Raw genomic sequence first — 52,960 nt, 5'->3', positions numbered from 1 at the left:
CTGCGGACCCGCTCCGCCTTGCACCAGGGCATAAAGCTCGCTCTGGCGGCCATCTCCCCAAGCGACGCAGCAGGCTGGTTCGCCTACTGCGGTTACTCCGTCGCTCAGCCCAGATGAACTGCGCTATCAGTCCTCAGCAGCGCCTGCGATCGTTCCCACCTTTAGCGCAACAAGCCCGCCTGTGACGGACTTAGTTGCCGTACTCACCATTATCTTTGGCCCAATTATCACCCTCATCGCAACGGTGATGGGCTTCTACTTTGGTGGCAAGTCCACTCGCTGACCCCCTTCAGAGAAGTCGCCTAAGAGTTTGGCTGGCCATGTCCTAGTGGGAGGTCGCCCATGGAATGGCGTCCGAAGTGCCCTTGCACCTACCGCGGCAGAAAATGTCCACTCGAACCCGAATGAGCGCTGACACCTCCTGTACTCCCCCTACTCCCGCTGCCGCCTCTCTCGGCCCCGCCGCTGCCGGGAGCTTAGGGATCCGGTAGAGACGAACTCGCATTGGTCGGTAGGCCACCGATGTTCGGCATCGGCAAACCGACGCCGAAGAAGAAGTACCACTGGTCCCGAAAGACGTTGTAGCCCCCGCCTGCCTGCAGGATGTTCCGAAACAGCGACAACGTCAGCGCTACGCCCACCTCCGGAGTGTTGTCCCGGTTGAAGTCCAGAGCGGAGAGATTGAGTCCCAAGCCCGGGGTGACAATCGAGTTGACGTAGGATTCCGTCCGCGAGCCCCACTTCAGCAGCACGCTGTAGGCTGGTGCTGCCTGGAACCGGGAGCTGCCCTCCACAGCATCCGGCACGCGCGCGAAGATGAGTCCCACAGTCGTGTCGAAATGCGGCAGGACGCGGTACATCGTCAACTGGCGGGTCTCCACCACTGTGGGCTTCGACTCGCCCCGGCCCACGGCAAACCGGAACACGACTGCGTCCCCAGGCTCTCTGCGCCCGGTGTTATTCAGGTCGAGTACCGTCGCGGAGGGAAGCGAAGCGACCGAGTGCCGCTTGACCTCTTTCGAGAATTCCAGCAGTTCCGCGTTGACCCGAGCAAGGGAGAACAGCGCGGCCACCCCCTCTGCCAGCCCGTCGATGTCCGCCTTGAGCACCGTGACAGTCAAACGCAGGGCCTTGTCGAGTTCTTGCAAGGGTGGCCCTAATGAGCCTGGCAGTGCTGCCAAGCCCACCTGCAGGTTGCTAACCCTCCGGACCAACTCCCGGGCGCGGACGATGGATTCGCGCAGGTCGGCGTTGAAGCCGGCAAGAAGCGTGGCTCCGGAGTCTGGGGCGGGCGTGGCCGCTTGGTACTTGCGCATCAGCCCCTCCAGGAAAGCGCGATACTGCCTCATCTCCGTGGCCGTCTGAATGAGTTCCGCCTGGATGGCAGTGCTGAGCCCTCCCACGGTGGTGGCCACATTTTGGGCGCTCTTATCAGTGCTCTCTAGAGACTGGGCCGCACGATTGAAAGCACTGAGGATCATGGGCAAGCCCGTGCGCTGTACCAAAGCTCCAGCGCCCTCACTGTTGAACAGGTGCGCAGCCTTACCAGCCGCATCAAGCTGCGATTGTTGCTCTGGGGTCAGTAAAATGCTCCAGCGGTCAAGCACGTAGCGCTCCGAGGGTTTGATGTCATCGAAGCCATCGAGATGCACCGACCGGTTACCATCCTTCCCCACGATCCAGGCCCCCAGCATGAAATAGACCCCCTCCTCCTGAAGCGATTGCCTCAAGTCCGCCTGAAGGGACACCAGTTCGGCTGCGGCCGCGTCTGCGATAAGCCGGAAGAGTTCGGGATCTGAGATGCCCTCGGGCGGAACGGCCTCAAGGGCAGCATCAAGAACGTTCTCGAAGCGGGAACCCGATGTGGCCGCCGCCACGATGTTGAACGCGGGATCCGCCGCCTTCCCAGTGGCGTCCTGGAGCGCCTTTAGCGTCTCGGGCGTCGGATTCGAGGTCCACAGGTGCATGGCGATCCGCAGTTGCTCCGTCGCCTTATTGGCCTGTGCGAGTGCATCCGCTAGGACCTTGGAATTCTTCACCAGAGTGGCGGTCAGCTCCGTGGCGCCAGCGGCCATTCCCAGCTTCGCGAGCGCATTATCTCGGGTCACGCCGATATGGATGGTGCTGCCAATATCCACAATGGCTATGTTGGCCGTAATTTCCACGGCGTTGCTATCCACATCGACTTCCTTGAGATGCAATACCTGCGCGTCAGCAAGGGAAGGGGTAGCGCCACCAGCCGCACCAGTCGACAGCAGCACGGATATCAGCAGTGCGATCTTCATGAGATTTTCTGCCCGCTCAGGTAGGCCTTCACCACCCGCACGTTGTTGGCAGCCTCGTTCTGCTCGATTACGTCGCAGAGCTCGTCGGCGAAGGACAGGACAAATGCCTGGGGGCTAGCGGTAAGGACTTTGTTCTTGAGCTGGGCATCGCCCTTCAGCTTCTCGATCTCAGGCCGCACCTGTTCCAGCGAGCGGGCCCACACCACCCACTTGAGGTCGCTTTCCAGTCCCGCGAACTTGCCAGCCTTCGACACCAACTGCTCGCGGCTAAGTCCCTCTCCCAGCACGACGAATAGAACGTAGGGCTCATCATTGATGAGCTTCCTCAGCAGCCTTTGCGCTTCCTGAGCATCATTGAGCGGAAGGACAGTGGTCTTGCGGAACTCCATGTGCACCCCCTGGAAAGAGTGGATGCCAATCTCAACAATTGCCCCGCACCATGTCTAGCACGCCACATCCCAAGTACTTCGCGACGCCCCGATCCATCCACAATGACAGTCCCTGCCAGGCCCACCACCCCCACATCCGCGCGCAAGGTAGCTCGGTAACCTGCACCGCCCGGTACAAAGGCTGCCCTCCGACGGCCGCCTCCGATACAGACCTGAAGCGATTTAATTCGCGCAAGTTAAGTTCGTAGAGGAAATCTCCCTCAGAAAATCCCGCGAAATTCGACTTGTGAGCGCCGCCCCTTCTCTCCACTACGGCGCAATGGCGCGCCGCATGGAGGGTTCCATGGCCCCACGGAAGACGGCGAAGCAGCAGCAGGAAGAGAAGTTCAACGCTGGCTGGCGCGCGCAGGTCGAGTTTGAGCAGGAGGTCCGCAGGCTGAAGAGCCGCAAGGAGGCTGCGGACTTCGTCGAATCCGGACCGCGACAGGGCCAGCCTGGCGGCCAGCTCTACACCAACTTCGGAGCGTTCCTGAACGACCTTGACCCGTCCAGTGCCTCCGACTGGGAGAGGCAGCTCTACATCGAGTTCCGTGAGCGGACAACGGCAGCCAAGCGCAAGAAACAGGGGAGTGAGTCGGCCGAACAGACCGATGGGTGAGGAGCAGTTCGGCCTTCCGCGGGCCACCGATTCACCGGCGGAGGCGTCCGTACTCCGCCGGTTTTCGCCATAGTGGAGTGTCCTCGAGGTCCGGCGACATGGTCGCTGGGGTTGACAAGAATTGGGCGAGGATTACTAGTGATGGAGCCCTGATCGGGCGCGCACGGATTTCCCTTGCGCTGGGGGAGCTGAACGCGGTCCTCCAGAAAGACAGCGATGAAGAAGAACTCCAATCAATCGGTTGACGTGCGTCCGCCGAGTATCCGTCCAGGCCCAGCGCGAACCTCCGCTGCGAGTGTTCCAGCGCCGCTGACGTTTCCCCAGGCGGTTCTCCGCCCCATTCCGAGCCAGCTAGAACTTGCTCAAAATGAAGTCACCAAGGTGGTCGAGTTATGCGACGAGCGCGCCCGGCACTTCGGGACGATGCTGGGCATCTCGATGTCGGCCTTTGAGCTAAACGATCCGCCGAACACGACTGGGCAGACTGACGCGCTAGCTCTGCTCGTCGCGCTGACTCGGAGCGTGGAGTCCGTCTCGCTTGAGAGGCGTGATGGGCGGTGGGGCCTATGGTACACGAAGTCGGCGCCGGTGCTGAGTTCGTCCCAGCGGCCGACTACGACCGTGCCGCTCCGCGATGCCCCACTTGAGGCGCGGATGCAGTTCCTGCGCAAGAGTGAGGAGTTTTTTCGCGAGTACCTGAAGCGGACTGAAGAAGGGTTGGGTTCGCCTCAGCAAGCTGCGGAGATGGGGAAGAGCACTTTGGCCATGCTCGACAACATCAAGTCGCGGTAGTGGCGTCGCAGAACAACTGTGAGGAAAAAAGGTGTGGTGGGGTTCGTTCCAAGGGTAGGAACGAGTCCCGCCGCATTTGCACTCTCTGAGGCATCTGTCGATTGAGGCCAAGGTACCTGTCGCAACGCGCGGTCGCGGACAGCGAGGGCCTTGCTGAGATGTCCTCCAGATACTTCGACATAGCCGTCGAAGGTTCGCCAACTCGCCTCGTACCGATAGTACGGGCTTGGCCCCACTATGTTGGATTACCCCAAGGCCATTCTACTAGGGTAGACACCCCGCGCACATCTACCGCACGGAGGTTTTTACGTTCCTAACCCGTCGACTTTACTTGCGAAAGTCGCGTTTCCACGCGTGTGGGAAAACTGGGTAAGGTCGAGTGGATCACCCTGACCCACCCGGGAACCCACGCCCAGCCGGCCGATCGGACCGCCTGAGGTAGGGCCATGAAGGCTTGGGTGCTACTGACGGTGCCGACCACCGCCCAACGCACGGCGGCGGGAGTCTAACCGTGAACAGCGCGGACGTCTGTTTCCCAGGTGCTTCTTTCCAGCGTGGGCCTGCCAGCCCGGGTGCCCACCCGCCTCGGACTCACAACACCTGAGAGCGCTGGGGGCCGCGGATACCCATCCAGGGACACCATCATTTTTTGCGAAGGACCTTTTGAAGGCCCGTTCTCTCGCAAACTCCACACAAAGGTGTCCGCATGTCGTTGCTCACGCGACCCCGGGTCGTCGTGCTCGGACTTGTCATGTCTTCCGCGCCCGTCCTGGCCCAATCGTTCCCCCCCATCATCCCGGTGCCGAACCCCATCCTCCTCTGTAATGCCTACGTCCCCACGCTCGAGGACTGCCAGAACCCCACCACCCTCTGCGCAAACCTGGCCCGGAATGCGGCGAAGACCAACCCGAACGCCACCTGCAACGTCCTGGTGCGCGACGCCGCGCTGAACGCCGTGGCGAGCCTGCCCGAGCGCACCGTGCTGGTGCCCGTCACCCGCAACGCGAGCGGCCAGGAGATTGCGCCAGACGCCGCCACCAAGAGCGTGGCCTTCGTCGCGGAGAACCCGAACGCCCGCTACATGAGCGGCCTCTCCAGCTTCATGCTGGGCACCGCGCACCGCGACCGGACCTACTTCCCCGCGTCGACCAAGGCGGCCTCCCTCATGCGCATGGCGCGCATCTCCCAGCGCAACGCGTGGAACAACTCCGGCAACACCGTCGACTCCTGCCGCGAGTACGTCCACGAGAAGTACTACGACTACAGCGTCTTCGAGGACGCCATCTCCTCCTCGGGCACCGACTACCGCAAAATCTTCAACATCGCCTACGCCCAGGCGCCCAGCGGCGGCAGCGTGCCCGCCTCCGCCATGGGCACCCGCTCGATTGCGGACCCGGTGCAGCGCGGCAAGGACGGCACCCCCATCCAACCCGCCATCCAGTTCCCCGCCGGCGCACCGAAGAACGAGTTCTTCACCGTGCCGCCTCCCGTGCAGGGCAAGGTCACCATCAGCGCCAGCGACGTGGACCGGGTGGTCGTGATTCCAGGCGTGATGGGCGCGGCCCTCATCCAGCTCAAGGACCTGGACCGTCCGCTGAACCTCTACGGCACCGTCCTGCCCGAGGCGACGCTGTCCACCCTGGCGAACGGCGCCAGCTACTACAACGAGAGCTGGTCGTGGCACCTAGGCATGAGCACCGTTCGCAACGCCAACGTCCTGGATGAGCGGATGTACGAGCTGGACCGGCTCCAGGAGGAGTTCGCCGCGCTCGTCCAGCAGCGCAAGGAACTGGTCACCTCCATCACGTCGGAGCTGGCCCGGCGCTACCGCCCCCTCCCGGGGATGCTGAAGGCCGAGCCGGGCACGTCCAGCCACCTGACAGACGACGAGCCCCAGGACTCGCTCATCCCCCAGCTCTACCAGTTGGCCTCGCTGGATGCCGTCATCGAAGCGGCGCTCCAGCAGGCCCAGGCGCAAGGCTGCCTCAACTTCCAGATTGGCAAGGCGGCCGCTCCCTGCGACTGGTCGCCCAAGCGCTTCGCGCGCAGGGTGATGAACCTCTACCAGGGCGCGCGTGAGCAGGACTTCCAGAAGTGCGCGACCTACACCCGCGACGACTTCCCGGACCTCAAGGCGAAGCCCCTGCAGCACGGCACCGTCAACTTCCCCGCGCAGGACTACACGACGAGCCCCTCACGCCTGGAGACGTACTTCACCCGGCGGGACCAGTACCTGCGCGCCCTGTCCTCCACGGTGGGGACCATGCTGGACCCGAAGACGGCGCAGCCCCGCCTGCGCTGGGAGTCCGGTGACAGCTACAGCCTGGGCAATGACACCTTCGGCGCCACCGCGAACTACCAGGTGGCCGTGGCCATCAACAACGTGAAGTACACGCCTGACTGCGGCCTCTCCCCGGAGATGACGGGCAGCTTCACCGCCACCGGCAGCGCCCTGGGCATCAGCGCCAACCTCATCAACGCCCAACTGCAGGTGACGCAGAAGCGCGCGGACATCGACCTGGACGTGCTCGACAACACCGTGCCGCTGGTGGACATCCATCAAGACCTGACGCTGGGTCAGTTCAACATCGTGTCCGGCAAGCAGGAGAAGAAGGCCACGCTGGTGAACGCGCAGGCGACCTTCGTCGTCGTCGTGGTTCCCGTCACGCTCGGCGCCAAGGTGGCCGGCGTGGTGGGGCTCGAATACGCGCTGACGGCGGAGCACACGGTGACGGGCACCACGGCGTGCAGCGTGACGAACCTGGGCGTCGCCGGACACATCAAGCCCTACGCGCAGGTGGACGGTGAGCTGTACGCGAGCGTCGACCTCTTCATCATCGAGGCGGGCGTGAAGGGCCGCCTCCAGTTGGTCCACGCCGCCGTCCCGCTCGACGGCCGCGTCTGGCTGGCGTCGTCCGGGGGCCAGTTGAAGCTGCGCATGGAGGGGAACTCCGACCTGAAGTTCACCTTCCTGTCCGGCAGCATCGCCGCCTACGTGGAGGTGGGCGTCTGGCCCTTCGAGGCGGAGTTCGAGGAGACGCTCGTGAGCTGGAACGGCATCCAGGAGAACGTGAAGCTGTTCAACCACGCGTTCAACGTCAACCTCGTCGACCTCCGCTCCCTGCTGTAATCCCCGCACCCGCTGGAGACGCCCCATGAACGCACGCAAGGTCATCACTGGCGGTGCACTGCTGGCACTGCTGCTCCTGGGAGCCGCCTGGCTCTTCCACACCCAGGCCCCCGTCACCGGGGCGCCTCCAGCGGCGACGCCCCTCCGGGTCCACTTCCCCGTGGGGGAGCGCCGGACGTACCGCATGGACTACACGGCCCGGACCGAGGTGCGCCTCGCCGGGTCGCAGCAGAAACCCACCGCCATGGGGGGCCGGGCCCACTTCGTTGGAGACCTGGTCCTCCGCAGCCACCCCGCGCAGGGCACCGCCCTGCGCGTGGGGCTGAGCCTGGAGAACCTCCACGAGCACACGCTCGAGCTGTTTGGCCACGCGCTGCTCCCGGACGCCGCGGCCGTCGCGGCCACCTTCACTGGCCGCGAGGCCCTGCTGGACCTGGACGCCGACGGCACCCTGCGCGCCGTCTCCTTCCAGGAGGAAGACCCCTCCCTCTTCAAGAACACCGTGCAGACGCTGGCCGGCGAGCTCCAGTGGGTGCTGCGCGACGGCGCCACCTGGCAGGTGGAGGAGCTGACGTCGCGAGGCACGGCGCTCACGGAGTACGCGCGGCTGGACGAAGGCGCCCTGCCCGCGCGCATCCTCAAGCGGCGCCTGGCCTACCCGGAGCCCCGCGGCATGGGCACCGGCAGCGGCGATGTGGAGGTGGCCTCACGCTTCGAGCTGACGCTGGACGCGGACGGCGTCCTGGAGCGCCTCTCCGGTGAAGAGCGGGTGCTCCGCCGCCCGACCGGTGGCGGCGAGCCCACCGCCACCTCGCACATCCAACTCCGCCTGGAGCCCGGCAAGCGGGACCGGTTCGTGGTGGCGCAAGCCTCCACCGCGCCAGCCGCGCAGCTCCAGCGGCTCGCGCCGGGCGAGCTGGTGACGGACGCCCACGCGCGGGAGCGGATGCTGGCGCAGCAGGTGGACGGGCTCACCCCGGAGCGCTTCTTCGAGCTGATGGAGAAGTACGCCAACGGCGGCACCTTCCCGGAGCACAACCACTTCCTCCTCCAGGCCACGGGCCTGCTGGAGCAGCAGCCCGAGCTGTGCGCGCGGCTGGCCGACTTCTTCCAGCAGTCCACCCTGAAGCCGCGTGGCCGGGCGCTGGTGCTGGACCTGCTGGCGGGCGCGGGCACGCCGGAGGCGCAGACGGCGCTGGTGCGCGCCCTGTCCAGCCCCCAGGCGCTGGCCGAACCCGGCTACCGCATGTTGCTCAGCCGCCTGTCGCTGCTGACCAGCCCCACCCCTGACACGGTGCGCTTCATCGAGCGCACCCACCGCGCGGCCCGTGACGACACCCGCGTGGCCACCGCCTACGCCCTGGGCGCCACCGCTGGCGCCCTCTACCGACAGCAGCAGGACGCGGAGTCCCTGGCCGCCGTCCAGCAGCTCGGGGCCGAGCTGCGCGCCGCGCGCACGCCCGAGGACAAGGCCCACCTGCTGCTCGCGCTGGGCAACGCGGGCCTGGAAGAGCAGGTGGACGTCATCGCCCACTACGCCCAGGACGCGGACGCGCAGGTGCGCCGGGCCTCGGCCCGCGCGCTGCGGAAGATTCAGACGCCCCAGGCCATGCGCATGCTCCTCTCCATGACCGAGGACACCGACGCGCCCGTGCAGTCCTCCGCGTTGACGGCGCTGGGCCGCCGGGACCTGGACGAATCGGCCCTGCGCCAGTTGCGCGACCTGGCCCTCTCCGGTCGCGTGCCCGTGGAGAACCACCACACCCTCGTGACGGTGGTGGAGCCCTACCTCCAGCGAGCACCCGAGGTGCGCCAGCTCCTCCAGCACCTGCTCACCCAGGACGTGCCTGACGCCCAGCTCCACACGCGCATCCGCGGTCTGCTCGGGACCTGAACTGGACGGGGGACCGCGATGAATTCACCCTGAGTGAACACCCTGACGATGGCCCCCAGTCCTTGGGGTAGGGGAGGGGATGATCCACAACCGGGCTGAGGTGGCATGTCCGTTGCGGATCATCCGTGTTGGGAAAAACCCTTGAGGTCGCGGCGGTTTTGGCCGGTTGCTTGATCCACCAGGAACCGTCTGTTAGCACCGCCGAACGCCTCGTTTTCCCCCTGCTCCCGCACGTTTGAGTCCCGCGTGAACGCCCTCGCCCAAGCCGCTACCCCCCTCCCAAGTGCTGGAATTCTCTGGGCTCGGATGCTGGATGCCATCCGCCAGGAGAAGTTCGACTACGCGCTGAGATGGCTGGAGCGGATGCGCCCCCTGGAGGTGCGTGACGGCGCCCTGGTGATGGGCGTTCCGGACCGCTTCTTCCGCGACTGGGTGGATGACCACTACCGCCCCATGCTGGATGTCCAGCTCGCGCGGATGGGGGAGGGCCTGACCTCCATCGCCTATGAGGTGGTGGAGGGCCTGGAGCCGGACCCGCATTTTCCACCCACACCCTCAGTCAAGGCGAGCGCCACGCGCCCGGGTCGGCTGAACGCGCGCTTCACCTTCGACACCTTCGTGGTGGCGGACAGCAACCAGCTCCCGGCCGCCGCGGCGCAGGCCGTGGCCGACAAGCCGGGCCACCACTACAACCCGCTCTACATCTACGGCGGCACGGGCCTGGGCAAGACGCACCTGCTCCAGGCCGTGGGCAACCTCATCTGGGAGCGGGATCCGTCCCAGCGCGTGGTGTTCCTCTCCAGCGAGCAGTTCACCAACGAGTACGTAGAGAGCGTCCGCGAGCACCGCATGGGGGACTTCCGCCGGAAGTTCCGTGAGGAGTGCGACGTGCTCCTCATCGACGACATCCAGTTCCTCGGCAAGCGTGAGGAGACGCAGAAGGAGTTCTTCTACACCTTCAACACGCTCTACGAGATGAACAAGGCCATCGTCCTCACCAGCGACACCGTGCCCTCGGAGATTCCAGGCCTGGAGGACCGGCTGCGCAGCCGCTTCGCCATGGGGTTGCTGACGGACATCCGCGAGCCCACCTACGAGACGCGGGTGGCCATCCTCCAGAAGAAGGCCGTGGCCGAAGGTCTGGACCTGCCGGACTCGGTGGCGCACTTCATCGCCAAGCACATCCAGAAGAACGTGCGCGAGTTGGAAGGCGCGCTGGTGAAGCTGTCCGCGGTGCACAGCCTGACGCGCCAGCCGGTGACGGAGGACTTCGCGTCCCAGGTGCTGCGCGACATCCTCCCCGCCCACAGCGCGGTGGACGTGGAATCCATCCAGCGCGAGGTGGCCCGCTTCTACAAGGTCACGGTGGAGTCGCTGAAGGAAGACCGCCGGCACAAGGCCCTGGCCCATGCGCGCCAGGTGGCCATGTACCTCAGCCGCAAGCTGACGAAGAGCTCCTTCCCGGAAATCGCCGCGCGCTTCAGCAAGGACCACTCCACCGTCATCTCCGCGGTGCGCAAGGTGGAGGGCCTCCGCATGACGGACGCCACCGTGCAGCGTGAGTTGGCGGAGCTGGAATTGAAGCTCGGCAATCCCTGAAACAGCCGTACCTTTGTTTCATGTCGGACGACACGCGCCCGCGTGAAACGGGCCGTGTCCGGCTGACGCGCAACCAGGATTGACGCTCGGGCGCGTATGCGGGGGCGTGAGCCCGCGCCTGAAGAGCCTGGTCCTGCTGCTCGCCGTGCTCACGGCGGCCGCGCTGTGGCGTGCAGGCCAGGAGACACAGACGCCGGCTACTCCTAGGGCACCGCCAGTTGCCTCACACGCCTTGGACGTTGAAGCCCCCACACCGGAGCCCGAGGAGAACCTTCCGGGCGTGAAGGGGCGGGAGCGGGTGCTCGTCGTGGGCCACCGGCTTCGTTACACGTTCGACCTGGACCTCCGGACCCACACGGAGCGTTCGGCTGGCGCGCGGGAGTCCCTGCACACCGGATGGAGCGGCCTGTTCGCGCTCACCTACCTGGGCGCGGAGGGAGAACAGCACCTGTTCTCCGGCCACCTCGTGCCCACGCGGGTGGCCGTGGAATCTGGAGAGACGCTGGTGACTGGTGACGCGGCGCTGCAGGTGCTCCGGGGCATGTTCGAGCGGCCGGTGTACGTGGGCCAGGACGTGCGGGGCCGGGTGATGGCCGTGCACTTCGATGCGGCGCAGGACGCGGCGGCGCGGCGGCTCGTGCGCCTGCTGCTCGCGTCGACGCAGTTCGTGGCGGAGGACGGTCCCCGCTGGAGCACCGAGGAGCCGGACTCGCGCGGTGACCTCGAAGCCGTGTACCGCGCGGGTGGCAGCGCGAACACCTACGTGAAGACGAAGCGGCGCTACCTGCGCGCGGGCTCGGCGGTGCTTCCACGGCTGCAAGGGCACCTGGACTTCACCCTGTTCCCGGATGGGCGCGTGAAGGAGGTCACGGGCTCGGAGGTGGTGGAGTTGGGCGGAGGCGGCGCGAGGTTCCCACGCATCCGCGAGGAGACGCGGGTCGCGTTGACCCACGTGGGCATGGACTACCTGCTTTCGTCGCTGAGGCCGTTTGAGGCCACGCGGGCGACGTTGCGGTCGGAGCGGCTCACGGATTCCACCGGCATGGAGGGGGCTTCGCTGGAGGCGCGGGACAGGCGGCTCGTGAAGGGGGCGACGCTGGATGACTTGCTGCGGGCCCTGGCGAAGCGCGAGGACCTGGACCCGGCGCGGCTGCGACTGGCGGCCTTGTTCCGACAGAATCTGACGGAAGTGGACCGGGCCGTGGCGCTGATTCATCAGGGCTCCGTGAACGCGGTGCGCTCCGAGCAGCTGCTGGAGGCGCTGGCCAGCGCGGGGACGCCCGAGGCGCAGCGGGCGCTGGTGTCCGTGTTGGAGGGGGAACGGGTCCGGCCGAAGATTCGGGCCCACGCGGCACGGGCCGTGGGACGGATGGAACGGCCTTCGCCGCTGCTCGGTGATGCGCTGGAGCGCGTGGTGGATGGGACGCGGGACGCGGGGGTGAGGAGCGCGGCGGCGCTGTCGATGGGGGCGCTGTCGAAGGCGCTGGAGGTGGCGGAGCCGGGCCGGAGCCAATCGCTGGTGGAGGGACTCGTGAGGCGCTGCCGCACGGGTGCCTTGGAGCCCGAGGTCTGTCTGGATGCCCTGGCCCGGGCTGGGGCGCCGGTGGGATTGGCCTATGTGAAGTCGGCGCTCGTGCATCCGGAGGCGGCTGTGCGGGGTGCGGCGACGGAGGCACTGAGTGCCATCCCTGGCGCGGCGGTGGATGCCCTGCTGGACCAGGTGATGCTTGACGACCCGAGCCCGCGGGTTCGTGCGCTCGCGGTGAAGGCTGTCTCTCAGCGGGTCGTCAGCGCCCACATGGAAGCGCTGGCCCGGGTGCTGCGCACCGAGCGAAGTGAGCGCGTCCGCATCGAAGTGGTGCGGCTGCTGGGCCAGTTGCAAGCCGTGGAAGCTCCCGCTGCGGCCCTGCTTCGCGATGTGGCCACGAACGATGGATCCGCCAACGTGCGCGCGCTGGCGGCGTCACTGCTCGGTGAGTAGGGCGGGGTGCCGGGCGGATGAGTTCACCCGGCATCCATTCCACTTCGAAGCGCTACGCGTCCTTGCGGCGACGGCCCGCGCTCAGCTCGCGCATCTTCAGCGCGGCGTCCTTCAATGAGTCCTTCGCGTTGATGACCGTGAGGTCCTTCGTCTCCTTTCCCCGGTTCAGGCCTCGGGCACCCACAGCGAGCGCAGGTCCGCGGGGAGTTGGCCCATGACGTCGTCGGCCTCGCCCTCGCTGATGTGATTGCGCACCGTGACGAACACGGCCCGGGCCAGGCGTTCGGCCTCGTTGGGCGTGGTGTCGAGCTCCTCGGCCACCATGGCGAGGAACTGCTCCAGCTTGTACTTCCGAGCGACCTTGCCCTCGTGCTGAGGACACCGCTTCAGCATGTCCTTCACCTTCCGCGGAAGCTGGGCCTCCAGGTGCTTCGCCTCGGTGTCCATGAGGCGTTGCTCCAGCAGGCACAGCACGGACTGCGCGGCCTTCTCCGCCAGGTCACGAACGACGCCCGCGTTCGCTTCGAGGTCCTTCAAGAAGACCGCATAGGTCTGCGCCGCATGCGACTCGCTGCGCTGCTCCTTGAGGCTGGGCGTAGCGCTCCGGCCCTCCGCTGCCTCTCCCTGCTCCTCACGTATGTTCGCCATGACGGTGGCCTCCTCGGTGTCGGGCTTGGGTCTCTTCCCTGAGCGTGGGCACCCCACGTTCCCCAGGCACCGTCCGCCCCCCGCGCGCCGGGACGCCAGGGCGGGAAGCGAGCCATGCACCGGCGGCACCGTCTCGCCGCCGTCAGTCCATCGCGCCGCCGAGCAGCTCCACCAGTCGCTGCCCATGCAGCATGAACCCGAACGTCAGCGAGGCCAGCGCCAGGCCCATGGCGCCCAACGCCTCCCAGCGCCTCCCGATGGGCGGCCGTGCCTCCGGGTCCACCCGCTGCAGCGCCACCGCGCCCAGGACGAGGGCCAGCATGGCCATGGCCATGAGGATGAGGCTCAACACGAACCCCACGCCGAGGACGGACAGCAACGGCGTGAGCACGAGCAGGAGCAGCGAGCCCACGCCCAGGGACAGCGCATGCCGTGCAAGGGGGTTGTTGGCCCGCAGCTCCCACAGCCGGCGCAGCTCTCGCTCGGGGACCTCCAGGCGGAAGAAGAGACGGCTGCGCGTGTCGCGGAAGATGTTCACCGCGACCATCAGCGGAACGAAGAACACCAGCGCGGGCGCGCCCATCGACGGCGCGGCGAGCAGCATGGCCAGCAGCGGGACGGCCAGCAGGCCCACGCGGGCCCAGCGCATGCCCAGGAAGAACGCCAGGCCCACGCCCGCGCTGGCCAGACACGCCAGCGCGACGCCGAATCTCCCCGCCATCAGCGCCCCCAGCGCCAGAAAGAGGAGCAGCTCCGTGACACCGACCACCAGCCAGGCGCTCGCGTCTCTCCGTCCCCAGAGCTTGAGCCGGAAGGTCTCCAGGTAGTTCACCTCCGGACGCACGGCGCAGGGAGGGCAGTACATCCGGCCCATCACCCACGTCGTGCACTCGGTGCAGACGAAGCCGCCGCAGCGCTGGCAGGTGGCGCCCGCGAGCGCACCCGGATGGAGGGCGCAGCGGGGCAGGGCACCGGATGGGACTTCGACGGACATGATTTCAGTCTCTCACGCTGACCAGGAACCAACATCCCGGGGCGCGGTCCTTTCCGGCCACCATTCCCTACCCACGTCACCGGACGTGCGTGCTAAGCGCGTCACGTGAGTCATTGGCATCGAGACCCGGAGGCACCTTGTTCCGAATGAAGGCCCTTGTCGCCGCAGCCCTCGTGTTCAGCGGGTCGCCGGCGCTTGCCCAGACACCGACACATCAAGAGGCGAAGCCGCTGGAGCCCGGCCGCGAGGCGCTCGCCATCTCGTATGAGAAATACGCGCTGCCCAACGGCCTGGAGGTCATCCTCTCCGTGGACCGGAAGCTGCCGGTGGTGGCCGTCAACATCTGGTACCACGTCGGCGCGTATCACGAGCAACCCGGCCGCACCGGCTTCGCGCACCTGTTCGAGCACATGATGTTCCAGGGCTCGCGCAACGTGGCCGACGACGTCCACATCGCCCGGCTGGAACAGCTGGGCGCCACCGACCTCAACGGCACCACCAGCTTCGATCGCACCAACTACTTCGAGACCGTCCCCAGCAACCACCTGGAGACGGCGCTGTGGCTGGAGAGCGACCGCATGGGCTTCCTGCTCGACGCCATCACGCCGGAGAAGCTGGAGACGCAGCGCGAGGTGGTGAAGAACGAGCGGCGCGAATCCATTGAAACCGCGCCCTACGGCGCCGCCCGCGAGAAGGCGTGGCACGCGCTCTTCCCGCTGCCGCACCCGTACCACGGGGACGTCATCGGCTCGATGAAGGACCTGAACGCGGCCAACGTGGACGACGTGAAGGACTTCTTCCGCAAGTGGTACGCGCCGTCCAACGCCACGCTGGCCATCGTCGGTGACTTCGACGTGGCGAAGACGAAGGCGCTGGTGGAGAAGTACTTCGGCACGCTGCCCAGCCACGCCCGGCCGCAGCGGCCGGAGGTCGCGCCGGTGAACCTCACCGCGCCCGTGGTGCTGCGCGAGGAGGAGCGCGTGGCCCGGCTGCCGCTCTTGTCCATCCAGTGGCTCACGCCCGCGTACCTGGAGGAAGGGGACGCCACCGCGGACGTGCTGGCCACCGCGCTGTCCACCGGCAAGGCCAGCCGCCTCTACCGCCGGCTGGTGCTGGACAAGGAGCTGGCCCAGAGCGTCAGCGCCACCCAGCAGAGCCAGGGCGCGCAGTCCGTCTTCTCAGTGGACGTGGTGGCGCGGCCCGGCGTGTCCACGGACACGCTGCTCCATGAGGTGGACGCGGTGCTGGACGAGGTCCGCCAGCAGGGCATCACCCCGGAGGAGATTGCCCGCGCTCGCACGCGCTATGACACGCGCACGCTGGCCGGCCTCCAGTCCGTCGGCGGCTTCGGCGGCAAGGCGGACGTCCTCCAGAGCTACAACCACTTCGTCGGCGAGCCCAACTACGTGGCCCAGGACCTGGCTCGCTACGAGTCGGTGACGCCCGAAGCCGTGAAGCAGTTCGCCCAGAACACGCTGCGCCCCGGCGCGCGCGTCATCCTCCACGCGGTGCCGCCCGCACGTCGGCAGGCGCCCCTCGACTCGAAGGAGCGCCACTGATGCGCCGCCTCTTCTCCGCCCTGCTCGTCACCACGCTGGCCGCCTGCGCCAGCAACCCGAAGCCCGCGCCGGCCAATCCGGACTCGCCCGCCCTGGGAGAGAAGGCGGCCCCGGCCGAAGCCACGGCTGACGCCGAGTCCTTCCGCGCCACGCCGCCCCAGCCCGGCAAGGCCCCGGACCTGGTGCTGCCCACCTTCCAGAGCGCGAAGCTGGACAACGGCATCACCGTGATCGTGAGCACGCGGCGGGAGCTGCCGCTCGTGTTCGCGGGCGTGGCCTTCGCCGCGGGCAGCGCGCAGGACCCCAAGGGCAAGGAAGGGCTCGCCGAGCTGACGTACCGCATGCTGCTGGAAGGCGCGGGCAAGCGGGACACGGTGGTGCTGGACAACGCCTTCGCGGACCTGGGTGTGACTCCCGCCATGGACGTGCAGGCGGACGGCGCGCAGGTGGGCGTGCGCGTGCTGACGCGCAACCTGGACGCGGCCATGGCCCTGCTGTCGGACGTGGTGCTGCGACCCGCTTTCAGCCTCGACGCCTTCGAGCGCCGCAAGAAGCAGCAGCTCGCGGACCTGGCGCGCGCGATGGGGCAGCCCGGTGTGCTGGCACAAATGGCGTACCTGGAGGCCGTGTTCGGGCTGCAGCACCCCTACGGGCACCTCCCCGACGGCACGCCCGCGTCCGTGCAGGGGCTCACCCTGGCGGACGTGATGGGCTTCTACCGGAAGCACACCGGCCCCAAGGCCCAGGCGGTCATCCTCACCGGTGACATCAGCCTGGAAGAAGGCGTGGCCCTGGCGAAGAAGCACTTCAGCTGGTCGAAGAACAAGGCCACGCCGCCGCCTCCGCCGCCGGCCACGAAGGCCCCACCGCGTCAGCAGGTGTACGTGGTGCCCAAGCCGGGCCTGGACCAGACGCTGCTGCTGGTGGGCCGCGCGGGCATCGCCGCGGGGAACCCGGACGAGTACCCGCTGGAGCTGGCCACCACCGTGTTCGGTGGCTTCTTCGGCAGCCGCCTCAACATGAACCTGCGGGAGAACAAGGGCTACAGCTACGGCGCGGGCGCCAGCCTCTCTCCGCGCCTGGGCGTCGGGCCGCTCACCGCGTACAGCTCCGTGCGCCAGGACGTGACGGGCCCGGCCCTGAGCGAGGTGATGAACGAGCTGACGGGCCTGAAGGACCGGCCCATCACCGCCGAGGAGCTGGAGGCCGCGCGCGAGGGCCTCATCCGCGCCTTCCCGGGCGCCTTCGAGTCCGTGGAGGGCCTGGGCGCCAGCGCCGCGGCGCTCTTCATCACCCGCCGCCCGCTGGACGAGTTCAACCGCACCGTGGAGGGCCTGCGCGACGCCACCGCCGCGGAGGTGCAGCGCATGGCCGAAAAGTACCTGGACCCGGCCATGATGCAGATTGTCCTCGTGGGTGACCCGGCGACCATCCAGGAGCAGGTGACGCCGCTCGGCCTGGGCAAGCTGGTGCCCATCGAGCCGGATGAAGCACCGGTGCCGCGCGCGGCGAAGTAGCACGCAGGCAGTCATCCCGGGCCGTGGTGGCGAGACAATTGCTCGCGGGCCACGGCCCGGTGTTTCACGGGGTACAGGTCCGAAGGTCCGGCCCTCCCCTGCGGCTCAGCGGTTGCGCGCCTCGTCTTCCTCGTCGGAGACCTGCCGCTCCTCGGCTCGCTCGCGGCCCCGGCGCTCGCGCTCCAACTCGTCCGCCTCGTCGATGGGGCTGCGGATGTCGGGGACGTAACCGCCCACCTCGGAGTCACTGTCCAGGGCGAACTTCTCCTCGCGGGTGTCGCGGATGGAGTCCGCGGAGTACAGCGGCAGGGTGTCGTCGGCTTCCAGTCCCCGCTCCACGCGGTCCGGCGCATAGGGAGGCTTCTTCGCGGCCTCCTTGCCTCCCGTGTACGGGTCGTACTTCCTGTTCGGCATGGTGCGCTCCTCGTCGAAGTGGGTACCGCTCCGAAGCTGAATGTCGGAGCGCGCTCGCGGCGCACCAAGGTCCCCGCGGAGCGCCGGGGGCACGCCCGGCCGCCCGGCTCACGAGGAAGGTGGGGACGCCCGGAGGCATCCCCAAGTTGCCCACAGGGTGGGCGACCCACCGCCGCGAGGAGCTTCTCTGACGCCCAGGGGTGGATTCGTCTACGCGCCAGCGCCATCGAAGCGCCGCGGGCGCAGCAGCCGCAGCGTGAGCACCAGCGCGAGGAACAGCACGCTGGCGCTCACGGTGACGAAGCGGATGCCTATCCGGTCGGCCAATGCGCCCAGGCCCCACACGCCCGACGCGTACGCGCCGCCGAGCACCATGCTGTACAGGCTGCTCATGCGCGCCTGCAGCTCACGGGGCACGCGCGACTGGCAGTACGCGTGCATCCCGCTCATCAGCATCATGTAGTTGGCGCCGAGCACGAAGATGACGGCGGCGGCCACCTGCAGCGTGGGCGACAGCCAGTACAGCGTGGACACGCCGCCAATGGACGTCGCCACGAGGCCCAGCAGCTTGCGCTGGCCCAGCTTGTCCACCAGCGTGCCCACCAGCAGCGCGGCCGTCACCGCGCCCGCGCCCTGGCAGGTGACGAGCAGCGACGTGGCCGCCGCGCCCTGGCCGAAGACGCGGATGGCGAACACCGGCACCAGGCCGATGAAAGGCGCCACCAGGGCCGCGACCAGCAGCGTGCCCCACAGCATCAGCGAGATTTCCGAATCGCTCCGCGCCACGGAGAAGCCGTGGGCAATCTGCCGCCACAGGCCCTGCGTGGCCTTCGAGGCCGTCCGCGTCAGCGTCTTCACCTGCGACAGCGCCACCAACACCGCGACGAAGGACAGTGTGTTGATGAGCAGCGCCCAGGACGTCCCGCCCATGCTCAGCACCAGCGCGGCCAGCGCCGGACCGATGATGCGCCCCAGGTTGAACTGCGCCGAGTTGAGGCTCATGGCGCTGTGCAAGTCCCGGGGCGGCACGAGCTCCGCGAGCATCGCCGCGAAGGCGGGACTGATGAGCGTGCTGGCGCAGCCGTGGACGAAGGAGATGACGGCCACGACGGGGACGCTGAGCCGGTGCGTGAAGGCCAGCAGCGTCAACACGCCCGCGAGCACCAACTGCACCACCGTGCCCAGCGCGACGTAGGCGCGACGGTCGAACCGGTCCGCGAGCGCGCCGCCCACCGGCGACAGCACCACCGCGGGGAGGAAGGTGAGGGCGACGATGCCACCCGTCCACTCGGCGCGGCCCGTGGCCTCGGTGACGTACACGCCCATGGCCACCGTCTCCATCCAGGTGCCGATGGTGGAGACCAGGGCTCCCACCCAGACGGCGAAGTAGCCGGGGTGGTCGAAGGCGCGAAGCGAGGAGAGACGTGGCAGTCGAAGGGTGCGCACGGCAGGGACCTTTGTATCCCGGAGCCGTGCGACATGCCTGTAGGGGCCGGCAGTTGCTTTGAGCCGCTATGACGGAAGCTGGGACATATCCAGCAGCCGCGCTTCAGCCCGGGCTCGAGGTCCGCGAAGTGCCCACACGCCGCCGTGCGCACGAGACGACGTGTCAGCGCATGGAGACGGGGCCCTTGCCGCGGACCTTCACGGTGCCGTCGTCGGAGATGCGCGCGCCCGTCTCCGGGAAGTCATCCGCGGTGAGGTCGCGGACCGCCTTGATGACGGCGCCCTTCGGGTCCGGCACGGCGATGCCCCTGTCCACCTGCTTCGTGGGGAGGATGCGGCCCGCCGTGAAGTCGCCGTCGCGGTTCAGCTCGACCTCCAGCACCATGCCCAGGCCCTGCGGACCGCGCAGGTTGAACCGGCCATAGGTGGCGAAGTTGCCCAGCGAGTAGGCGATGAGCCGGCCCTTGTAGAACTCCATGCCGCGCACCACGTGCGGGCCATGGCCGATGACCAGGTGCGCGCCCGCGTCCACCACCGCGCGCGAGAAGGCCCGCAAATCACCCCGGTCCTCGCCGTGGAACTTCTCCCGGCCCTTGGGCACGTGCAGCGCCTTGCTGCCCTCCGCGCCGCCGTGGAACGACACGATGACGATGTCGTGCTCGGCCGCGGCCACGCGCACCAGCCCCGTCGCCGTGGTCAGGTTGTTGAGGTGGTTGCACGACGGCGACGTGTGGAACGCCACCATGCCGATGAGCAGGCCGTTGCGCTCCACCGTGGCCACCGTGCCCGGCGCGCCGCTCCACGCGATGCCCAGCGCGTCGAGCGTGGACTCCGTCGCGCGGCGGCACTCCTCGCCGAAGTCACCCGAGTGGTTGTTGGCCGTGGACGCCAGGTCCACCCCGGCCTCCTTCAGGTACTGGCCGTACTCGGTGGGCGAGCGGAACGCGTAGCAGTTCTTCGACGAGCGGCACTTCTTCGTCTCGCCCGTGTCGCACAGCGGCCCCTCCAGGTTGATGAAGGTGAGGTCCGCGTCCTCCAGCAACGGGCGCACGCCGGCAATCACGCTGCCGGCGCCATCGGGAGGCAGGTGGCCTTCGGGCACGGTGGTGCCCAGCATGACGTCACCCACCGCGCGGATGCGCACCTTCGCGTTGGCCGGCGGGGGAGGGCGGTGGATGAGCTGCGGCCCCTGCGACAGCTTCGCCTGGAGCATGGCCTGCCCACGGGCCTGGGTCAGCGCGCCCTCGAGGTCCGGGTGGTCCGGCTGGAGCTTCTGTACCTCGGACCACTGCGTGTAGGCCTCCGCCCACTGGTTCTCCAGCGAGTGCGCCCAACCCAGCTCCCAGCGGCAATCCACGCGTGAGGGCGCGGCCTCCACGCAGGCGGACAGTTGGGTGATGGCCGTGGGTGCGTCCTTCGCCTGGAGGGCCTCCATGCCTCGGGCGTAGCTCGTGTCCGGGTCCGCCAGCGGGCCACGCGGGGTGGCGCTCTTGCCCATGGCCAGGGCCGCGGCGCGCAGGGCGGCGGCGCCGGCCTCCGCGGCGGCGCGGCCCAGGTCCAGCACCGCGCCGGAGTCACCGGCACGAGGGTAGGCGTTGAGGTCCGTGATGACAGTCTCTGGCGCGGGCGCGGTGCCCTGGGAAGCTGGGCCCTGGGTCGAGCTCGAATCGGCGCTGGGGCCTTGCGAGGAAGAGACGTGCTGGGCGGGGGCGGACTCACGCGCCGAAGCAGCACCCGGCGTGGTGGCGAGCGCCATCATGAGGAAGACGGACGAGGGCATGTCCCGCCATTCTAGAGGCCCTACCGGGATTCTGTGACAGGGGAGATGACCTCGCCCTGGCCAGCAGCCAGACAGGCGACACACACCTCATCGGTCAGGGTGATGGGATGTGTGTCGCGGCGCGGCCCGGGTTCAACCCAGCACGTCGAGCAGCACCGAACGACGACGCTGGCGCGGCAGGAACCGCAGCCGCCGCAGCTCCTTGCGCTTCACCCGGCGCTCGATGGCGCTGTGGACGGAGAGCGGTCCCGGACCTCGCAGCAGCAGGCCGAGCGCGATGGCCCCCAGCGCCAGGTTGAACTCGAAGCCGCCCTTCGTGTTGTCGAAGCCCTTGGAGCCATGGACCTTGGCCACGGCGATGGCCTGCGTGACGAGGACGGCCAGCGCGGCGGGGCGCGTGGCGACGCCCAGGATGGAGCTCACGCCCGAGAGCAGCTCCACCACCCCCGTGGCGATGACCCAGGGCTTGCCTGGCTTGAAGCCCAACTGCTCGAAGAAGCCCACGTGTTGCGCGGTGCCCTCGGCGCGGAGCTTGGACACGCCATGCACCACCATCGTCGTTCCAAGCGACAGGCGCGGGGGTAACAGGGCCGCTGCCTTCAGGATGCTCGGTTGCTCGGTCAGGGTCGCCACGTTCATACCTGCCACTCCTTGAATGGGCCGGGGCCGTTGCCGGAAACCTGGGTAGGTTGGGCCCGGCCTGGGCGCATGGCACGCCGCGGCGATTCCGCCTCCCTTGCCCGGTAGGCATACTGCCGGCCCCAAGGGGCATGCCTCATGAGGCGGGAGTGGATCCGCATCCCTGGGGGCCCCGCGTGAATACCCCTTGGTACGAGGCAGTCACCCCGTCATGTCCCTCCGCTGGCCGCTCCTGTCCCTGTCGTTGTTGGTGTCTGCTCCAGCGCTCGCGGTCGACGGCGTCGCCGTCCGGATCCGCTGCACGGAGAAGTGCACGGTGGTGCTGGATGGAAAGAACGGGTTCCGGGTGAATGACACCACCTGGGAGTTCAAGGGCATCACGCCGGGCTCCCTGCGCATCGACGCCACGGGCGTGCTGAGCCGTCCGCTCGCCGGCAGCTTCGTGGTCATCCCGGACGTGGCGACGGCGGACGTCTTCCTGGCCAGCAACAAGCGCATCATCATCGAGCCCGGCAGCTCCACCATGCCCGGCACACCGGACTGGGCCGAGCCGAACCCTCCCACGCCCGCCTCCACGTCGAAGGCGCCGAGCGTGGCCACCGTGAAGTGCCAGGACGACTGCACGGTGCTGCTCGATGGGAAGCGAGGTCTCCGCCGGGACAACCGGACCTGGGAGTTCCGCGACGTGGCGCCCGGCCAGCGGCGCGTGGAAGGCAGCGGTGGCGTCCTCAACCGGCGGCAGTTCGTGGGCTACGTGGAGGTGCCGGGTGGCTCCGAAGTCACCATCCAGGGGGACTCCAAGGGCCGCGTGACGCTCACGGAGCAGAAGGACCTGGCGGCGGCGAAGCAGCCCGAGACGCGCGCGGCGACGACCTCCCGGGTCCACGTGCGCTGCACGAAGCCGTGCACCGTGATGATGGACGGACAGCGCCGGGGCACGAGCAACGCGACGAACCTGAGCCTCCGCGACGTGCCGCCCGGGGAACATGCGCTGGAGGTGGACTTCACGGTGGGCGGGAAGCTGCGGCGCTCGACGCTGGCGGTGCCCCCGGGCCACGAGCTGTTCGTCACCGCGTCCCAGGAGCACGGCATCCAGGTGACGAACACGAAGCCGCTCACGGGCACGCCGTAAGGGGCTGCTCAGGGCTTCTCGGAGAGGGGCGGATCCATCAACGCCGCCACCTCCGAGGCGTAGCCACCAGGCCCTTCGCCATGAACGATGAGGGGCGGGCGCACGGCGAGGCCCCGGTCCCTGTCTCGCAGGGCATGCACCAGGAAGCGCGTGGCCGGGGCTCCCACGCGCGCGTGGACGAAGCGCAGCACGGTGGGGTGGAGCTTCGCCTGGGTCAGCAGGCCCAACACCTCGGCCACGCGTGCGGCCGGGTACACCAGGCTCACGCCGCCGCCGGGCATCAACGCGTACCGTGCCGCGGCGACGACGGATGGCGCGTCACACGCCACCTCTGACTTGGACACGGCCCGTTCATCATCCGGGCTGCGGACCCCCGCGTCGGCCAGGCGGAAGGGCGGGTTGGACACGACGTGGGCGTACTGGCCACCGGGGACGAGTTCGCGGATCCGTCGCAGGTTCCCGAGCAGTGGAGTGACGTGGGCCTCGCACGCGTTGAGCGCCACGGCGCGCGTCAGCCGGGCATGCACCGCGGGCTGGAGCTCCAGGGCATCCACGGGCCCCAGGCCGAACTGCTTCACCAGCAGGAAGGACACCACGCCGCTGCCCGCGCCCAGCTCCAACATCCGCCCAGACTCGCCGACACGTTCGGTGGCCGCGAAGTGGGCCAGCAGCACCGCGTCCAGCGTGAAGCGGTAGCCCGTCCGTCGCTGGAGCACCCGCACCCCCGCCGTGCCAATGGAGTCGAGCGTTTCGTCCGGGCCGGGCTCGGGCAGGGTGGGTTCAGGCATGGGCTGTAGGGCTTCCTACCCAACGTCCGCTTTGGACCCAAGATTCCCGCACTGTGTCCCAGCATTACCGCTGAAAAATCGGCTCACCCACCATAGGTTCATCAGAAAATTCACATGTTATTTCAGTAAGTTGCGCGGAGATATCGGTCAGCGATATCTCTTCACGGATCTTTTCAGGAATCTGTTCATGGCCACCCTGGAACAACTGCTCGCGGCTCTTGGACGCCAGGTCGAGGTGAAGGGGAGCGAGCTGGCCGCTCAGCTCCGCGTGTCGCGCCCGACAGTGTCGCGGCTGTTGGCCTCCGCGGGCCCGAGCGTCTGCCGGATGGGACAGGGGCCCGCCACGCGCTACGCGCGGACCCGCTCGATTGTCCCCTTGGGCGAACAGGTACGGATGTACCGCGTGGACGAGACCGGCCGTCCCCACGAGGCAGGCGTCCTGCACCCGCTGTGGAACGGGGGCTGCTGGATTGCGCGAGAGGACGGGGTAGGTGAACGGTTCGCCGGGCTGCCGCCTTTCGCCGCCGACATGAGCCCTCAGGGCTACCTGGGCCGAGGCTTCACGAGCCGTCACCCCGAGTTGGGACTCCCCCCTCGCATCACGGACTGGACGGAGGACCACCAGCTCATCGCGCTGGCGTTGCGAGGCGATGACTGCGTCGGAAACCACATCATCGGCGCGGCCTCCCTGGACCGGTTTCTCGCAAGCCCGCTTCGGCCCGTCACCGAGGCCCAGTACCCGGAGCTCGCCCGCTCATCGATGTCGAGCGAGGCAGGCTCCTCCGCCGGTGGCGAACAACCCAAGTTCACGGCGTACACAGAGGGACGCCACGTCCTGGTGAAGTTCGCGGCCAACGATGACGGTGCCGCCGCTCAGCGTTGGAGAGAGCTGCTCGTCTGCGAAGGACTGGCACTCGAGGCCGTCCACGCCGCTGGGATTCCGGCCGCGGCTACGCGTTCCATCCGCGTCGAAGGCTACCAGTTCCTCGAGGTCGAGCGCTTCGACCGGGTCGGGGAAAGAGGCCGCAAGGCACTGCTCTCACTCAAGGCCATCGACAACGAGTACCTCGGCCATGAAGGCAAGGGGAGCACCTGGACCAGCGCGGCCCGCTACCTCCTGCAGAGCCAGTACATCAGCGACGAGGACGCCAGGCGCATTCGCTGGCTCGACACCTTCGGGCAGCTCACCGGCAACACCGACCGGCACTTCGGCAACCTCTCCTTCTTCGAGGACGGCCCCAGGCGGTTCCGGCTCGCCCCTGCCTACGACATGCTCCCGATGATGTTCGCCCCCGTGGGCACGAGCATCGTCGAGCGCTCCTTCGAGCCCCGGCCGCCCACCGCGGAGACGCTCGATGTCTGGGCCGATGCCGCACAACACGCACTGGCCTACTGGAACCGGCTGGAGCAGACCTCCGAACTCAGCGACACGTTCCGCGGCCACTGCGCACGATGCAGGGACTCACTTGCCGCGCTGATGCAGCGGACGCCGGTCTGAGCCGGCGTCCGCTCCGTCTTCCTACGGCGCATAGACGACCGTCAGCACCGCGTTCGCCCCATCCCGGATGAACAGGTACTGCGTGGCCGTCTGCGCCTCGGTGAAGCGCAGCCGCAGCTGCGTCTTCCCTGTCTTGCTGATGGCGGAGCGTCCCTCCGGGCTGAATTCCCCGGAGCTCTTCGCTCCCGCGCTGAACCGGTCGATGCCCGCGACGCTGCTCGCCGTGGCCGCCGCCGCCCAGTCCGTCACCTCCGTGTTCGCCGCGTTGAACGTCCCCGTCTTCGCGTCGATGACCAGCGTGTTCCTCGCGGGCGTCGACCACGGGTCTCCCGAGCCCGACGAGTAGCTCACCGTCAGGAACGCCCGCGTGACGGTGGCCCCGTCCGGAAGGCTCGACGTGTCGAAGGAGAGGAACGACCGGTTGTACTTCCCATCCGTCCCCCGGCCGAGCGCCAGGTTCGTCATGAATCCCAGCGCCGCCCCGCTGCCATCCGCGTCCGCCTTCAGGTAGCCGTCCTCCGCCGCGATGCTGGCGAACTGCACCGTCACCGGCGCCGGGGCGCCCGAGTTGCTCACCGTCACCACCGTGTCGTCGTCCGTGGCCTGGTTGCCCGCGGCGTCGAACGCACGGGCCCCCAACGTGTGGCCCCCATTGGACGCGGCCGTGCTGTCCCAAGCGAAGGCATACGGCGCCTGTGTGTCCGTGGACACCACCTCGCCATTCACCAGGAACTCCACCCGGGTGACGCCCACCACGTCCGCCGCATCCGCGGTGACATTCAACGTGCCACTCACCGTGGCCCCGTTCGCCGGCGCCGTCACGTTGACCGTGGGCGGCGTGGTATCCCCCGTCGGCTCGCCTCCGCCTCCCGTCATCCCGAAGAACTTCACCTGGTGGTAGACGGAGCAGAGGTTCACATCGCTCAGGTACGCCCCCACCGAGCCACAGGCCGCGCTGCCCGTTCCGCCTGGAAACGGGAACTGCGCGTCCATGGCCACCGCGTGACCCATGCCGGTGAGCTCCCACGTCTCCACCAGCGCGTTGCCCGCGCCGTCCCGGTACACCTTGTGCGGGAAGCCGGACACCGTCTCCACCGTGTCCGGCGTCTGGTCGATGCCGTGCACGTTCGTCCACTGCTCCATCGCCTCGGTGAGGTTCATCACGTTCACCGTGTAGTCGCTGGTGCCGTGCCAGATGGTGACGCGCGGACGCGGACCCGCGTAGCCCGGGTACGCGCCGCGGACCATGTCTCCCCACGCGGCGGGCGTGCGATTCACACCCGGGCTCATGCAGTTGAAGCCCGCGTTCATCGACTCCGCGCACCGGTACGGGCCACCGGAGTGGATGGCCCCGGCGGAGAAGACATCCGGATAGGCGGCCAGCAGCGCGGGCGTCATGTAGCCCCCCGCCGAGAACCCCGCCACGAACACCCGCGACGGGTCGATGGAGTACGTGGCCTTCATCGTGTCCACCATCTGCTTGATGGACAGCGCCTCGCCCCGATCTCTTGAGAAGTCACCGGGCTCGAACCAGTTGAAGCAACTGCTCATGTTGTTGCCGCCCTGCTGCTGCGGATAGACGACGTAGAACTTGTAGACGTCCGCCGCCGCGGACCAGCCGGCGCCCTCCATCCCCGCGGCCCGCTGCGTACACCCGTGCATCACCACCACCAGCGGCGCGTTGGCCGGCATGCCGGACGGCACGTGGCGGAACATCTGCAGGTTGCCGGGGTTGCTACCGAAGCTCGTCACCTGCGTCAGCAGGGGCTGCTGCTGCTCCGTCACCTCGGCCTCCGGCACGTCCCCGACGAGAGCACCACAGCCCGCGAGGCCCGCGAACAGCCACGCGGCAAGAGGCACCCTGGCGGACCACGACCACGGCCAGGAACGGCTGCGACGCTGCTTGAGCATGGTGTCTCCCTGTCGGCCACGAGGGAAAAGGGCGGCCGTGGGACGAAACCTGACTCTTCCGGGAGTCACTGATTCAAGGCGCGTCGCGTCGCATCGCGCTGAAACATGAACCAGGATTCAAATCACGCACCGCGTCGTGTGGTGCGCTGAAACATGAGTCAGCCCTCAGCTCAGGGAGGACACCGGGCGCCGGGCCGCCCGGCGTCCTCCGGCGGGGCTCAGCGCGCGGCGCGCTCGGCGACGAGCCGCTCCGCCACGTCCAGCACCTTGGCCTCCACGCACACGTCGTCCAGGAGGTTCGCCTCCACCAGGCCGGTGGGGCTCGTCACGTTGACCTCGGTGAGGTAGGTGCCCAGCACGTCGATGCCCACCAGCCGCAGCCCGCGCTTCACCAGCTCCGGCTTCAGGCGCTCGCAAATCTCCAAATCCCGCGGGGTGAGCACGGCCTTCCGGGGCACGCCGCCGGCGGCCATGTTGCCGCGGTGGTCGTCGTCGGACGGGACGCGCAGCACGCCGCCCACCGGCTCGCCGTCCACCAGGAGGATGCGCTTGTCGCCCTGGCGGCTCTCCGGGATGTACGCCTGCGCCATGACGGCCTCGCGGCCGCCCCGGGTGAGCATGTCCACCGCGGAGCGCGCGTTCCGGTCCGTGGCGGACAGGAAGAGGATGCCCTTGCCCGCGAAGCCGTCCACCGGCTTGAGGATGGTGCCCGCCGCGTTGCGCGCGATGAAGTCCAGCAGCACCGGCAGCTCGCTGGTGACGCGCGTGTCCGGCATCAGGTCCGGGTAGCGCAAGGAGTAGAGCTTCTCGTTCGCGTCGCGGATGCCCGAAGGCTCATTGATGTAGACAGGCGGCCGGCCCGTACCGCACAGCTCCACCAGCTGGGTGGCGTGCAGGAACTCCGCGTCCACCGGCGGGTCCTTGCGCATGAAGAGCACGTCCAGCGAGGACACCGGGCGAGGGGCCTCGTCGAGGATGTCGAAGTGCCGTCCCGGCTCGCGGCGCACGATGACGTGGCGCATGCGCGCCTCGGCGCACTCGCCGTTGAAGCGCAACCAGCCCTGTTCGAAGTAGCGCACCTGGTGGCCGCGCTTCTGCGCTTCGAGCATCAGCGCAAACGTGGAGTCGTGGTCCACCCGCACCGTCTCGAGCGGGTCCATCAGGAAGCCAATGGTCAGAGGGGCCATACAGTCCGGAATCAGAGGGAGAGGGGCGCGAAGATAACCAAGTGCCCCGGAACGTGCCCCTCAATCCCGGTTCTGTGTTTCAGCGCTCGGGGATTTCCGCCAGCTTCAGCCGGAACTGGGTCGTCTCCCCGGCGCTGATCGGCACCGACAGCATGCGCTTCTTGCCGTCCGGGCCCACGATGGTCAGGTCGTGCTCCCCCGCGGGCATCGCCACGTTGAACATCGGCGTGCGGCCCACCCGCTTCTTGCCTCGGAAGACCTCCGCCTCCGGCAGCACCAGCAAGGTCAGCTTGCCCCGGCCCTTCGCCGGGCGAGCGCTCGCCGCCTCCTTGGAACGGGAGCCCTCCGCGTCCTCGCCGCCCACCGCGGCGCCCAACGCCTTCGCTGGGGCCTCCGCGGTGCCGGCATCCGTGGACGGGCCCGAGCCCGGTCCCAGGTAGACGGGCAGGTTCGGGTCGTGGTGGGGGAGGGTGCGCAGCACGCTCGCGTCCTCTTCCTCCACCGTCTCGTTCAGCACCTTCGACAGGTGCCAGGCGGCATAGCCACCGCCCACCAGGATGCCCATCAGCACCAGCCCCCACAGCACATTGGAGGCCTTGCTCTCCGGCGGCTGCGGCGTGTCCTCCACGGCCGCCGAAGCCTTCCGGGGCGCCGCCGCGGGCACCTTGCGCGAGGGCTTGCGCGGCATGCCAGCCACGCCGTTCGACGGCGTCGGGATGTCGTTGCGCTCGGGGAGGTAGGGCCCGTCATCACTGCGCAGCGCCCGCTTCGCGGAGTCCAGCATGACGCCGTTGGTGGTGCCGTCCGCGGACTCCAGCATGACGCGCGTGGCGGACATGCGCTCGGCGAACCAATCCTGCATCAGCGCGGCCCGGTCATGCGCGTCCAGCAGCAACTTGCCCGCCGCCGCTTCAATCGCCCGGGCCATGTCCCGGCCGGTGGCGAAGCGCTTCTCGCGGCTGCGCTCCAGCGCCCGCATCACCACCTTGGACACCTCTTCGGGCACGTGCGGCGAGACGTGCGAGGGCCAGGGGACGGGCGCCTCCAGGATCTTCATCATCTCATCGCGCTCGTTCTTGCCCGCGAACAGGCGCGCGCCGGTGATGAGCTCGTGCATCATCACCCCGACGGAGAACAAGTCACTGCGGCCGTCCAGTGTATCGCCGCGCACCTGCTCCGGGGACATGTACCCGGTGGTGCCCTTCACCGTGCCGACGTTGGTGCGCTCCAGGCTGTCCTTCGCCTTGGCGATGCCGAAGTCGAGCAGCTTCACCACGCCGTCGTACGTCACCATGATGTTCTTCTGGGCGACGTCGCGGTGGATGACGGGGCTGGGCGCGCCGGAGGGCGCCGTATAGGTGTGCGCGTAGTGCAGCGCCATGCAGACGTCGCGCGCCACCGACAGCGTGAAGCCCAGCGGGAGCTGCTCCTGGCGGCGCAGGCACGCGCCGGTAATCTGGTTCAGGTTCTGCCCGGCGATGAACTCCATCGCCAGGTAGAGCCCGTCATCCTCGCGCCCCAGGTCGAACACCTGCGCGATGTTCGGGTGGTTGAAGGCCGCGGTGATGCGCGCCTCGTCCAGGAACATGCGTTCGAACTGCGCATTGTCCCGCGCGTCCGGCAGCACCCGCTTGATGACCACGTACTTGCGGAAGCCACCTGGACCCGAAGTGAAGCCCAGGAACAGCTCCGCCATTCCGCCCACGGAGAGCTGCGTGACGACCTCGTACTTCCCGATGCGCTCGCCCCGATAGAAGTCGATGGGGAAACCCTCCGCCGGCACCCCGCTGTCGGGGCACATCCCGCGCCAGACGATAACAGGCATGTACGGGGCGGACGTGTGGTGAGAACGGGCCTCCACCAGGGGTGCCTCCCGCATCCACCGGGAAGCTGTGGATGGCCTGTGGACAGTGGGGGAGGGGCTGTGGAGAAACCCCGGTGTGGATCAACACCTGTGGGTTCCCGGGGATAACCGTCACCTTACCCACATGTAGCACATCCCGAATTCGTGAGTGTTCCCGGGAGCTTGCTGACTTGTCCCCAAGTCCGAGCTGCCTACTGCCACTACCAATAGATCAATACCTCTTATGAACCTTTAGAAGAAGCAGTCCGCCCTGGGGACGAAGTGCCTGTGGAAACCCAGGGCAGGTGCCTCCACCTCAAGGCAGCGCCAGGCGCAGCTGTTCGAGCAACGCAGGCAGCCGGGTCATCAGCTCCCGGTCCATCTCCTCCAATGCCCCGCGAAGGGCCGCCAGGTCCTCTGGGGCGCGTTCTGCGGTCACCATGCGCTGCAGGACCCTCAGGCGCTGATTGCGCTGCACCAGGCTGCCCAGGACGTCCTCCAGCTCATCGCTGAGGGCCTCGCCCAGGCGCAGGTCGTGCCCGATCAGCTCCCGGAGCTGCTCCACCAGGTACGTGAGGTCCCAGGATTCTGCGTATCCAGCACGGCGTGACATCTCACCCCTGGCCCAGGCGGGTCGCCGGGCTCACTCCAGCGGCTGGGGCCGCAGCAGGCCCACGAGGGTGAGGCGCGAGCGGGACGGGTCCAGCTCCACGCTGACCTGGCAGCCGGCGACGTCCAGCCGCAGCGTGTACGGGAACTCGGGGGGCAGCTGGCTTTCCTCCTGCCGGGCCAGCGCGGCCAGGCGGAACAGCTCGGCGAGCAGCTCCTGGCGGGTCTCCGCCGCGAGCCCCTCCACGGCCGCCTGAAGGCCGCGTGGGATGAGCACGGTGAAGGCCTGCGATGACGAAGGGGCGCATGAGGAGGATGCGACAGAGGTCATGGCGTACCCTGGGTGCCAGAACCATACCCTTCCGGCATCCAACCATTTCGCGTGGTTGCAGCCTGTAGCAGTGGAACGGCCTGTAAAAAACACTGCCCCCCTCCCCGCCGACCCTGAAGTGTTGGGAGGTGGGACATCGAGGGGACGGGGTGTCCGCGGGGCCTTCTGGCGCGGGTATAGCCAGGAGGCACGGGGGGGAACGCCATGGCGCACGCAACGCAGGCGTCCCGGTACAGCGGCATCGTCTTGGCGCTGATGCTGGGGTTGGGAGCGGCGGCTTGTCGGGACACACCGTCCCTGTCGGGGGCGGAGGGGCGGTTGCGGTTGTCGGCGCGGCGCGTGGACTTCCCGCACGCCTACCCGGGCACCCGGCGGGAGGCCGAGGTCCGCGTGGTGAATGGCGGCCGGGCTCCATTGGACGTCACGTGGACGGACGTGACGGCGCCCTTCTCGTTGGAGGCGGCGCTGCCGGTCCGGGTGCTGGCGGGCGAGGTGCCGGTGCGTCTGCGCTTCGCGCCCGAAGCTGAAGGAACCTACGAGGTCATCCTCACCGGCACCGCGTCGGACGGCGGCCAGGTGCAGTTGGTGCTGGCGGGCGAGGCGAAGCCGGTGCCGGAGTGCTTCACACCCGTGACGTGCGCGGCGGCCACCTTCGACCTGGTGACGGAGCGGTGCGTGGAGTCGGTGCTGCCGGACGGCACCGCGTGTGAGCCGGGCAATGCCTGCATCACCGGCGCCACCTGCCAGGCGGGACGCTGCCGGGGCGAGGAGCGCGCCTGTGACGACGGCAACGCCTGCACCACGGACGTGTGCCACGTGCTGGACGGGTGCCAGTCCGTGCCGGCGCCGCCCTGTCCCGCGGCCGGGCCGTGTCAGGTGGGGACGTGCGACCCGCGGATGGGATGCGCCACGGCCCCCGCGCCGGACGGCACCCTCTGCGGCGCGGCCCAAGGCACCTGTGAGGACGCGGACGTGTGCCTGGATGGGGCCTGCGTGAAGCGCGACCTGCCGGAGGGCTTCCTGTGTGAAGCGGCCAGCCCGTGCCAGGCGTCGGGGCGCTGCCGCGGCGGCGTGTGCGCGCGGCCCGCGGCGCAACCCCTGAAGGTGGATTGGGAGCACGACGCCCGGGCGGGAGAAGAGCAGCTGCAGGACCTGCTGGTGGGGCCGGAAGGCGACGTGACGCTGTCGGGCTTCTACGGCACGCCCGTGCTGGACGCGGCGGGCGAGGGTCCTCCGGTGCGGGCCTCCAATCCGGCGCGCCGCTGCATGCTGTGGAACGACCGGCTCCTGTGCATGGACATGCCGACGGACGGGACGGTGTCGCTGCTGGAGCGCGACACGGGGACACCGCGGTGGACCTTCACCCTGGCCGACGCGCGGCCGGACTTCCGCGACAGGACGCAGACGCTCTTCCTGGCGCGGCTGGCGGTGATGGCGCCGGACCGGCTGGCGGCCCTCTTCGAGGCCTACCCCACCGACCAGCGGCGCGACACGTCGTGCCGCATGTACTTCCTGGTGGTGCTGGATGCCTTCGGCCACATGGTGTCCGCGCGCGAGCTGACGGACCCACAGCTCGCCGAGTGCAACCACCCGCACCCGTATGGCCTCGCCTCGGACGCGGTGGGGGACCTCTACGTCGCCTTCGCGCCCACGCTGAACACGGGGGCGCCGCTGGCGTCGGGGACGCCCTCGTTGTTGATGGCCTTCTCCTCGGACGGGGTGCCGCGCTGGCGGAAGACGGAGCCCCTGCGCGCGGGCGAGCTCGCGGTGGTGAACGGGCTGCTGCTGCCCGAATGGGGCTTCCAGGCGTTGAGCACCCGGGACGGGACACCAGTGGGGAAGCACCTGGCCCAGCAGTTGGGCCGCGCGGTGGCCACCCGGGACGTGGTGGTGCCCAGCGCGTCGGGCACCACGGTGAACGCGGGTGTGGACAGCTTGAGCTCCACGCCGGCCGCCACGCAGCTGAAGGGCTTCCGGCTCCCGGGCCTGGAGCCGGCGTGGCTGTACTCGCTGAAGGAAGGCCAGCACCTGACGAGCAAGGAGCTCCGGCTGGCCACCTGGCCCAGGGGCGCGGGGCTTCCGCCCGAGACGTTGGTGCTGACGCACGCGGTGGCGGCCGACAACCAGCGGTTGCTCGTGGGCGTGCGCGCGCGGGATGGGGCGGAGGCCTTTCAGTGTCCGCTCGACTACGCGCCGCGCACGGTGCCGCAGTTGATGGAGCTGGGGCCTGGCGCCCTCTACGTGATGGATGGGGCCCTCAGCTGTGGCGAGTGCGATCCGCCCTTCGCCAACAGTCAGCCACGCTTCATGCGCTTCCCCATGCCGGGGTTGCTGCCCGCGAACGCGCCCTGGCCCGGGACTTTCGGAGGGCCGGGGCATGGGCACCATGAGAACGCGGCTCACTGAGCGGCGCGGCCCTTCACTGTGGAGAACTTGTGGGCGTATCGGAAGACGGCACGTCGTGCGTGCGCCCCGGCGCGCGCAGGCGTCGCTCCGCTTCGCGCACGGAGGCCCCCGGCCGGGCCAGCGCCTGGGGTCCATCGATGGCGAGCACATCCTCCGGGTTCATAGGAAATGACGCGCGCAGCAGCTCGGGGGGAGCCGAGCGCCTTCGAGGGGACAGGCCACCGGAGCTCGGAGAAGCGCAGGGTGAGCTCAAGCCGGCGTAGCGGTTTCCCACATATCGCGCTGCTTCATGACGCGCCCTGAAAGGAATTCAGTCTCCACCGCGCCTGCTCACACTCATCGTGAATGCGCAACTGCTATGGGTCCTCACCACATCCGGCCTGTCACGGTGCTTGCGGGAGTCAGGACCCGGCGGGTGGACAGGCCCCGCGCAGCCGATATTCTTCGCCCACCGTAGCGTTGGCGTTCGTGGACGGTATTCCACGGTGCCCACGCGCAGGCCGCTCGGGAAGCAACCCCCTTGTTCCCGGCGCTCGCGTGGAAGGAGTGCGGTTGCCCGGACGACCTTGGAGGTCCGGCGTGCGGCGGCTTCGTGGCATCGTGGGGGGCCCGCTCGGGCCCCGGGTGGAAGTCTCCCGGGGCCCGAGAGACCTCGTTTGAGTCGCCGCTACGGTTGTTGTGTCTCCGCCGCCTGATTCGCTTCCACGCGCGTGAAGGACAGCAGGTAGGCGGGCTCGTCTCGCGTGCTCGCTTGTATCAACTCCTCCGTCAGCGCATGCAGGGGCCAGCGGTCCATGGACGCCTTGCGGAAGAGGGCCACCGCGCCCTCCAGCGCGCTGATTCGCGCCAGCGCCTGTTCACGTCCGGCCTCGTCGCCCATCTCCTGGGCGCCGCCGCGGACGAGCTGCAGGCCCACCATGCGCTCCACCATGGTGGGTTGTTCGGCCATGCGCGCGCCGATGTCGCGGGTGATGCGGCCCAGCCGCTTCCGGCCCTCGGGGGACAGCGAGCCGCGCGTGCCCACGTTGCGCGTGCGCAGCACCCATGAGCCCCGGTCCGTCACGCTGTGGGCCGCCACCGCCATCGCCGTGGCGCTGACATCCGGCACCCCCGAGCCCTCCAGCAGCTTCCGGGCTTCCTCGTACGTGCGGGTGAAGACGCCCTCGCGCCACACGGGCAGGGCGGCCACCTGCTCCAGGCGGTCGATCTCCGCCGCGCTCATCTCCGAGCCCGGCTCCGTGTCTCCCAGGAGCAGCAGCAACTGGAGCTGCATGGCGCGTGGGTTCGCGGCCGCCAGCGCCTCCAGCTTCTGGCGGAACACGGTGCGCGCTTCGTCGTGGGAGGACTGCGGCAAGGCCTCGCCCCGGAGCACGTCCATCACCGCCACGAAGAGGGAAGGGTCCTCCAGCCGAGGCACCTGCCGCAGCAGGAAGAGCGCCTTGTCCGCGTCCAGTCGCGGGCTGCCCAGGGCCAGCATCAGCCTCACGTCGTCCGACGCGGCGCGCTCCCAGGCGGCCATCGCCGCGGCGGCGATGGCCGGGTCGGGCGGCAGCGGTGTGGCTCCGGGGAGCAGCTCGCTCTGCTGAAGGTCGGGCTGGCCCAGGTCCACCCAGGCCTGGCGGAACGCCTGCTGCCAGTCCATGCCGGGCGTGCGCCGCAGCTCGCCCAGCCGCGCCAGCAGCTTTGTTTCCGGAGCGCCCGGGGCGGCGGCCTCCAGCCGGCGGAGCGCGTCGCTGGCCTCGGTGTCCTGGCCTTCCTCCAGCGCGAGACAGGCCTTCACGAGGAGCGCCGGAGCATGTTGGGGCGCCAGCTTCAGCGCGGCCGCCAGTGCCTCATGCGCCTGGGCCCGCTGTCCCGTCGCGGCGGCCCGAGCGGCGCGGTCCGTCTGGACCAGCACCTCCATGGGGGCCTGGGACTTTGCTTTGGGCGCCTCGTGTGTGGGGTCCGCGTGGGACTCGCCATGTGCGTCGTGCATGTCCCGCGGGGTGGAAGCGGGGGATGGAGGCCGTGGGCTCCACAGGAAGAGCCCTCCGGCCAACACCGCCACGCCGACGCCCGCGCCTCCCCACAGGAGCTTGCCGCGTCGCCGATGCGCCGGGGCGTTATCGGAGGAAGGGAGGGGAGGCGTCATCGGGCTGGAATCTCCGCGAGGGGTGGGGACGCGCATTCCAGCCGCCCCGGCCCTCGTGGAGCAAGCCGGCCCACCCGCTACTCCGGGTGCTGTCCCGTTCACCCCACCCGTGTGCTGTCATTGACGCGGTACGCCTCCCACGGCGGCGGGCGCGTCAGTCCTTGTAGACGACCTTGGAGCCTCCGCTGGCGCGCACGTCGCTCTGGCTCGGGCGGGACACGAGCTGGAGGACGCTGCCCCCGGAGGCCTCGCCGCTGACGCGGTCGGACGCATCCACCTCCACGCGCGAGCCGCCGCTCGCTTCCGCGTCCAGCGTCTTGACGCCCTTCACGTCCAGGGCCCGCACGATGGAGCCGCCGCTGGCCTCGACGTCGAAGTCCGTTGCCCGTCCCGCCAGCGTCACCTTCGAGCCACCACTGGCCTCGGTTTCCACCTGGCGTGCATCCACGCCGCGGACGTTGACGATGGAGCCGCCGCTGGCCTCGACGTCGAACTCGTCCGTGCGCGTGGCGTCCGCGTCCACGTGGCTGCCGCCGCTGGCGTGGATGCCTTCGACGCGCGGGCTGGAGACGTACAGGCGGACGCTGCTGCCTTTGAATCCGCTGAAGAGCTTCTTGTCCACGCGGGTGCGCAGCGTCCCGTCATGCACATCCGTTTCGATTCGGGACACGAGTTCGGCAGGTCCCTCCAGGCGCACGGACTTGGGGCCCACCTTCACCTCGGCCCGGATGCCGTGGCTCACCGATACCTCGTCGAAGTCGGGCACCTCTCGGACGTCGCCTCGCTGTTGTGCGGAAGCGGACGCACCGGCTTGAGGATCCTGGGCATGGGCACAGGCACCGAAGAGGAGGAAGGCGGTGACGATTGAGACGCGGGCGGGGGACATGGGCACGCTCCAATGGAAAAGGGGGGCCACGACACCGGCCCCGGCGTGCTCAAGGTACGCACGCCCCCGGCATTGATTGCCTGCCCCGCCGTTCAGGGGTCCGAAAGCAGGCTCAACGGGCCGCGGACGGAGGTCGTCTCCCCGGGCTTGATGTCCACGGGGACCTGGTGCGCCTTGGTGGTGGCATCCACCAGCTTCAGGGTGTGCTGGCCCGCGGGCAGCTTCACCTTGAAGAGCGGCGTCTTGCCCAGGTCCTGGCCGCCGAGGAACACCTGGGCCTTGGGCTCGGTGACCAGGGTGAGGAAGCCGGGCTCGCCCGCCGGTGCGCTCTCCGGGGCGGGCGGCGTGGTCGGTGCCTTGCGGGGGGCCGTGGCGACCGCCTTGCTCCGCTGCGCCCCGTTGCGGACGCGCTTGAAGGTCCTGGGCTCCTTGAGCGGGGTGTCGTCCTCGGTGGCGGGGGCCGAGTCCGGGGCAATCTCAGCCGGTACGGGGAGCTGATCCGTCAGGGTGGCGGGGTCCACATCCGCGATGGCCAGGGCCGAATCACCCGTGTCCTTCGGCCCATCATTCACCGGTGGGGCCACGGGCGTCGCTGTGGCCGCCGCCACGTTCTTGTCCGCGTTCACCGGAGGGCGTGTCCCGGCGGTTGGCTGGGAGGGCGGTGGGGCACCCTGACCGAGCAGGGGGCTCAGCCGGGAGGACACGACGCCACCGTCCAGCCCCAGCATCACCACCGCGACGCCCAGCGCCAGCACGCCCACCGCCGCCGTGACAGCCATCCAGGCCCGGCTTCGCCGAGGTGGTGGTTCGGGTTGTGGCTGGGACTGGGGGGCCCGTGCGCGCCTGGGGCCTGTCGTGTCGCTCCCTCGGCCTTGCACCGTGGATTCTTCGTCGTCCTCCTCCATGGGCATGTCGTGGAAGCGGACGGGCTGGGTGGTGGGCTCGGTCGAAGCGCCACCCTGCCGGCGGCGGGGAGGAATGGGTCGGCGCGGCGAGGGCGTCACCGGAACCGTGTCCCCGCCACGCTCGGGGGGCGGCACCGGCATGCGAATCATCGCCGTCTGCAGGTCGCGCTCGGCGGGGGGCGGCGTGGGCACGGAGGCGCGCAGGCCGTCCTGGGTGCGGGACGCGCGGGCCCGTACCTCGGCACGCGGGGGCTCATCCACGGACGGGGATGGCTCCGGCGTGCGAGATGAACGGGCCCGTGGAGCGTCATCCGAGGTGGGCGCCGGCTCATGTGCGCGGGATGAACGTGTCCGAGGCGCGTCATCACCAGCCAGGGAAGGCTCGGGCGTACGAGACGCACGTGCCCGAGGCGCGTCATCGCCAGCAGGCGCCGGCTCAGTCGTGCGAGCTGAGCGTGCCCGAGGCGCATCATCCGCGGCAGGGAGCGTATCCGGCGTGCGAATCGGTCGGGCGCGAGATTCCCCGGGCGCTGGAGGAGCGGGTGGCTCCGGGGAACGGACCCCGCGGACCTGGGTCTGTTCCCGGTCAGGGGTCTGGGCATCGGCCGCCGAGGCCCGCGAGCCCTGGCGTCCGGAGGCCTCACCCGGCGCGGACGCAGAGGCGCCCGCGTCCCGGCCGGTGCCCGGCACCTGCGTGCGGACCGTGTGCTCCGGAGCGTGGGCCGGCATCCCTGGCTGGGTGCGCGCGTGCTGCCCCCCGGACGGAGGGAGCGTCACCGCCTCGGCGGGGGGCGGCGGCGGAGCGTGTACGTCAGCGGGAGACGCGCGCGAGGCCAGCCGCTTGCCCGGAGGCGCCTGAAGCACGGCCTTGCGAACGGCGCCGGCTTCCGGGGACACGGCGGGAGCGCCCGTGGTGGGACGCCGGGGCGAGGGGGGCGGCGCGGCGCTCCGAGGCGCTCCCGAAGTCCGAGACGACGGCGGCAAGGTGACGCCGCCGGTGGGCAGCTCGGACGGCTCGACCCCCATGGCCATCACCTTGGCCAGGTTCACCACGCCGGTGGTGTCTCCCGTGTCGTTCTGCCCGCTCATCAGGAGCTGCCGCGTCTGCTCGCGCCGGTCGGAGAAGAGGCGCAGCATCAGCTCGCTGCTCTGCTCGGGATGCCAGATGAGCGGTCCCACGGCGCGCTCGATGGCGCGGGCGAACTCCAGCGTGGAGGCGTACCGGTCCTCGCGGCGCTTGGACAGCGCGCGCATGACGATGGCGTCCAGCTCCGGCGGCACGTGCTTGTTGGTGCGCGAGGGCGGCGTCACCTCGCAGCGCAGCACCGCGTTCATCATCGCCTCGGCCTGCTTGGCGTAGAACAGCCGCATGCCGGTGAGGCACTCGTGCAGCACCACGCCGAGGCTGAACAGGTCGCTGCGCGCATCCAGCGGCTCGCCCATGATCTGCTCGGGCGACATGTACCCGCTGGTGCCCTTCACCATGCCCACCGCGGTGCGGCTGGCGCGGGCCAGGCTCTTGGCGATGCCGAAGTCGAGCAGCTTGGTGACGCCCTCGTACGTCACCATGATGTTCTTCTCCGCCACGTCCCGGTGGATGACGGGAGAGGGGCGGCCCAGCGGATCCGTGAAGGTGTGTGCGTAGTGCAGCGCCACGGCGGTATCGCGCACCGCCATCAGGCTGTAGCCCATGGGGATGGGCGTGTTGGCCTGCCGGCACGCGCGGGCCACCTCCACCAGCGTGGCGCCCGGGACGAACTCCATGGAGAGGAAGAGCTCTCCGTCCGCGATGTCCAGGTCGTACACCTGGGCGATGTGCGGGTGGTTGAACGCGGCCGTCACCTTGGCCTCGTCCAGGAACATCCGGACGAACTCCTCCTCGCCGCGGATGTCGGGGAGGATTTGCTTCAGCACCACCAGCTTGTGGAAACCCGCCAGGCCCCGCTGGGATGCGAGGAAAATCTCCGCCATCCCGCCCGTCGACAGGCGGCAGAGCACCTCGTACTTGCCCAGCGAGCGCGCTTCCGGCGCGAGCGGCAGCGTGTTCCCACTCATTGAATGGCGCCGAATGTACACCGCGAGCCGGATGGACGCGAAAGCCCCGTCCCTCACGGGTTCGCTACCGGACCTGATGACTTCCCGGGTAGGGCGGAATTGAAGCCGGATTCAGGTGGGGAATCGTGGGCGGCCAGGACGGCGGATGTCAGGGACGCGGGCCCGGCTGCGTCCCCGGCGGCAGGTCGCCAATTCCTGGCGATGGCTTTCCCGGTGAGACGCAGGCCCTCCATGGGCCGTGCTCCCGGGGGCTGACATTTTCCCGCGCGAGCCCTGCTTTCCCAGGATGGGAGTGGGCTAAACACGCGCCCAAGGTTCCATGGATACTTCCGTTTCGCCCCGCACCGTCACCGGCCGTCTCGACGTCCACCCTCGAGGCTTCGGCTTCCTCACCGTTCAGACGCCCGGTTCGCCCGAGGTGCTGTCGGCCTTCGTCCCTCCGCCCGACCTCAATCCATACTTCGCCGGGGACGTCGTCACGGCCACGGTGACGGCGGGCGCGGATGGGCGCTGGTCGGCCAGCCAGTTGTCGTTGGTGGAGCGGCCTCGCACGCAGGTCTACGGCGAGGTGGTGCTGCGCAAGGGCGCGACCCTGCTCCACGTGGACCGCGAGGTGGCCAACGCGGACTGGGTGCTCGACCCGGCGGGGACGCAGGTGAAGGCCGGTGACGCGGTGGTGGCGCGCATCGACGAAGGCAAGGTGGTGCTGCTCTACCGGGTGGAGGAAGGGGAGGACCGCTCCCTGGAGCGCGTCATCGCCCGGCACGGGCTGCGCAAGGACTTCTCCGCGGAAGTCGTCGAGGAAGCGCGGGGCGCGCACGCGGTGCCGCATGCGGTGGGCGCGCGGAGGGACTTGCGGGACGTGCCCACGGTGACGGTGGATGCGCCATCCACGCGGGACATCGACGACGCCATTTCGGTGCTGCCGGCGGGACCGGACGGGGCGCTGCGGCTCCTGGTGTCCATCGCGGACGTGGGGGAGTACGTGAAGCAGGGCACGGCGCTGGACGCCGAGGCACGTGAGCGGGCCACCAGCGTGTACCTGGCGGGGCGCGTGCTGCCGATGTTGCCGGAAGCGCTGTCTTCGCACTGGCTGAGCCTGGTGCCGGGCGAGGAGCGGCTGTGCCTCACGGTGGAGCTGCGCATCGACCCGCAGGGCCGGGTGACGGCGGCGGACGTGTACGAGAGCGTCATCCGCTCGTGGGCGCGGCTGAACTACGACGAGGTGGCCGCCTTCCTGGACCGGGGTGAGGTGTCGGCGCCCATGGAGCCGGTGCGCGAGGTGATGCCGTGGTTCCGGCTGGCGGCGGCGCGGCTGGCGGTGGCGCGGGCCGCGCGAGGCGGCATGGAGTTCGCGCGGGACGAGGCGCGCTTCACCTTCGACCAGGCGACGGGCGAGCTGTCCGGGCTGGTGAGTGAGAAGCCGACGTCGGCGCACGCGATGATTGAGCGCTTCATGGTGGCGGCGAACGAGGCCATCGCCGGGTGGCTGCTGGCGCGCGGCCTGCCCGGGGTGTACCGCGTGCACGAGCAGCCGGACCCGTTGCGGGTGGCGGACCTGAATGCGTTCGCGGAGACGTCCGGCTTCGCGGCGGGCTTCGGACGGGAGCTGACGCCGCTCGCGCTGGCGGCGTTCGACCGGCAGATCGCGGGCGCGGTGGCGGAGCCGGCGCTGCGTTCGGTGCTGCGGCGCTCACTGGGCCCGTCGCGCTACACGGTGAAGCCGGGGCCGCACTTCGGCCTGGCGGCGCCGCTGTACCTGCACTTCACGTCACCGATTCGCCGGTACGCGGACCTGGCGGTGCACCGGACGTTGAAGGGGTACCTGCGTGGGCGCCGGGACTTCGTGGATGAAGACCCGGGGGTGGAGGCGCTCGCGGTGCACATCAACGCGAAGGCGCGCGCGTCGACGCGGGCGGAGAACGACCGGCACCGCGAGTTGGAGGCGCGGTGGATGGCGGGGCACGTGGGCAAGCAGTTCCAGGCGCGTGTGACGCGGGTGCGGCCCTTCGGCCTGGTGGTGCAACTGGACGGCATGTTGGTGGAAGGCGTGGTGCCCGCGGATGCCCTGTCCGGAGGCCCCTTCCGGCCGGACGCGCGCGAGCTGTCCCTGGTGGGCAAGGAGCGGACGTTCACCGTGGGCATGCCGGTGACGGTGAAGGTGACCTCCACCGACGAGCAGCTCGGCCGCATCGAGCTGTCACTGGCCGAGTAACCGGCGCGTGCTTGCCCTCAACCCGCGAGCGGCAGGCCGTCCGTCTTCCCCGTCAAATCCTTCGCGGTGGCCCACCCGAGCAGCCCCGTGGAGGACTTCACCAGGTAGAGGTAGCCCTCATCCTTGCGGCCCGAGGGCGCGGCGGCGAGGACCTGAATCTTCGAGCCCTGGGCCAACGTCGCGACGGCGCTCTTGTCCGTGCGGCTGCGCGCCAGGGGGAAGGACTGCTTCACCGTTGCCTCGACGCCAACGGCGTACAGGTCCTGCGGCACCTCGGACACCTTGCCCGTCTTCGCGTCCACGACGTACTTGTCGCGCCGGTTCCAGAAGCCCTGCCATGAGTCGGACAGGATGATGCCGTTGCCCTTGGCCTCGGTGAGCGCGGGCACGGTGCCCAGCAGCTTCAGCGCCTTGCCATCGAAGCCGTAGATGTACGAGCGCTGGTCGTAGTCCGTCTGCCCGGTGCGCACCACCAGCTCCTTGCGCTTGTCCCGGCTGTCCAGGTCCACGATGAACACGCCCGCGGGCTCATTGTCATCACCGGGGCCCCGGATGGTGGCGCTGCCCGCCTTGAGGATGAACTCGTTCTTCGGTTCGTCGAACTGGATGGACACGGCCTCCGGCGTGCCATCACCGTTCAAATCCACCGAGGCGGACTTCACAGGGGCCGTGTCATCCGCGATGGCCAACGGCGCCGTCAGCAGGGAGCACGTCATCACCGCCAGCACGGACGCGTTCGTCTTCATCGAAGTCCTCGGTGTCACGCGGCGCCGTGGAAGCACGGCCCGGATTATCGCGCCCGCATCGTAGCCACACGGGGGGGCGAGGCGGCTGGGATTCACCGCGTCGCCGCGCTCAATCCCAACGTCCGAAGCGCCCCCGGAAGTGTGTATCCAGATAGACCTCCGCATGCTCGTAGGTGGCCAGGTCCGTCGCGGACAGCGGGCCGCCGTGCTCGCGCAGGTTCGCGCGCCGGGCGCGTTGCAGCACCGAGCGCGGCGCCTGTTCCGAGGCAGGCGCCAGCGTGCGCGCCACGCCGGCCACTCGCGCATGGGCCTCGTCCACCACCGCGAGCGCTTCGTCCAGCGAGACTTCCTTCTCAACCAGCGCGGAGAAGAGCTGACAGTGATAACGCCTGCAGCTCGCGGGGCGGTCCTCGTAGATGGTGCACGTGCGCTCATCCAGGGCCGAGCAGTGTTGCAGCAAGGCGAGACTTCCATCCGTGCGTGCGCCCACGGGCAATCCCCGCCGCTGGAGCGCCAGGGCTTCCTCCGGCTGGAGCGACACGTGCGTGAAAAGCGTTCCGTCACAGCACATGCCGCAACGAAGGCAGAGGGTGTTGCGCGGCATGCTCTTCCCCCTAACCCGCTGACGGAGCCGGTGCCACCTCAGCGGGCAGGCGTACGAGCGCTCACCCTCCCGGTGGCCATGCCACACCACCTCACCCCCGAAAAACCGGGTGCACACGGACCCGATGGGATGCGGGCACACATCCCGTCCGAGAGGGAAATGACCATCCGTGTGACACTTGAAAAATAAGACATCCAGTCCTGTCCTGGAGAACAGGTTACGCACGGCTCTTTCGTGCTCACGCTTCCAGTGAGAATTCTCAAGTCTCGCACCTGTGAAGCCGTACAATCGGCCTCCTTCAGACAACGGAGCTGTCATGCAGGCGGACACGCTGGAAGGGTTGAGCGGCCGGGCGTCGATGCTCGGTTACCGGATGGGGACGGAACTGACGGCGGTGGCGTCATTCGGAAACCTCCAGGCGCCGTGTCGGCTGGTGCAGCTGTCGTTGGAGCACCTGACGCTGAACCTCGGTACGCAGGCAGCGCCAAAGCCGGGAGACACCGCCTCCGTGGTGCTGGGCCATGGCGAGCGATGGGCCACCGCGCTGGACGTGGAGGTCATGGACGTGCGCGGCGCGCCGGAGGTGAGCATGCGCTTCCTGGCGCCGCCCCTGGACGCGGGCCGCCGAATCGTCTCCGTGCTGGAGGCCCTGCGTGACAACGGCCTGCTGCTCCCGCCGGAGACGCGGCCGGTGTGGAAGGAGCGCATCGAGCACCCTGACCGCGTGCGGCGCATCTGCGACGCGCTGGTGGGCAGACAGGCGCGCGGCATGGCGCGGACCGCGGACGGGCGCAAGGTGCCGGTGACGGCCGCGTACTTCGACCCGCGCGAAGGCCGCATGGGCTGGCGCTTCGAGGGCGGACTGCCCGCGCAGCCCTTCACCCTGGAGGCCTTCGGCTACAGCAGCGTGGTGCACCTGGAGGTCAGCGAGGCGCGCGAGGAGTCCGGCCTGGTGCTGATGCCGCTGCCCCGGGAGCTCGTCCGTTACCGCCACCGCTGGCTGCGGCGCGCGCCGCCGAGCCGTGCCTGCACGCTGTCCTTCGATCATCCGCTGTGGCCCCAGGTGCACGTGCGGCGTCAGGTGTTGGACCTGTCCTATGAGGGCATCGCCTTCCTGACGGAGCCCGGCGAGGACCTGCTGTACCCGGGCCTGCGCCAGCCGGTGCTGGAGGTCGTGACGGAAGGAATGGCGCCGGTGCGGCTGCGCGCCGAGGTGCGCAACATCTCCAGCACCGCGGCGGGCCGCCGCTGCGGCATGTCCGTGCGTCCCCTGGATGCGGCGGGCGCGCAGGCGTGGCGCGCGCTGGTGGAGGCGCAGATGCACCCGGCCACCCAGGTGGAGGGTGACTGGGGGGATGCCACCTGGAAGCTCTTCGACGGCTCGGGCTACTTCCGGCTGCCGGGCAAGTCGCCGGAGGACTTCGAGGACGCGCACCCCAGCTTCGACGCCACGCTGGCGCGGCTGGAGGGCCGGACGCGGCTGGGCTACCGGGTGGTGCACCCGGAGGGGCAGTCCGTGGGCGCCACGCTGTCGGTGGTGAAGCCGTACGAAGGCAGCTGGATGGCGCACCAGCTGGCGCGTCAGCCGGTGAAGGGCAGCCGCACGTCGGCGCGCGAGGCGCTGCGCGACATCTACCTGCGCGGCTACGAGCCCACGCAGGTGGACCCGGAGGTGAAGTGGTTCTTCGCCTTCTGCGAGGCCCGCGTGCGCTGGGTGCGCTTCACCAAGTTCGACTTCGCCACCTGGTACGAGCACACGGGCCAGACGTGCCTCGTGCCCTTCCAGTTGATGGAGGCGGAGGTGGACGGGGCCTGGGAAGTCCCCGCGGGCATCGAGGTGGGCACGCCCACGGAGGCCGAGCGCGCCGCCTTCTTCCAGCAGGTGGAGCGCACGCGTCCGCTGGCCTACCGCGAGGCGCTGGACCTGGTGCCGGAGCGCTTCGACCTCAAGCGCGCCAAGGAGCGCTGGGGCGAGGCGGGCATGGGCCGCGAGCGCGAGCTGGTGGTGGCGCGGCATGAGGGCAAGCCCGTCGTCCTGGCGGTGTTCGAGACGGCGCAGCCGGGCCTCAACCTCTTCAACGTGCTGGACGGCGTGCGGCTGGTGCCGCTGGTGGACGACGCGACGAAGGAGGCCCAGGACGCCATGGTGGCGCTGCTGGCCCACGCGGCGGACTGGTACCGCGCGCGCGAGCGCAAGGTGTTCATCCACTACGTGGAAGCGGCCTGCGTGGAGTACGTGGAGCGCGCGTCGCTCGCGGACCTGGGCGAAGGCAAGCTGTGGGTCATCTCCGCCAGCCTGCTGCCCGAGTTCCTCGAGCACCTCTTCGAGGCCACCACGCCCCCGGCGGGGGCGTAGTCGCGGGGGCGGGGGCTCAGCCCTCGTCTTCGTCCGGGTCCGGGTAGGACTCCAGCTCGTCGTCTTCCTCGGCGGTGTGCGCGGGGCCGCGCTTCTTGCCCTTGCTGTCGCCACTGCCGACGTCGAAGTCCGCCGCCACCACGTACCACTGGCGGCCCTGCTGGATGCGGCGCAGCAGGCCTTGCTGCTCCAGCGCGGCCAGCAGCCGGGCGAAGGTGGAGAAGCCGTGCTCGCGCTCGTCGAAGTCGGGCTCCTTGCGGACGATGGCTTCCTTGATGAGGGACGGATTCACCGGCCCGGTGGCGCGCGCCAGCATGCTCTGCACCACCTCGCGGGCGATGTCCGGCACCTCCGTCTTCGGCTGGGACTTGCCGCCACCCTGCGGCGTCTTCTCCTTGTCTCCCCGGCCCTTCTCGTCGCGCCCCTGGCGGCCGCCGCGCTTGCCGTGTCCCGCCTCCTCGGCGGACACGCTCTGCCGGCCCTTCTCCTTGTCGCCCTTGTCGGAGCGTGACTGGCGCGGGCGCAGGTAGATGAATTCGTCGCAGGCCTTCACGAAGAGCGGCGACGTGGACTCCTTCACCGCGAGCCCGATGACGGTGCGCCCGTTCTCACGCAGCTTGTAGGCCAGCGGGCAGAAGTCGCTGTCCCCGGAGCCGATGACGAAGGTGTCGATGCTCTCGCGCGCGTAGCACAGCTCCAGCGCGTCGATGACCAGGCGCATGTCCGCGCCATTCTTGCCGGCCCGCGTGGAGGGCGGCACGTCGATGAGCTCCACGCCGAACTCGTGCAGCCGGATTTTGGCCTCGGCGAAGCGGGACCAGTCGCAGTAGGCGCGGCGGAAGACGACCTTGCCCTTCTCCAGCAGCCGGTCGAGCGAGGGCTGCAAGTCGAAGCTCGCGGAGCTGATGCCCGTGTTGGTGACGAGGTTCTCGAAATCGATGAAGAGGGCGATGCGATGCTCTTCGTTGCGACCGTTCACGTGCGGCCTCTGCGTGTTGCCGCCACGAGGGCGGCGGGAAAAAGGATCCGGGCAGGATGGCGCACCCTAGCCTGAATCGCTCAAGGGGAGAGGATGCACCCGGCGAGGACCGGCTGAATATTGGACGGTCCTCCCTGGAGGACCGGGCCTCAGCCCGGACAACGACGGCACAAGGGATGCCGATGTGTCATTGAATGTTACTCGGGGATAAAGCTTGACGCAATGATAGTGAATTGGGCAGGGTTGAAACTAGGCGCTTGTATGGGCCAAGGGGGGAAGCCGCGTCGTCAGCGCCACTTCGGGCTTCAAAGACACTCCATGCTCGATACGAAAAACGTGATGCGCATCACCTGTCTGGTGTTGCTGGGTGTACTGGGGGGTTGCACGCAAGCCTCCTCTGGGGACGCGACGTCCACGGTCCGTTGGGGGAATGGAGGCAGGTGGACGGCGGGCGCCATCACGGACGCCATTGTCGGGGCCCCCGTCGGCGCCACGGTCAGCGCGGTGGTGGGGGCGACGACCCTGGCGCCTGCTCCGAAGTCCCGCGGTCAGTCTTGTCCCTGAGCCCCACGGTGCTGCCGGAGGCCCGTTGGATGCTGGCCGCGGAGCACACGAAGACGCGCTCGGGCGGCAAGGAGAAGAAGGAAGAAGCGAAGCGGAAGAAAGAGTCCGCGAAGAAATGAGTCAGGGGGGGCCTCGTGAAGAAAAGACCAGACACGCTCAGCGACGCTGAAAAACGTCGTATCAGCAAGCGAATCGACGCGCTCTTCTCCGCGCAGCAGTGGAGTGAGTTGGAGCAACTCATCTCCGAGTCCCTGCGAGGGACTCCCGAGGACCACTGGCTGCACGTCCGTCAGGCGGATGCCTGGTACGAGCAGAGGAAGTACTCCAAGGCGTCACGCCTCTATCTGAAAGTGCTCGAAAGCGTGCCGCGCTGTCCACTGGGGCGGTGGGGGCTGGCGAACGCGCTCATGGCGCGCGGGAACGCGGACGACGCCCGGAAGCTCTTCCTGTCCCTGGCCCGGCAGAAGCCGGAGGTGATGGGCACTCGCGAGTGTGGCGAAGGCGTCCGGTGGGCACGGGGCCTCGTCGCGGATGCGAACTTCCGGTTGGGCCAACTGGAGGAACGGGCGGGCGCGAGGGCCGCGGCCCGGCGCCGCTACCAGGCCTACCTGCGAATCCTGCAGCGCCCGGCGATCTCCCTCGAGAGCCGGCGGGAGGCGAACACCCGTCTTCGCGCCTTGAGTCTCAAGGCGCAGGCCCGCGGTTGAGGGCCCGGCGTGCCGCATGGCGCACGGCCCTTGGGGCGACGGAACGTTCCGTCCACAGGGCTGGGACCTCGGGCCAGGGCCTAGCTTGTCGGCAACGGGGGGCTCACGGCCCCTCCAGGAGGAGGACCCATGAAACGAATGCACGCTGGGAACTGGCGGGCCGCCGCCGTGGCGGCGCTGATGGTGCCGGTGGCTGTCCTGGCCCGTGAACCCGTCAACTCCCCGAATGACGGCTCTGGCGCTGGCAATGTGCCCAGACAGGAGGGCCTGGACCGGAACTTCACCAACTTCGGCGCGACCATGTCCATTGACCGCTCCAGCAGCGGCAGTCAGCGCAACCTGGACGTGGGCCCCCAGGCCAATGGCGTGGGCATGCCCATCCGCGAGGTGACGCCGGACCAGGAGGAGATGAAGCGCCTGTCCGGCAAGGTGCTGAAGCTCAACGGGCAGATGCTCTACCTGGAGACGGAGCCCGGCGCCGTGGTGCCCCTGGACCTGAGCGCGCTGCGCATCCGCAAGCAGCCGGAGAAGGGCCAGCACGTGGTGGCCGTCTACCAGGTGGAGAACACCACGGAGAACGTGGCGCTGGCGCTCGCCGGCGAGGTGCAGCCGAAGGACTGACGCGCTTCAGTCCTCCGGGTGGAGCTGGACGAGCGAGGGCAGCTCCGCTGCCCTCGCCCGGAGCCGCGGCTTGGGCCGGATGGCCACCGGCACGCGCGAGGCCGCCAGCAACTCCAGGTCGAACACGTTGTCCCCGAAGGCCGCGTAGAGCGGCTGGGACGTGCGCGAGCGCAGGCAGTGCACCTTCCCGGCCGCGTAGGGAATGGGCTCGACGATGCCGGCCAGCACTGTCCCATCCTCCGTGCGCGGCGTGCAGGCCAGCACGTTCAAGGGGTCCAGCCCCACTTCATGAACGGCGGCCTCCACGACGGCGAGCGGCGAGGCGCTGACCACGTAGCAGGGGATGCCCTGGCCGCGGGCCCACTCGACGACGCGGCGGCTCTCCGGGTGGATGCGCTGTTTGACCGCGTGGCGGGCCACCACGTCCTTCGCGAAGGCGCGCACCGCGTCCACGCGCCAGCCGGCGAAGAGCCACGCCACCATCTCGTAGATGTCCTTCTCCGGAATCCGCCCCGCCTCGAAGGCGGCGAAGAGCTGGTGTGCCAGCTCGCGCGCGGGCAGGCCCTTCTCGAAGCCATGCGCGGTGGCCAGCCGCCCGAGGGCGGCGTGCGCTTCCGGGCGGATGTCGCCGTGCTCCAGCAGGGCCAGGAACAGGTCGTCTCCGACGTCCCCGCTCCACAGCGTGCCATCGCCGTCGAAGGCCAGCACCCCGCCGGGGGCGCGCTCGGCCTCCAACCGGATGCGCTCCAGCGTCTCCTCCACACGCTCCATCTTCATGGGCGCGCATCCTCCCCCGGCCTCGAGCCCGCGTCACCCCGGCTGTGTTCCGTCGTCATCACTTCGCGGCGCTCGCCCGTGCCTCGTCCAGGAGGCTCAGGTCCACCAGCCCGTCGATGTTGGCGTCGGTGATGAAGCCCAGCGTCTTCGCGTGCTCGGCCGCGGTGGCGAGCGCCTGTGGCACCGGGTCCAGGCTGGGCTCCAGCCGGGAGAAGGCTTGCTGGAGGATGCCGGCGGGCAGCGGCTTGCTCGTGAGGCGGCCGAACGCGGCGTTGGCCGCGGTGGTGAAGCCGGCTGGGTCCTCCTGCCAGCGCTCGGTGAGTCGCACGTGCGCGCGCAGCAGGGCGACCACGCGCGGGCGCTGCGTCTCCAGTACCTGTCGCGTCGTCACCAGCACCGTGGTGGGAAAGCGCCCGCCGGGCCACAAGTCCTTCTCATTCACCAGGATGTGGCCCTTGCCCTCGGCCACCAGGCGCGCGCCCCAGGGCTCCGGCACCCAGGCGCCCTCAATGCCGCCGCGCAGGAACTGACCCAGGATGTCCGGGTTGCTCAGCGGGAAGATCTGCACGTCCCCGGTGCCGTCCAGGCGCGTCGTCAGCCCCTGCTGCTTGAGCCAGTAGCGCAGGGCGATGTCCTGCGTGTTGCCCAACTGCGGCGACGCCAGCTTCTTGCCCTTGAGCTCCGCGGGCGTCTTCACCGTGCGCACCACCAGCACCGCGCCGTCGTTCACCGCGCCGGCGATGACGCGCAGCTCGCGCCCGGCCTTGAGGAACGTGTTGATGGCCGGACCGCTGCCCACGTAGGACACGTCCAGTGAGCCGGCCACCAGCGCCTCCATGGCGGCGGGGCCCGCGTTGAACTGCATCACCTCCAGGCGGCCCACACCCGGCTGCGAGGCGAACGTGCCCTCCGCGTTGCCCACCAGGGCCTGGGCGTGGGTGATGTTGGGGAAGAAGCCCAGGCGCAGCGGCGCGTCCGGGCCGCGCGCGGCGGACTCGCGCTTGCAGCCCGCGCCGAGCACCGCCAGTCCAGCGACCACCACGGGCAACAGGGAGCGGAAGACACGCATGGCCGCTGAAGGTGTGACGCGGCGGCGGGATTTCAACGCCCGCCCGAGTCCAAGCGTCAGGCGCCACACGGCCGGGGGCCTCACGTCGTCGCCGTCAGCCCCCACCGCCGCCGCAGCCGCACCTCCACCGTCTGGAAGAGGACACGGTCCACCGCGGTGCCGATGATGACGATGGCCACCATGACGGCCATGACCTGGGGCACGTCCATCAGCTCGCGGCCCACCGTGAGCAACTGCCCCAGGCCGCCGGAGACGAAGAGCAGCTCACCGGCCAGCAGCGCGCGCCAGGCGAAGCTCCATCCCAGCTTCAGTCCGGTGACGATGCCGGGCAGGGCCGCGGGCAGCAGCACGCCAAACTGGAAGCGCAGGCCTCGCACGCCCAGGGTGCTGGCCACGCGGGTGAGCTGCGGGTCCACGCCGTTGACGCTGTCCTCGGTGGCGATGGCGATGCCCAGCACGCTGCCCATGACGACGACGAAGAGGATGGCGCCGTCCGTCAGCCCGAACCACAGCAGCGCCAGCGGCAGCCAGCAGATGGACGGCAGCGCCTGCAGCCCCATCACCACCGGCTTCACGGCGTTGCGGAAGAAGGGGATGCGGGAAATCAGCAGGCCCAGGGGGACGCCCAGGGCCACCGACATCAGGTAGGCGCGCAGCAGCCGCCCCAGGGAGCGCCCCGCCGCGCCCACCAGTCGCCCGTCGGTGACCATGGCCACCAGGCTCTGGGCCACCGTCAGGGGCCGGGGCAGCAGGTGGGGAGACCAGACGCCCATCCGGGCCACCAGCTCCCAGAGGCCAATCAGCAACGCGACCACCAGCAGCTTCTGAGCATGGTGTTTCATGACGCACCTCTACGGGCCGGGAATCACCTGCGGACGGAGCACGGGCCGGGCGGGGGCCCGGGTGGGCGCTGGCTGGAGCGAGCGTGTGTGGGCGCGGCCCTCCACCTCACGCAGCAGGCCGCCGACGTGCCGCACCATTTCATTGAGCGCCACGTCCTCCGGCTGGCGCGGCATGGGCAGGTGGACTTCCAAATCCCGCACCACGCGTCCCGGCCGGGGCGCCATCAGCACCACGCGGGTGCCCAGCATCAGCGCTTCATGGACGTCGTGGGTGACGAACACCACCGTCTTGCCCGTGCGCACCCAGATGGACTGGAGGAGCTCCTGCATGTGGATGCGCGTCTGCGCGTCCAGCGAACCGAAGGGCTCGTCCATCAGCAGCACGGCCGGGTCCACCGCCAGCGCGCGGGCGAGCGAGGCCCGCATCTTCATGCCCCCGGAGAGCTGATGGGGCAGCGCGTCCTCGAAGCCGCCCAGTTGCACCCGCTGGATGTAGGTGTCCGCCCGCTCGCGGCGCTCGGCGCGGGGCACGCCCCGGGCGGCCAGCGCGAAGGTGATGTTGCCGCGCACGGTGAGCCACGGGAACAAGGCGGCTTCCTGGAACATCAGCAACCGGTCCGGCCCGGGCCCGTGGATGGGCTGCCGGTCGATGGACACCGAGCCCCCCGTGGGCACCACGTGCCCCGCCAGCGCGTAGAGCAGCGTGGACTTGCCGCACCCGGACGGGCCCAGCAGGCAGACGAATTCGCCCGAGCGGACGTTGAGGTCCACGTTCTGCAAGGCGACCACCTTGTTGGCGTACTCGTGGTCCAGCCGGGCGACGCTGATTTTCGCGCGCTCCGCGCCGACATGCGCCGGCTGGAGCAGGCGCAGGGAACTTCTCCAACGGCCGAGGAGGGCGCGCAGCATCGACCACAAACTAGGCACGTAGGTACAGGTGGGAAGGGGGAGCAGGCGAAGGGCCCGTTGAGGGCTTCCTGGCCTGCTCGCCTGCTTTGCGCGCGGAGAAGGGCTCGGGGCCCACGGCCTTTGTCCCACCCGGTAGAACCTAGTGACCCGGTGGATGCGTGTTTTCATCGCCTGCCCGGCTGTCTTAGACATCGGGGCATGCTGGCGGACGGGCTCATCGAGCTGATGCGGGGCGTTCTGGCGACCTACTCGGAGAGGAGCCGCTTCGGCGCCGCCGGGCTGCTGCTCCTGCTGGGCCTGGGCGTGCTGCTGGGGGCGGGCAGCCTGGGCCTCTCCGCCGAGCCCCTCATCGGCGACGAATGGCTGGCGTGGACCGTGGGGTTGCTGGCCCCCTTCGTCGTGGGCGCCGTCGTGGCCGGCTTCCAGAAGGTGAAGCTGTGGGACTGGCAGTTCCGGTTCGACCTGGAGCGCTTCGGCGCGGCCTTCTGCGTCACGACGGGCTTCGTGCTGGCCCGCTTCGTCGGCGTCCTGCTGCTCGCCGGGGGCTGAGGCGAAGGCCCGTCGTCCCCGGGGGCTCAGGCGGCGCGGCGCGCCCGTTCGGTGCGCAGGTGTGTCCGCGTTCGCAATCCCAGCCACGCGGCGAAGACGAGCAGCAGCACGCCCACGCCGCTGAAGGAGCCGCCCACGCGCAGGGAGGCGTTGCGGTCATCCCGGATGAACTCCACCGTCTTCCCGCTGGAGCTCGCGAAGGCCTGCTCCAACTGCGCCTTCACGCGCGTGGCTTCCGCTTCCTCGGTGGTCCACTGGAAGAAGAGGGGGTACTCGCCGTACGCCGTCACCAGCGTGGGCCGGAAGATGGGCACGCGGTTGCGGCGGGCGGCGCGGGTCCGGTCCACCTTGACGCCCTGCACATCCTTCATCGCGAAGCTGGCCACTTCGTGGCGGGTGAGCCAGCTGGAATGGAACAGCAGGCACACGCCGCCGGGCTGGCACCGCAGCTCCACGCGGGCCTGGGCGCTGAGCAGGTAGGGGCCCAGCACGAGGAAGGGCAGGGCGAGCAGCACGCACGCCGCCGCGGCAATGGCCGTGGTGCGGCTGCGGCGCGGCTCGTCAGCAGCGTAGGAGGACTGGGGCTCGCTCACGCCTCTCCTCATAGACCCGGGC

General features: G+C 69.3%; 43 protein-coding genes. 17 read left to right on the top strand and 26 right to left on the bottom strand.

Annotated elements, in window-relative coordinates:
• Positions 1-476 precede the first annotated feature (476 nt).
• Entirely contained in the window at positions 477-2,285 is a 1,809-nt protein-coding gene (locus HNV26_RS17980) for a hypothetical protein (RefSeq protein WP_171442665.1), read from the bottom strand.
• Positions 2,282-2,674 (bottom strand): hypothetical protein, encoded by a 393-nt coding sequence (locus tag HNV26_RS17975; RefSeq protein ID WP_171442664.1) that lies wholly within the window; start codon positions 2,672-2,674, stop codon positions 2,282-2,284. The genes HNV26_RS17980 and HNV26_RS17975 overlap by 4 nt, the downstream gene beginning before the upstream one ends.
• Before the next feature lie 319 nt (positions 2,675-2,993).
• Here HNV26_RS17975 and HNV26_RS17970 point away from each other — a divergent pair, with 319 nt between their 5' ends.
• The 6 genes from HNV26_RS17970 to HNV26_RS17945 all read left to right on the top strand — a co-directional run bounded on the left by HNV26_RS17970 (position 2,994) and on the right by HNV26_RS17945 (position 12,728).
• On the top strand, positions 2,994-3,332 hold the full coding sequence (locus HNV26_RS17970) for a hypothetical protein (protein WP_171452836.1): 339 nt from the start codon (positions 2,994-2,996) through the stop codon (positions 3,330-3,332).
• Between the two features lie 216 nt (positions 3,333-3,548).
• On the top strand, positions 3,549-4,124 hold the full coding sequence (locus tag HNV26_RS17965; RefSeq protein ID WP_171442662.1) for a hypothetical protein: 576 nt from the start codon (positions 3,549-3,551) through the stop codon (positions 4,122-4,124).
• 751 nt (positions 4,125-4,875) lie between these two features.
• Positions 4,876-7,254, top strand: a complete 2,379-nt coding sequence (locus tag HNV26_RS17960; RefSeq protein WP_253816731.1) for a hypothetical protein — start codon at positions 4,876-4,878, stop codon at positions 7,252-7,254.
• Between the two features lie 25 nt (positions 7,255-7,279).
• Complete coding sequence (locus tag HNV26_RS17955; RefSeq protein WP_171442660.1) at positions 7,280-9,148, top strand: HEAT repeat domain-containing protein; 1,869 nt, start codon at positions 7,280-7,282, stop codon at positions 9,146-9,148.
• Between the two features lie 246 nt (positions 9,149-9,394).
• Positions 9,395-10,747 (top strand): chromosomal replication initiator protein DnaA, encoded by a 1,353-nt coding sequence (dnaA, locus tag HNV26_RS17950; protein ID WP_140859751.1) that lies wholly within the window; start codon positions 9,395-9,397, stop codon positions 10,745-10,747.
• Positions 10,748-10,979: 232 nt separating this feature from the next.
• Complete coding sequence (locus HNV26_RS17945; protein ID WP_253816729.1) at positions 10,980-12,728, top strand: HEAT repeat domain-containing protein; 1,749 nt, start codon at positions 10,980-10,982, stop codon at positions 12,726-12,728.
• A 52-nt stretch (positions 12,729-12,780) separates the two neighbouring features.
• On the opposite strand, the gene HNV26_RS39005 is transcribed toward HNV26_RS17945, so the two are convergent.
• The 3 genes from HNV26_RS39005 to HNV26_RS17935 all read right to left on the bottom strand — a co-directional run bounded on the left by HNV26_RS39005 (position 12,781) and on the right by HNV26_RS17935 (position 14,370).
• Positions 12,781-12,912, bottom strand: coding sequence for a hypothetical protein (locus tag HNV26_RS39005; protein ID WP_301338485.1), 132 nt, complete (start codon positions 12,910-12,912; stop codon positions 12,781-12,783).
• A complete protein-coding gene (locus tag HNV26_RS17940) occupies positions 12,894-13,376 on the bottom strand; it encodes a DUF2267 domain-containing protein (RefSeq protein WP_171442658.1) in 483 nt (160 codons plus the stop codon). Before HNV26_RS17940 ends, HNV26_RS39005 begins: the two co-directional genes overlap by 19 nt.
• A 142-nt stretch (positions 13,377-13,518) precedes the next feature.
• Positions 13,519-14,370: a hypothetical protein gene (locus HNV26_RS17935; protein ID WP_171442657.1), complete on the bottom strand. Its 852-nt coding sequence runs from the start codon at positions 14,368-14,370 to the stop codon at positions 13,519-13,521.
• Positions 14,371-14,516: 146 nt separating this feature from the next.
• On the opposite strand from HNV26_RS17935, the gene HNV26_RS17930 reads away from it, so the two are divergent.
• Together HNV26_RS17930 and HNV26_RS17925 are read left to right on the top strand one after the other, a co-directional pair.
• Positions 14,517-15,929, top strand: coding sequence for a M16 family metallopeptidase (locus HNV26_RS17930; protein ID WP_171442656.1), 1,413 nt, complete (start codon positions 14,517-14,519; stop codon positions 15,927-15,929).
• Positions 15,929-17,446, top strand: a complete 1,518-nt coding sequence (locus tag HNV26_RS17925) for a M16 family metallopeptidase (RefSeq protein WP_171442655.1) — start codon at positions 15,929-15,931, stop codon at positions 17,444-17,446. Before HNV26_RS17930 ends, HNV26_RS17925 begins: the two co-directional genes overlap by 1 nt.
• Positions 17,447-17,551: 105 nt before the next feature.
• On the opposite strand, the gene HNV26_RS17920 is transcribed toward HNV26_RS17925, so the two are convergent.
• The 4 genes from HNV26_RS17920 to HNV26_RS17905 form a co-directional block, all read right to left on the bottom strand.
• Positions 17,552-17,860 carry a hypothetical protein gene (locus HNV26_RS17920; protein WP_171442654.1) on the bottom strand — a complete coding sequence of 103 codons (309 nt, stop codon included), beginning with the start codon at positions 17,858-17,860 and terminating at the stop codon, positions 17,552-17,554.
• A 210-nt stretch (positions 17,861-18,070) separates the two neighbouring features.
• Positions 18,071-19,306, bottom strand: a complete 1,236-nt coding sequence (locus HNV26_RS17915) for an MFS transporter (protein ID WP_171442653.1) — start codon at positions 19,304-19,306, stop codon at positions 18,071-18,073.
• A gap of 163 nt (positions 19,307-19,469) precedes the next feature.
• Positions 19,470-21,086 carry a CapA family protein gene (locus HNV26_RS17910; protein WP_171442652.1) on the bottom strand — a complete coding sequence of 539 codons (1,617 nt, stop codon included), beginning with the start codon at positions 21,084-21,086 and terminating at the stop codon, positions 19,470-19,472.
• Between the two features lie 132 nt (positions 21,087-21,218).
• Positions 21,219-21,725 (bottom strand): DoxX family protein, encoded by a 507-nt coding sequence (locus tag HNV26_RS17905; protein WP_171442651.1) that lies wholly within the window; start codon positions 21,723-21,725, stop codon positions 21,219-21,221.
• 211 nt (positions 21,726-21,936) lie between these two features.
• On the opposite strand from HNV26_RS17905, the gene HNV26_RS17900 reads away from it, so the two are divergent.
• The gene (locus HNV26_RS17900) at positions 21,937-22,857 is read left to right on the top strand and encodes a hypothetical protein (RefSeq protein WP_171442650.1); all 921 of its coding nucleotides are present in this window, start codon (positions 21,937-21,939) and stop codon (positions 22,855-22,857) included.
• A gap of 8 nt (positions 22,858-22,865) precedes the next feature.
• On the opposite strand, the gene HNV26_RS17895 is transcribed toward HNV26_RS17900, so the two are convergent.
• Complete coding sequence (locus HNV26_RS17895; protein WP_171442649.1) at positions 22,866-23,645, bottom strand: tRNA1(Val) (adenine(37)-N6)-methyltransferase; 780 nt, start codon at positions 23,643-23,645, stop codon at positions 22,866-22,868.
• Between the two features lie 187 nt (positions 23,646-23,832).
• Here HNV26_RS17895 and yjjJ point away from each other — a divergent pair, with 187 nt between their 5' ends.
• Positions 23,833-25,143 (top strand): type II toxin-antitoxin system HipA family toxin YjjJ, encoded by a 1,311-nt coding sequence (yjjJ, locus tag HNV26_RS17890; RefSeq protein WP_171442648.1) that lies wholly within the window; start codon positions 23,833-23,835, stop codon positions 25,141-25,143.
• 21 nt (positions 25,144-25,164) lie between these two features.
• Here the strand turns inward: yjjJ and HNV26_RS17885 are convergent, their stop codons facing one another.
• The 5 genes from HNV26_RS17885 to HNV26_RS17865 form a co-directional block, all read right to left on the bottom strand.
• Positions 25,165-27,054, bottom strand: a complete 1,890-nt coding sequence (locus HNV26_RS17885) for an extracellular catalytic domain type 1 short-chain-length polyhydroxyalkanoate depolymerase (protein ID WP_171442647.1) — start codon at positions 27,052-27,054, stop codon at positions 25,165-25,167.
• A 218-nt stretch (positions 27,055-27,272) separates the two neighbouring features.
• Positions 27,273-28,241 (bottom strand): glutathione synthase, encoded by a 969-nt coding sequence (gshB, locus tag HNV26_RS17880; RefSeq protein WP_171442646.1) that lies wholly within the window; start codon positions 28,239-28,241, stop codon positions 27,273-27,275.
• A 79-nt stretch (positions 28,242-28,320) separates the two neighbouring features.
• Entirely contained in the window at positions 28,321-30,066 is a 1,746-nt protein-coding gene (locus HNV26_RS17875; protein WP_436410048.1) for a serine/threonine protein kinase, read from the bottom strand.
• A 334-nt stretch (positions 30,067-30,400) separates the two neighbouring features.
• A complete protein-coding gene (locus HNV26_RS17870; protein ID WP_140786513.1) occupies positions 30,401-30,697 on the bottom strand; it encodes a hypothetical protein in 297 nt (98 codons plus the stop codon).
• A gap of 30 nt (positions 30,698-30,727) precedes the next feature.
• A complete protein-coding gene (locus tag HNV26_RS17865) occupies positions 30,728-31,024 on the bottom strand; it encodes a hypothetical protein (RefSeq protein WP_090491134.1) in 297 nt (98 codons plus the stop codon).
• Positions 31,025-31,228: 204 nt separating this feature from the next.
• Here HNV26_RS17865 and HNV26_RS17860 point away from each other — a divergent pair, with 204 nt between their 5' ends.
• Complete coding sequence (locus HNV26_RS17860; protein ID WP_171442645.1) at positions 31,229-33,430, top strand: EB domain-containing protein; 2,202 nt, start codon at positions 31,229-31,231, stop codon at positions 33,428-33,430.
• 667 nt (positions 33,431-34,097) lie between these two features.
• On the opposite strand, the gene HNV26_RS17855 is transcribed toward HNV26_RS17860, so the two are convergent.
• The 3 genes from HNV26_RS17855 to HNV26_RS17845 form a co-directional block, all read right to left on the bottom strand.
• The gene (locus tag HNV26_RS17855) at positions 34,098-35,405 is read right to left on the bottom strand and encodes a hypothetical protein (RefSeq protein WP_253816726.1); all 1,308 of its coding nucleotides are present in this window, start codon (positions 35,403-35,405) and stop codon (positions 34,098-34,100) included.
• A gap of 310 nt (positions 35,406-35,715) precedes the next feature.
• Entirely contained in the window at positions 35,716-36,447 is a 732-nt protein-coding gene (locus HNV26_RS17850) for a head GIN domain-containing protein (RefSeq protein WP_171442643.1), read from the bottom strand.
• Between the two features lie 92 nt (positions 36,448-36,539).
• The gene (locus HNV26_RS17845) at positions 36,540-39,407 is read right to left on the bottom strand and encodes a serine/threonine-protein kinase (protein WP_216612459.1); all 2,868 of its coding nucleotides are present in this window, start codon (positions 39,405-39,407) and stop codon (positions 36,540-36,542) included.
• 319 nt (positions 39,408-39,726) lie between these two features.
• Between HNV26_RS17845 and HNV26_RS17840 the strand changes: the two genes are divergently transcribed.
• Complete coding sequence (locus HNV26_RS17840) at positions 39,727-41,622, top strand: ribonuclease R family protein (protein WP_171442641.1); 1,896 nt, start codon at positions 39,727-39,729, stop codon at positions 41,620-41,622.
• A 17-nt stretch (positions 41,623-41,639) separates the two neighbouring features.
• On the opposite strand, the gene HNV26_RS17835 is transcribed toward HNV26_RS17840, so the two are convergent.
• Entirely contained in the window at positions 41,640-42,368 is a 729-nt protein-coding gene (locus HNV26_RS17835) for a hypothetical protein (RefSeq protein ID WP_253816725.1), read from the bottom strand.
• A 109-nt stretch (positions 42,369-42,477) separates the two neighbouring features.
• The gene (locus HNV26_RS17830) at positions 42,478-42,972 is read right to left on the bottom strand and encodes a YkgJ family cysteine cluster protein (protein WP_171442639.1); all 495 of its coding nucleotides are present in this window, start codon (positions 42,970-42,972) and stop codon (positions 42,478-42,480) included.
• 316 nt (positions 42,973-43,288) lie between these two features.
• Between HNV26_RS17830 and HNV26_RS17825 the strand changes: the two genes are divergently transcribed.
• Positions 43,289-45,328, top strand: coding sequence for a PilZ domain-containing protein (locus HNV26_RS17825; protein ID WP_171442638.1), 2,040 nt, complete (start codon positions 43,289-43,291; stop codon positions 45,326-45,328).
• 16 nt (positions 45,329-45,344) lie between these two features.
• Here the strand turns inward: HNV26_RS17825 and HNV26_RS17820 are convergent, their stop codons facing one another.
• Positions 45,345-46,307, bottom strand: coding sequence for an NYN domain-containing protein (locus HNV26_RS17820; RefSeq protein WP_171442637.1), 963 nt, complete (start codon positions 46,305-46,307; stop codon positions 45,345-45,347).
• 554 nt (positions 46,308-46,861) lie between these two features.
• Here HNV26_RS17820 and HNV26_RS39000 point away from each other — a divergent pair.
• From HNV26_RS39000 to HNV26_RS17805, 3 genes are all read left to right on the top strand, one after another.
• Complete coding sequence (locus tag HNV26_RS39000; RefSeq protein WP_301338483.1) at positions 46,862-46,990, top strand: hypothetical protein; 129 nt, start codon at positions 46,862-46,864, stop codon at positions 46,988-46,990.
• 15 nt (positions 46,991-47,005) lie between these two features.
• Positions 47,006-47,578, top strand: coding sequence for a tetratricopeptide repeat protein (locus HNV26_RS17810; RefSeq protein ID WP_171442636.1), 573 nt, complete (start codon positions 47,006-47,008; stop codon positions 47,576-47,578).
• A 129-nt stretch (positions 47,579-47,707) separates the two neighbouring features.
• Positions 47,708-48,199, top strand: coding sequence for a hypothetical protein (locus HNV26_RS17805; protein ID WP_171442635.1), 492 nt, complete (start codon positions 47,708-47,710; stop codon positions 48,197-48,199).
• Positions 48,200-48,205: 6 nt separating this feature from the next.
• Here the strand turns inward: HNV26_RS17805 and HNV26_RS17800 are convergent, their stop codons facing one another.
• The 4 genes from HNV26_RS17800 to HNV26_RS17785 form a co-directional block, all read right to left on the bottom strand.
• A complete protein-coding gene (locus tag HNV26_RS17800) occupies positions 48,206-48,976 on the bottom strand; it encodes an HAD family hydrolase (RefSeq protein ID WP_171442634.1) in 771 nt (256 codons plus the stop codon).
• A 58-nt stretch (positions 48,977-49,034) separates the two neighbouring features.
• Positions 49,035-50,045, bottom strand: a complete 1,011-nt coding sequence (locus tag HNV26_RS17795; RefSeq protein ID WP_171442633.1) for an ABC transporter substrate-binding protein — start codon at positions 50,043-50,045, stop codon at positions 49,035-49,037.
• A gap of 80 nt (positions 50,046-50,125) precedes the next feature.
• Positions 50,126-50,887, bottom strand: coding sequence for an ABC transporter permease (locus tag HNV26_RS17790; protein ID WP_171442632.1), 762 nt, complete (start codon positions 50,885-50,887; stop codon positions 50,126-50,128).
• 9 nt (positions 50,888-50,896) lie between these two features.
• A complete protein-coding gene (locus tag HNV26_RS17785; protein ID WP_171442631.1) occupies positions 50,897-51,796 on the bottom strand; it encodes an ABC transporter ATP-binding protein in 900 nt (299 codons plus the stop codon).
• A 198-nt stretch (positions 51,797-51,994) separates the two neighbouring features.
• Between HNV26_RS17785 and HNV26_RS17780 the strand changes: the two genes are divergently transcribed.
• Positions 51,995-52,345, top strand: a complete 351-nt coding sequence (locus HNV26_RS17780) for a hypothetical protein (protein ID WP_171442630.1) — start codon at positions 51,995-51,997, stop codon at positions 52,343-52,345.
• 26 nt (positions 52,346-52,371) lie between these two features.
• Here HNV26_RS17780 and HNV26_RS17775 read toward each other — a convergent pair.
• The coding region (locus tag HNV26_RS17775) for a hypothetical protein (protein WP_253816724.1) at positions 52,372-52,960 on the bottom strand (589 nt) is incomplete at its 5' end.

The organism is Myxococcus xanthus (assembly GCF_013116825.1).
GTDB lineage: Bacteria > Myxococcota > Myxococcia > Myxococcales > Myxococcaceae > Myxococcus > Myxococcus xanthus_B.
The sequence above is the reverse complement of the archived record's forward strand: the minus strand, read 5'-3'. Positions and strand labels throughout refer to the sequence as shown.

What these genes read in the sequence shown, in the direction of transcription:
- HNV26_RS17925 (WP_171442655.1), top strand. Translation starts at nt 15,929, where the DNA reads ATGCGCCGCCTCTTCTCCGCCCTGCTCGTCACCACGCTGGCCGCCTGC.
- HNV26_RS17905 (WP_171442651.1), bottom strand. Translation starts at nt 21,725, where the DNA reads ATGAACGTGGCGACCCTGACCGAGCAACCGAGCATCCTGAAGGCAGCG.
- HNV26_RS17800 (WP_171442634.1), bottom strand. Translation starts at nt 48,976, where the DNA reads ATGAAGATGGAGCGTGTGGAGGAGACGCTGGAGCGCATCCGGTTGGAG.
- HNV26_RS17965 (WP_171442662.1), top strand. Translation starts at nt 3,549, where the DNA reads ATGAAGAAGAACTCCAATCAATCGGTTGACGTGCGTCCGCCGAGTATC.
- gshB (WP_171442646.1), bottom strand. Translation starts at nt 28,241, where the DNA reads ATGGCCCCTCTGACCATTGGCTTCCTGATGGACCCGCTCGAGACGGTG.
- HNV26_RS17840 (WP_171442641.1), top strand. Translation starts at nt 39,727, where the DNA reads ATGGATACTTCCGTTTCGCCCCGCACCGTCACCGGCCGTCTCGACGTC.
- HNV26_RS17960 (WP_253816731.1), top strand. Translation starts at nt 4,876, where the DNA reads ATGTCTTCCGCGCCCGTCCTGGCCCAATCGTTCCCCCCCATCATCCCG.
- HNV26_RS17785 (WP_171442631.1), bottom strand. Translation starts at nt 51,796, where the DNA reads ATGCTGCGCGCCCTCCTCGGCCGTTGGAGAAGTTCCCTGCGCCTGCTC.
- HNV26_RS17920 (WP_171442654.1), bottom strand. Translation starts at nt 17,860, where the DNA reads ATGCCGAACAGGAAGTACGACCCGTACACGGGAGGCAAGGAGGCCGCG.
- HNV26_RS17955 (WP_171442660.1), top strand. Translation starts at nt 7,280, where the DNA reads ATGAACGCACGCAAGGTCATCACTGGCGGTGCACTGCTGGCACTGCTG.
- HNV26_RS17930 (WP_171442656.1), top strand. Translation starts at nt 14,517, where the DNA reads ATGAAGGCCCTTGTCGCCGCAGCCCTCGTGTTCAGCGGGTCGCCGGCG.
- HNV26_RS17790 (WP_171442632.1), bottom strand. Translation starts at nt 50,887, where the DNA reads ATGAAACACCATGCTCAGAAGCTGCTGGTGGTCGCGTTGCTGATTGGC.
- yjjJ (WP_171442648.1), top strand. Translation starts at nt 23,833, where the DNA reads ATGGCCACCCTGGAACAACTGCTCGCGGCTCTTGGACGCCAGGTCGAG.
- HNV26_RS17805 (WP_171442635.1), top strand. Translation starts at nt 47,708, where the DNA reads ATGAAACGAATGCACGCTGGGAACTGGCGGGCCGCCGCCGTGGCGGCG.
- HNV26_RS17910 (WP_171442652.1), bottom strand. Translation starts at nt 21,086, where the DNA reads ATGCCCTCGTCCGTCTTCCTCATGATGGCGCTCGCCACCACGCCGGGT.
- HNV26_RS17835 (WP_253816725.1), bottom strand. Translation starts at nt 42,368, where the DNA reads ATGAAGACGAACGCGTCCGTGCTGGCGGTGATGACGTGCTCCCTGCTG.
- HNV26_RS17870 (WP_140786513.1), bottom strand. Translation starts at nt 30,697, where the DNA reads ATGTCACGCCGTGCTGGATACGCAGAATCCTGGGACCTCACGTACCTG.
- HNV26_RS17865 (WP_090491134.1), bottom strand. Translation starts at nt 31,024, where the DNA reads ATGACCTCTGTCGCATCCTCCTCATGCGCCCCTTCGTCATCGCAGGCC.
- HNV26_RS17860 (WP_171442645.1), top strand. Translation starts at nt 31,229, where the DNA reads ATGGCGCACGCAACGCAGGCGTCCCGGTACAGCGGCATCGTCTTGGCG.
- HNV26_RS17895 (WP_171442649.1), bottom strand. Translation starts at nt 23,645, where the DNA reads ATGCCTGAACCCACCCTGCCCGAGCCCGGCCCGGACGAAACGCTCGAC.
- HNV26_RS17900 (WP_171442650.1), top strand. Translation starts at nt 21,937, where the DNA reads ATGTCCCTCCGCTGGCCGCTCCTGTCCCTGTCGTTGTTGGTGTCTGCT.
- HNV26_RS17975 (WP_171442664.1), bottom strand. Translation starts at nt 2,674, where the DNA reads ATGGAGTTCCGCAAGACCACTGTCCTTCCGCTCAATGATGCTCAGGAA.
- HNV26_RS17855 (WP_253816726.1), bottom strand. Translation starts at nt 35,405, where the DNA reads ATGCACGACGCACATGGCGAGTCCCACGCGGACCCCACACACGAGGCG.
- HNV26_RS17830 (WP_171442639.1), bottom strand. Translation starts at nt 42,972, where the DNA reads ATGCCGCGCAACACCCTCTGCCTTCGTTGCGGCATGTGCTGTGACGGA.
- HNV26_RS17940 (WP_171442658.1), bottom strand. Translation starts at nt 13,376, where the DNA reads ATGGCGAACATACGTGAGGAGCAGGGAGAGGCAGCGGAGGGCCGGAGC.
- HNV26_RS17935 (WP_171442657.1), bottom strand. Translation starts at nt 14,370, where the DNA reads ATGTCCGTCGAAGTCCCATCCGGTGCCCTGCCCCGCTGCGCCCTCCAT.
- HNV26_RS17980 (WP_171442665.1), bottom strand. Translation starts at nt 2,285, where the DNA reads ATGAAGATCGCACTGCTGATATCCGTGCTGCTGTCGACTGGTGCGGCT.
- HNV26_RS17845 (WP_216612459.1), bottom strand. Translation starts at nt 39,407, where the DNA reads ATGAGTGGGAACACGCTGCCGCTCGCGCCGGAAGCGCGCTCGCTGGGC.
- HNV26_RS17795 (WP_171442633.1), bottom strand. Translation starts at nt 50,045, where the DNA reads ATGCGTGTCTTCCGCTCCCTGTTGCCCGTGGTGGTCGCTGGACTGGCG.
- HNV26_RS17780 (WP_171442630.1), top strand. Translation starts at nt 51,995, where the DNA reads ATGCTGGCGGACGGGCTCATCGAGCTGATGCGGGGCGTTCTGGCGACC.
- HNV26_RS17970 (WP_171452836.1), top strand. Translation starts at nt 2,994, where the DNA reads ATGGCGCGCCGCATGGAGGGTTCCATGGCCCCACGGAAGACGGCGAAG.
- HNV26_RS17875 (WP_436410048.1), bottom strand. Translation starts at nt 30,066, where the DNA reads ATGCCTGTTATCGTCTGGCGCGGGATGTGCCCCGACAGCGGGGTGCCG.
- HNV26_RS17850 (WP_171442643.1), bottom strand. Translation starts at nt 36,447, where the DNA reads ATGTCCCCCGCCCGCGTCTCAATCGTCACCGCCTTCCTCCTCTTCGGT.
- HNV26_RS17885 (WP_171442647.1), bottom strand. Translation starts at nt 27,054, where the DNA reads ATGCTCAAGCAGCGTCGCAGCCGTTCCTGGCCGTGGTCGTGGTCCGCC.
- HNV26_RS17825 (WP_171442638.1), top strand. Translation starts at nt 43,289, where the DNA reads ATGCAGGCGGACACGCTGGAAGGGTTGAGCGGCCGGGCGTCGATGCTC.